54 protein-coding genes (2 of these 54 cut by a window edge) are annotated in these 55,278 nt (G+C 65.0%); 34 read left to right on the top strand and 20 right to left on the bottom strand.

Features of this window, described 5'->3' with window-relative positions; all coding sequences use genetic code 11:
• The 3 genes in view from ACFO0A_RS10370 to ACFO0A_RS10360 are tightly spaced (at most 2 nt apart) and all read right to left on the bottom strand, a layout consistent with a single transcriptional unit that may run on beyond the window.
• Positions 1-97, bottom strand: partial view of a TadE/TadG family type IV pilus assembly protein gene (locus ACFO0A_RS10370; protein WP_379538930.1) — the start only. 359 nt of this gene lie to the left of the window's left edge; 97 of the gene's 456 nt are visible here — the first part of the coding sequence; it begins with the start codon at positions 95-97; its stop codon lies off the left edge, out of view.
• Positions 94-546 carry a TadE/TadG family type IV pilus assembly protein gene (locus ACFO0A_RS10365; protein WP_379539646.1) on the bottom strand — a complete coding sequence of 151 codons (453 nt, stop codon included), beginning with the start codon at positions 544-546 and terminating at the stop codon, positions 94-96. The genes ACFO0A_RS10370 and ACFO0A_RS10365 overlap by 4 nt, the downstream gene beginning before the upstream one ends.
• Positions 547-548: 2 nt before the next feature.
• Complete coding sequence (locus ACFO0A_RS10360; RefSeq protein ID WP_379538929.1) at positions 549-2,147, bottom strand: pilus assembly protein TadG-related protein; 1,599 nt, start codon at positions 2,145-2,147, stop codon at positions 549-551.
• Positions 2,148-2,356: 209 nt separating this feature from the next.
• Between ACFO0A_RS10360 and ACFO0A_RS10355 the strand changes: the two genes are divergently transcribed.
• The 3 genes from ACFO0A_RS10355 to ACFO0A_RS10345 are packed head-to-tail and all read left to right on the top strand — an operon-like array spanning position 2,357 to position 4,338.
• Positions 2,357-2,923 carry a hypothetical protein gene (locus ACFO0A_RS10355; protein ID WP_379538928.1) on the top strand — a complete coding sequence of 189 codons (567 nt, stop codon included), beginning with the start codon at positions 2,357-2,359 and terminating at the stop codon, positions 2,921-2,923.
• A gap of 29 nt (positions 2,924-2,952) precedes the next feature.
• Positions 2,953-3,423, top strand: a complete 471-nt coding sequence (locus ACFO0A_RS10350; RefSeq protein WP_379538927.1) for an EF-hand domain-containing protein — start codon at positions 2,953-2,955, stop codon at positions 3,421-3,423.
• 48 nt (positions 3,424-3,471) lie between these two features.
• Positions 3,472-4,338, top strand: coding sequence for a Coq4 family protein (locus tag ACFO0A_RS10345; RefSeq protein WP_379538926.1), 867 nt, complete (start codon positions 3,472-3,474; stop codon positions 4,336-4,338).
• 31 nt (positions 4,339-4,369) lie between these two features.
• Here ACFO0A_RS10345 and purL read toward each other — a convergent pair whose 3' ends face one another.
• Positions 4,370-6,643 (bottom strand): phosphoribosylformylglycinamidine synthase subunit PurL, encoded by a 2,274-nt coding sequence (gene purL / locus ACFO0A_RS10340; protein WP_379538925.1) that lies wholly within the window; start codon positions 6,641-6,643, stop codon positions 4,370-4,372.
• Positions 6,644-6,700: 57 nt separating this feature from the next.
• Positions 6,701-7,099 carry a DUF2177 family protein gene (locus ACFO0A_RS10335; protein ID WP_379538924.1) on the bottom strand — a complete coding sequence of 133 codons (399 nt, stop codon included), beginning with the start codon at positions 7,097-7,099 and terminating at the stop codon, positions 6,701-6,703.
• A gap of 66 nt (positions 7,100-7,165) precedes the next feature.
• Between ACFO0A_RS10335 and ACFO0A_RS10330 the strand changes: the two genes are divergently transcribed.
• The 5 genes from ACFO0A_RS10330 to queA all read left to right on the top strand — a co-directional run bounded on the left by ACFO0A_RS10330 (position 7,166) and on the right by queA (position 10,799).
• Positions 7,166-7,420 carry an exodeoxyribonuclease VII small subunit gene (locus ACFO0A_RS10330; RefSeq protein ID WP_379538923.1) on the top strand — a complete coding sequence of 85 codons (255 nt, stop codon included), beginning with the start codon at positions 7,166-7,168 and terminating at the stop codon, positions 7,418-7,420.
• A gap of 43 nt (positions 7,421-7,463) precedes the next feature.
• Entirely contained in the window at positions 7,464-8,378 is a 915-nt protein-coding gene (locus tag ACFO0A_RS10325) for a polyprenyl synthetase family protein (protein ID WP_379539645.1), read from the top strand.
• A complete protein-coding gene (coaD, locus tag ACFO0A_RS10320) occupies positions 8,379-8,918 on the top strand; it encodes a pantetheine-phosphate adenylyltransferase (protein WP_379538922.1) in 540 nt (179 codons plus the stop codon).
• A gap of 101 nt (positions 8,919-9,019) precedes the next feature.
• Positions 9,020-9,715 (top strand): peptidylprolyl isomerase, encoded by a 696-nt coding sequence (locus ACFO0A_RS10315; RefSeq protein WP_379538921.1) that lies wholly within the window; start codon positions 9,020-9,022, stop codon positions 9,713-9,715.
• Between the two features lie 37 nt (positions 9,716-9,752).
• Positions 9,753-10,799, top strand: coding sequence for a tRNA preQ1(34) S-adenosylmethionine ribosyltransferase-isomerase QueA (gene queA / locus ACFO0A_RS10310; RefSeq protein WP_379538920.1), 1,047 nt, complete (start codon positions 9,753-9,755; stop codon positions 10,797-10,799).
• Positions 10,800-10,809: 10 nt separating this feature from the next.
• On the opposite strand, the gene ACFO0A_RS10305 is transcribed toward queA, so the two are convergent.
• Both ACFO0A_RS10305 and ACFO0A_RS10300 read right to left on the bottom strand, forming a co-directional pair.
• Complete coding sequence (locus tag ACFO0A_RS10305; protein ID WP_379538919.1) at positions 10,810-11,934, bottom strand: mechanosensitive ion channel family protein; 1,125 nt, start codon at positions 11,932-11,934, stop codon at positions 10,810-10,812.
• A gap of 117 nt (positions 11,935-12,051) precedes the next feature.
• Entirely contained in the window at positions 12,052-12,654 is a 603-nt protein-coding gene (locus ACFO0A_RS10300; protein WP_379538918.1) for a TetR/AcrR family transcriptional regulator, read from the bottom strand.
• Between the two features lie 44 nt (positions 12,655-12,698).
• Here ACFO0A_RS10300 and ACFO0A_RS10295 point away from each other — a divergent pair, with 44 nt between their 5' ends.
• The 7 genes from ACFO0A_RS10295 to ACFO0A_RS10265 all read left to right on the top strand — a co-directional run bounded on the left by ACFO0A_RS10295 (position 12,699) and on the right by ACFO0A_RS10265 (position 20,381).
• Positions 12,699-14,132 carry an 8'-apo-carotenoid 13,14-cleaving dioxygenase gene (locus tag ACFO0A_RS10295; RefSeq protein WP_379538917.1) on the top strand — a complete coding sequence of 478 codons (1,434 nt, stop codon included), beginning with the start codon at positions 12,699-12,701 and terminating at the stop codon, positions 14,130-14,132.
• A gap of 41 nt (positions 14,133-14,173) precedes the next feature.
• Positions 14,174-15,100 carry an ABC transporter ATP-binding protein gene (locus tag ACFO0A_RS10290; RefSeq protein ID WP_379538916.1) on the top strand — a complete coding sequence of 309 codons (927 nt, stop codon included), beginning with the start codon at positions 14,174-14,176 and terminating at the stop codon, positions 15,098-15,100.
• Positions 15,097-15,858 carry an ABC transporter permease gene (locus tag ACFO0A_RS10285; RefSeq protein ID WP_379538915.1) on the top strand — a complete coding sequence of 254 codons (762 nt, stop codon included), beginning with the start codon at positions 15,097-15,099 and terminating at the stop codon, positions 15,856-15,858. Before ACFO0A_RS10290 ends, ACFO0A_RS10285 begins: the two co-directional genes overlap by 4 nt.
• A gap of 52 nt (positions 15,859-15,910) precedes the next feature.
• A complete protein-coding gene (tgt, locus tag ACFO0A_RS10280) occupies positions 15,911-17,044 on the top strand; it encodes a tRNA guanosine(34) transglycosylase Tgt (protein WP_379538914.1) in 1,134 nt (377 codons plus the stop codon).
• A 73-nt stretch (positions 17,045-17,117) separates the two neighbouring features.
• Positions 17,118-18,575: an IMP dehydrogenase gene (gene guaB, locus ACFO0A_RS10275; RefSeq protein WP_379538913.1), complete on the top strand. Its 1,458-nt coding sequence runs from the start codon at positions 17,118-17,120 to the stop codon at positions 18,573-18,575.
• Between the two features lie 24 nt (positions 18,576-18,599).
• On the top strand, positions 18,600-19,781 hold the full coding sequence (locus ACFO0A_RS10270) for an RsmB/NOP family class I SAM-dependent RNA methyltransferase (protein WP_379538912.1): 1,182 nt from the start codon (positions 18,600-18,602) through the stop codon (positions 19,779-19,781).
• 93 nt (positions 19,782-19,874) lie between these two features.
• Positions 19,875-20,381, top strand: a complete 507-nt coding sequence (locus tag ACFO0A_RS10265) for a tetratricopeptide repeat protein (RefSeq protein ID WP_379538911.1) — start codon at positions 19,875-19,877, stop codon at positions 20,379-20,381.
• A 22-nt stretch (positions 20,382-20,403) separates the two neighbouring features.
• On the opposite strand, the gene ACFO0A_RS10260 is transcribed toward ACFO0A_RS10265, so the two are convergent.
• Complete coding sequence (locus ACFO0A_RS10260; protein WP_379538910.1) at positions 20,404-20,904, bottom strand: RNA pyrophosphohydrolase; 501 nt, start codon at positions 20,902-20,904, stop codon at positions 20,404-20,406.
• Positions 20,901-21,884, bottom strand: coding sequence for an alpha/beta hydrolase (locus tag ACFO0A_RS10255; protein ID WP_379538909.1), 984 nt, complete (start codon positions 21,882-21,884; stop codon positions 20,901-20,903). Before ACFO0A_RS10255 ends, ACFO0A_RS10260 begins: the two co-directional genes overlap by 4 nt.
• A gap of 211 nt (positions 21,885-22,095) precedes the next feature.
• On the opposite strand from ACFO0A_RS10255, the gene ACFO0A_RS10250 reads away from it, so the two are divergent.
• A complete protein-coding gene (locus ACFO0A_RS10250) occupies positions 22,096-24,048 on the top strand; it encodes a 2-oxoacid:acceptor oxidoreductase subunit alpha (RefSeq protein ID WP_379538908.1) in 1,953 nt (650 codons plus the stop codon).
• On the top strand, positions 24,045-25,085 hold the full coding sequence (locus ACFO0A_RS10245) for a 2-oxoacid:ferredoxin oxidoreductase subunit beta (protein WP_379538907.1): 1,041 nt from the start codon (positions 24,045-24,047) through the stop codon (positions 25,083-25,085). Before ACFO0A_RS10250 ends, ACFO0A_RS10245 begins: the two co-directional genes overlap by 4 nt.
• 9 nt (positions 25,086-25,094) lie before the next feature.
• Here the strand turns inward: ACFO0A_RS10245 and ACFO0A_RS10240 are convergent, their stop codons facing one another.
• Positions 25,095-25,865, bottom strand: coding sequence for a phosphatase PAP2 family protein (locus ACFO0A_RS10240; protein ID WP_379538906.1), 771 nt, complete (start codon positions 25,863-25,865; stop codon positions 25,095-25,097).
• 75 nt (positions 25,866-25,940) lie between these two features.
• Here ACFO0A_RS10240 and ACFO0A_RS10235 point away from each other — a divergent pair, with 75 nt between their 5' ends.
• The gene (locus tag ACFO0A_RS10235) at positions 25,941-27,320 is read left to right on the top strand and encodes a cryptochrome/photolyase family protein (RefSeq protein ID WP_379538905.1); all 1,380 of its coding nucleotides are present in this window, start codon (positions 25,941-25,943) and stop codon (positions 27,318-27,320) included.
• 43 nt (positions 27,321-27,363) lie between these two features.
• Positions 27,364-28,620: a class I SAM-dependent methyltransferase gene (locus tag ACFO0A_RS10230; RefSeq protein ID WP_379538904.1), complete on the top strand. Its 1,257-nt coding sequence runs from the start codon at positions 27,364-27,366 to the stop codon at positions 28,618-28,620.
• Here the strand turns inward: ACFO0A_RS10230 and ACFO0A_RS10225 are convergent, their stop codons facing one another.
• From ACFO0A_RS10225 to purF, 3 genes are all read right to left on the bottom strand, one after another.
• Positions 28,621-28,968, bottom strand: coding sequence for a PilZ domain-containing protein (locus ACFO0A_RS10225; RefSeq protein ID WP_379538903.1), 348 nt, complete (start codon positions 28,966-28,968; stop codon positions 28,621-28,623).
• Positions 28,969-29,051: 83 nt separating this feature from the next.
• On the bottom strand, positions 29,052-29,783 hold the full coding sequence (locus ACFO0A_RS10220) for an SDR family NAD(P)-dependent oxidoreductase (RefSeq protein ID WP_379538902.1): 732 nt from the start codon (positions 29,781-29,783) through the stop codon (positions 29,052-29,054).
• The gene (gene purF, locus ACFO0A_RS10215; protein ID WP_379538901.1) at positions 29,783-31,279 is read right to left on the bottom strand and encodes an amidophosphoribosyltransferase; all 1,497 of its coding nucleotides are present in this window, start codon (positions 31,277-31,279) and stop codon (positions 29,783-29,785) included. Before purF ends, ACFO0A_RS10220 begins: the two co-directional genes overlap by 1 nt.
• Positions 31,280-31,449: 170 nt before the next feature.
• On the opposite strand from purF, the gene ACFO0A_RS10210 reads away from it, so the two are divergent.
• The 7 genes from ACFO0A_RS10210 (at position 31,450) to ACFO0A_RS10180 (ending at position 39,822) form a co-directional block, all read left to right on the top strand.
• A complete protein-coding gene (locus ACFO0A_RS10210; RefSeq protein WP_379538900.1) occupies positions 31,450-32,691 on the top strand; it encodes a lipoprotein-releasing ABC transporter permease subunit in 1,242 nt (413 codons plus the stop codon).
• Positions 32,684-33,373: an ABC transporter ATP-binding protein gene (locus ACFO0A_RS10205; RefSeq protein WP_379538899.1), complete on the top strand. Its 690-nt coding sequence runs from the start codon at positions 32,684-32,686 to the stop codon at positions 33,371-33,373. The genes ACFO0A_RS10210 and ACFO0A_RS10205 overlap by 8 nt, the downstream gene beginning before the upstream one ends.
• Before the next feature lie 62 nt (positions 33,374-33,435).
• Complete coding sequence (locus ACFO0A_RS10200; protein ID WP_379538898.1) at positions 33,436-33,669, top strand: hypothetical protein; 234 nt, start codon at positions 33,436-33,438, stop codon at positions 33,667-33,669.
• A complete protein-coding gene (locus ACFO0A_RS10195) occupies positions 33,666-34,154 on the top strand; it encodes a glutathione peroxidase (RefSeq protein ID WP_379538897.1) in 489 nt (162 codons plus the stop codon). Before ACFO0A_RS10200 ends, ACFO0A_RS10195 begins: the two co-directional genes overlap by 4 nt.
• Positions 34,155-34,231: 77 nt before the next feature.
• Entirely contained in the window at positions 34,232-37,771 is a 3,540-nt protein-coding gene (gene dnaE, locus ACFO0A_RS10190; RefSeq protein ID WP_379538896.1) for a DNA polymerase III subunit alpha, read from the top strand.
• A 20-nt stretch (positions 37,772-37,791) separates the two neighbouring features.
• On the top strand, positions 37,792-39,408 hold the full coding sequence (locus tag ACFO0A_RS10185) for a long-chain fatty acid--CoA ligase (RefSeq protein WP_379538895.1): 1,617 nt from the start codon (positions 37,792-37,794) through the stop codon (positions 39,406-39,408).
• A gap of 3 nt (positions 39,409-39,411) precedes the next feature.
• On the top strand, positions 39,412-39,822 hold the full coding sequence (locus tag ACFO0A_RS10180) for a DUF1330 domain-containing protein (RefSeq protein ID WP_379538894.1): 411 nt from the start codon (positions 39,412-39,414) through the stop codon (positions 39,820-39,822).
• Between the two features lie 6 nt (positions 39,823-39,828).
• Here the strand turns inward: ACFO0A_RS10180 and ACFO0A_RS10175 are convergent, their stop codons facing one another.
• Genes ACFO0A_RS10175 through ACFO0A_RS10160 form a run of 4 tightly spaced genes read right to left on the bottom strand, consistent with a single transcriptional unit; the run spans position 39,829 to position 44,082 of the window.
• Positions 39,829-40,914, bottom strand: coding sequence for a PA0069 family radical SAM protein (locus ACFO0A_RS10175; RefSeq protein ID WP_379538893.1), 1,086 nt, complete (start codon positions 40,912-40,914; stop codon positions 39,829-39,831).
• A gap of 55 nt (positions 40,915-40,969) precedes the next feature.
• Complete coding sequence (gene moaB, locus ACFO0A_RS10170; protein ID WP_379538892.1) at positions 40,970-41,497, bottom strand: molybdenum cofactor biosynthesis protein B; 528 nt, start codon at positions 41,495-41,497, stop codon at positions 40,970-40,972.
• Positions 41,487-43,277 (bottom strand): lytic transglycosylase domain-containing protein, encoded by a 1,791-nt coding sequence (locus ACFO0A_RS10165; protein WP_379538891.1) that lies wholly within the window; start codon positions 43,275-43,277, stop codon positions 41,487-41,489. Before ACFO0A_RS10165 ends, moaB begins: the two co-directional genes overlap by 11 nt.
• Positions 43,252-44,082: a uracil-DNA glycosylase family protein gene (locus ACFO0A_RS10160; RefSeq protein WP_379538890.1), complete on the bottom strand. Its 831-nt coding sequence runs from the start codon at positions 44,080-44,082 to the stop codon at positions 43,252-43,254. The genes ACFO0A_RS10165 and ACFO0A_RS10160 overlap by 26 nt, the downstream gene beginning before the upstream one ends.
• 154 nt (positions 44,083-44,236) lie before the next feature.
• On the opposite strand from ACFO0A_RS10160, the gene ACFO0A_RS10155 reads away from it, so the two are divergent.
• The 6 genes from ACFO0A_RS10155 to ACFO0A_RS10130 all read left to right on the top strand — a co-directional run bounded on the left by ACFO0A_RS10155 (position 44,237) and on the right by ACFO0A_RS10130 (position 51,457).
• The gene (locus tag ACFO0A_RS10155; protein ID WP_379538889.1) at positions 44,237-45,883 is read left to right on the top strand and encodes an electron transfer flavoprotein-ubiquinone oxidoreductase; all 1,647 of its coding nucleotides are present in this window, start codon (positions 44,237-44,239) and stop codon (positions 45,881-45,883) included.
• 45 nt (positions 45,884-45,928) lie between these two features.
• Positions 45,929-46,735, top strand: coding sequence for a 4-(cytidine 5'-diphospho)-2-C-methyl-D-erythritol kinase (locus ACFO0A_RS10150; protein ID WP_379539644.1), 807 nt, complete (start codon positions 45,929-45,931; stop codon positions 46,733-46,735).
• 77 nt (positions 46,736-46,812) lie between these two features.
• Positions 46,813-48,534, top strand: a complete 1,722-nt coding sequence (ilvD, locus tag ACFO0A_RS10145) for a dihydroxy-acid dehydratase (RefSeq protein ID WP_379538888.1) — start codon at positions 46,813-46,815, stop codon at positions 48,532-48,534.
• The gene (locus ACFO0A_RS10140) at positions 48,515-48,865 is read left to right on the top strand and encodes a hypothetical protein (RefSeq protein ID WP_379538887.1); all 351 of its coding nucleotides are present in this window, start codon (positions 48,515-48,517) and stop codon (positions 48,863-48,865) included. Before ilvD ends, ACFO0A_RS10140 begins: the two co-directional genes overlap by 20 nt.
• Positions 48,855-50,264: an NAD(P)H-hydrate dehydratase gene (locus ACFO0A_RS10135; RefSeq protein ID WP_379538886.1), complete on the top strand. Its 1,410-nt coding sequence runs from the start codon at positions 48,855-48,857 to the stop codon at positions 50,262-50,264. Before ACFO0A_RS10140 ends, ACFO0A_RS10135 begins: the two co-directional genes overlap by 11 nt.
• Positions 50,261-51,457 (top strand): class I SAM-dependent RNA methyltransferase, encoded by a 1,197-nt coding sequence (locus tag ACFO0A_RS10130; RefSeq protein WP_379538885.1) that lies wholly within the window; start codon positions 50,261-50,263, stop codon positions 51,455-51,457. Before ACFO0A_RS10135 ends, ACFO0A_RS10130 begins: the two co-directional genes overlap by 4 nt.
• Here ACFO0A_RS10130 and ACFO0A_RS10125 read toward each other — a convergent pair whose 3' ends face one another.
• The 3 genes from ACFO0A_RS10125 to ACFO0A_RS10115 form a co-directional block, all read right to left on the bottom strand.
• Entirely contained in the window at positions 51,458-51,886 is a 429-nt protein-coding gene (locus tag ACFO0A_RS10125; RefSeq protein WP_379538884.1) for an MAPEG family protein, read from the bottom strand.
• Entirely contained in the window at positions 51,883-52,335 is a 453-nt protein-coding gene (locus ACFO0A_RS10120) for an MAPEG family protein (protein WP_379538883.1), read from the bottom strand. The genes ACFO0A_RS10125 and ACFO0A_RS10120 overlap by 4 nt, the downstream gene beginning before the upstream one ends.
• Before the next feature lie 65 nt (positions 52,336-52,400).
• Positions 52,401-53,357 (bottom strand): threonine ammonia-lyase, encoded by a 957-nt coding sequence (locus ACFO0A_RS10115; protein WP_379538882.1) that lies wholly within the window; start codon positions 53,355-53,357, stop codon positions 52,401-52,403.
• A gap of 76 nt (positions 53,358-53,433) precedes the next feature.
• On the opposite strand from ACFO0A_RS10115, the gene ACFO0A_RS10110 reads away from it, so the two are divergent.
• Positions 53,434-54,645: a saccharopine dehydrogenase family protein gene (locus ACFO0A_RS10110; protein WP_379538881.1), complete on the top strand. Its 1,212-nt coding sequence runs from the start codon at positions 53,434-53,436 to the stop codon at positions 54,643-54,645.
• A gap of 88 nt (positions 54,646-54,733) precedes the next feature.
• Positions 54,734-55,278: the 5' portion of a carboxynorspermidine decarboxylase gene (locus tag ACFO0A_RS10105; protein WP_379538880.1), read on the top strand. The gene runs 628 nt beyond the window's last position; 545 of the gene's 1,173 nt are visible here — the first part of the coding sequence; its start codon is at positions 54,734-54,736; its stop codon lies beyond the right edge, outside the window.

Below are 55,278 nucleotides of genomic sequence, written 5' to 3'. Positions count from 1 at the left end.
TCATCGCGATAATCGCGGGCGCGAGGATCGCAAACTCGATCACTGCGGCGCCGGCCTGATCCTTTCGCAGGGCACGAAGGAACTGAGCGGTCGTCACGAGACCTGCACCGTGCGAACGACGTCGTATTGCAGTGCGCTGCCCACGCCGAAGTTCGTCCAGACCGGCGAATAGCTATCGGTCAGCGTCACGCGCACGAATGTCGAGACATGGGACGTCGCCGCGCAGGTCTTGGTCAGGACGTAGGCCGGGTCGCTATCGCAGCGGTAGATCTCGGCCACAACGACATGTTCGTCGTCGAGGCCGGTCGAGGCCTTGAGGACGTTGCGGATCGTGTCGCGTGCGGCGGCGTCCTGCGGAGGCGAGGTCTGCACGATGGATGCCGCTTCCGCTGCCGCGCTCTGCAGCTCGGCCTGGCGGGCGACCATGCGGCTTGCGTCGAACGAGCCCAATGCCATCATCACCAGAACAGGTGCGACAAACGCGGTCTCGATCATGACCGTCCCGCGACGGTCGCCGAGAAACGAGCGGAGCCTGACGAGTGCCATCGTCACGCCACCAGCTTCACGCGCGAGACCTGCGTGGCCACCACGGTGTCTTCGACTGCCCCGGCAGGGCAGAAGGTGCTCATGTTGGCATCGCCGGTGATGTTGATCGTCGCGGCCGCGATCATCAGGCACTGGCTAGTGACCGTAGCCGTGCCCAGAAAGTCGACGCCGCTGTTGGGCAGGTAGACTGTGCCGTTCAGCACGGTGGCCGCGTTGCCGTTGATGCGGTTGCGGTTGCTGCTCGACGAATCCTTGGCCTCGAAGACCAGCATGCCGGCCAGCTTGTTGGCCTGATCCACCGTTACCCCGCGCGCGACGAGGTCGGACGCCTGGATCGCGGTCAGGTTGATGTTCGATCCGCCGTTGATCTTGATGTAGGCCCCGTTCTTGAGGACGAACATCACGCCCGCGCCGGTGACCGAGTACTGACCGTCGATCTCGAGCCCGCCCCCGTCGAGGATGTAGACTCCGGTCGAGAAGGTCGTGTTGCAGGCGACCTTGATGCCGCCCGTGTACGTGCCTGGAAGAACCGAGGCCTGGTCGGGAGTCGTTGTGCTCGTGACGCCGGAATACGTGTCCGACGTTACGACGGTCTTCTTCTCCCAGATCGTGTTCTTGCTGCTGCCGTTGACCGCCGTCCAGGTGACCGTGGTTGTTACCACGGTTCCGTTCACCGTGTCGTTGGAGACGATCACGATGGAATCGGTATGAGTTGTCGTCGTCGGCGACTTGGCCTTGCTGTAAGTGGTCTGGACAGCGGTGTTGTAATCCTCACCCTTCCAATAGGTGTAGGTCGCCGTCACGTCGGTCTTCTTCGAAGCCTTCGTCGTCGTCGAACCCTTCACGCAGTTGTACGTGCGGGCGACCTGGCTTTCGGTCGGGTTTGGGGGCTGCAGATCCTTGAACGGATCGTAGAGGCCCGACATGTGCTCGAGGATCGTGTCGTCGGTGTTGTCCTTGAGCCACTGGTCGATGCCCCCCGCGGCCAGGATCCAGCCTGCGTCCACGGTGGGATTGCCATCGACCGTGATGGCTTCATCGGATGTCGACAGCGCGGCCAGACCGCAGCTTGCAGTCAGGACCGAGTTACCGCCGATGTTGATCGCGCCGTCGTCATCCGGATCGACCGCGATCAGGCAGCTGGTAAAGGTGTTGCCTTCCTCGAAGCTGGCCTGCGCGTAGGCGTAAATGCTCGGCGAGCTGCCGGTCAGGAAGCTCGAGAAGGGCAGTTCGTGGCTGACGGTGGCGTGGACGATCACGCTGTTGCCCGTCCCGGCGGCATAGTTGGCCAGCGTGATCACCGGCTCGCTCGTGTCGCCTTCGATCACCGAGACGTTTGCATTGAATTCCTGCGTGGCGCGGGTGGCGTAGTTGTTTTCCGTCGCCGGGTCGGTGCGGGCCCAGGCGCCGGCGAGTGCGGCCTGGTCGACGGCGAACTGCAATTCGCGCTTCCACATGTACCATTGCGCGGTATCGACCGCGAGACCGGCACCGCCGATCAATGCCGGCATCCCCAATGCCAGCATCATGATCGCGTTTCCGCTTGCGTCCTTACGCAGCCGCTTTCCAAGCCGCTTGAGCTTAGCCACAGTGTCGCGCATCTGATTGCCCCGGTCCGTCGAACATGGATATTCGCACCAGCCCTGTTAGCGGGGGTTGGTAAGCGCTCATTCAAGCAGAGTGGTTAATAGGAAGTTATTGGGTGCAGCCGCCTGTTCGACCCGACCCCGCGCTATTCTCCCGCGATTTAAATGACCTGTCGCCCCCGCACAGGCTGGCGCTGGCCTATGCGCGGTCCGGAGCCCGGCCGGTGTGGGAGGGTTTGCTGCGGCTGGACGCGCGGCTGGCCCGCACCGCGCTAGGCGCGCGAGAACCATTACTTGGTCAGCTCAAACTGGCGTGGTGGCGCGACCGCATGGCGCAGCCGACAGCGGACTGGCCGCGGGGCGAGCCGCTTCTGGCGATCCTTGTTCGGTGGGAAACGGAACGCGAAGTGCTTGGGCAACTGGTCGATGCCTGGGAGGGCGCGGTCGGCGGCTCGCCGGCCGAACCGGTAATCGCCCGGATTGCAGAGGGAAGGGCAGACGCATTCGCGGCACTTGGGCGGATCGTCGGAATGGACGCGTCGGTCGAGGACGCGGTTCGCCTGGTTGGACGGGCGTGGGCGCTGTCCGATCTTTCCGTCGGCCTGCCCGAGCCGGAAGGGCGGGCTGCCGCCTCCCGGTTGCTCGCGGCGCAGGATGCCCGCCCACCCGCTCTCCCACGTGATCTGCGCCCGCTTGCCATCCTTGCCGACATCGCGCGGGGAGAGTCGGAAGGTGAGGGAACCCTGCGCCGGTTCGCCCGCATCATCAGGCTTGGCATAATCGGCCGCTAGGCTATGTGGCTGGCAGCGGAGGATTATTCTTGAATCGCATCGTTATCGGAGCGCTCGGCGCGCTGCTGCTTGTCGCGGCCGGAGTGTTCTGGTGGCAAGGTCGCGCCGCAGTAGAGGCTGGGGCGCCCCCGCCCGAATTGCTGAACGATGGCGAGGCGACACCCGCGCCGGGGCCGCTGCCAACTGCCGACGTTCGGGGGCGCCGCGGGCCTGCACCGCCCGAAGCGACCGAGATGAGCCGCGAGCAACGCCGGTTCGCGAGGTACGACCGGAATGGGGACCGCATCATCTCGCGCAACGAATTGATGGCGACGCGCACCGCTGCCTTCCGCAAGCTCGATGCGGATGGCAACAACCTGCTGACGTTCGAAGAATGGGCGGTCGCCACCGGCAATCGCTTCAAGGCAGCGGACAAGGACGGGAATCTCCAGCTCAACGCAGAGGAATTCGCCACGACCCGCCCCAAGCCAGTCAAGGCGAACGCCTGCAACTGCCGCTGACAGACTCGGCCTATTGACATGGATGTTAGTATAAAATAGTCGAGCGGGATGGAATCGTTCGACTCGACGTTTGTCGCTGCGCCCCCTCTCGATGCGGATTTGACGGACACGCGTGACGTGCGCGCGCATCGCCCGATGCCGCAGTTCTGCAATCCAGCGCGCGAGCCGGCACGGTTCCGCCCGCTCAAGGCTCTCTATCACTTCCGCCAGCTGCTGAAGGACAAGGAAAACACCGAGGAGGTGTTTCGTATCTTCGAGGCGCTGCCATACAAGGGCTTCGTCCCCGCCGCGCGCGCCTTCATGGAAAGCGAGAAGGGCAGGGCGATTTTCGACAGCGAGGAATTCCTCCCCGACATTCTCGACGACCACGCGGCCCTTCGCCGCACGCCGGCCGGGTCGGTCGCGCATGCCTATTGCGATTTCATGGAGGCTGAGGGCCTTACCGCGGCCGGACTTGTGGCCGAATCCCTCAAAACGCGCGGCAACCGCCCGCCGTTCGACGATCAGATCGAATGGTACGGATTCCGGCAGCGCGATACGCACGATCTCCTTCACGTGCTGACGGGCTATGGTCGCGATGCGCTGGGCGAGCAGTGCGTGCTTGCCTTCACTTATGGACAGAGCCCGAGCCTGGGCAACGTGTTCATCGCCTATGCCGGCGGCCTCAACATGAAGAGCCGGATGAACAAGGCGGGCATCGGCAAGGGCGTGCCGGTCATCGCCGCGATCACCGAGGGCAAGCGTCTGGGCAAGGCGTGCCCGAAGGTTTCGGAAATGGCGATCCGCGATCTACTGGCGATGCCGCTGGAAGAGGCGCGGGCGAAATTCGGGATCGCTCGTCCGGTCCAGTATCACAAGGCGCACGAGATGCTGCGCGCCCAGGGCTGCGACCCCTACAACCTTCTCGCCGCCTGAGCTGACTTCGGGGCCGGCCTGGCCGCGTCGTTCAGCGATCCATCCATTCGGGGAAGAAGGCCTCGTTCGCGCGACGCAGTTCGGCGAGCGAGACTTCACCGTCAGTCACTTCCTCAGCCGTGCCGATCGCGATCGTTTCCGAGCCGGTCCAGCCGATGAAGCAACAGCCGATGTCGGCCTCGCGCGCCATTTTTTCAACGACGTGTGAATCGAACGGTTCCGTGACGAGATAGCGGCCCTGGTTTTCGGCGAAGAGCGACCAGGCGTGACGTATTTTTTCGCGGTCGACCTGATCTTCGAAGGCATTAATCAGCAGACGGGCACCGACGTTTCCAGCCAGCGCCATCTCGGCCACGGCGACCAGAATGCCGCCGTCGGAAACATCGTGCACGGCGGTGACGAGGCCTTCGTCGATCAGCACGCGAACGAATTCGCCGCGCCGCCGCTCAGCGTTCAGATCGACGCGCGGGGGTGAGCCCGCTTGCATCCCGCAGCAGACATCCAACCACAACGATTGTCCGATCTCCGGCTCCGCGCGCGGATCGGCTCCAATGAGGAATATCTTCTGGGCCCCGTCCTTGAAGGCGACGGTCGCCATTTTCGTGTGGTCGTCGAGCAGGCCGACTGCGCCGATGGCTGGAGTGGGCAGGATCGCGCTGCCGCCACCGGTCGCCTTGCTTTCGTTGTAGAGGCTGACGTTGCCGCTGACTATCGGCATGTCGAGCGCGACGCAGGCCTGGCTCATCCCGTCGAGGCAGCCGACGATCTGGGCCATGATCTCCGGCCGTTGGGGGGAACCGAAGTTGAGACAATTGGTGACCGCGAGCGGTCTGGCGCCGACGGCGCTCAGATTGCGGAACGATTCCGCGATCGCCTGCTTTCCGCCTTCGACTGGATCGGCATAGCAATAGCGCGGCGTGCAGTCCGTCGTGATCGCGAGCGCCTTGCCGGTGTCGTGGATCCGCACGACCGCGGCGTCTCCCCCAGACTTTTGCAGCGTGTCGGCGCCGACCTGGCTATCGTACTGTTCCCAGATCCAGCGCCGGCTGGCGAGAGCCGGACTGCCCATCAGCTTGAGGAGGTCGGCGGCAACGTCCGACCGCTCAGGCACATTGGTGAGCGGCGCGACCTGCGCCCACGCCTTGTACTGCTCTTGGCTGAGGTAGGGGCGGTCATAGAGCGGGGCATCGTCCGCCAGCGGGCCGAGCGGAATGTCGCAGACCACCTCGCCGTTGAACTCGAGCACCATGTGGCCGGTATCGGTCACTTCACCGATGACCGCGAAATCGAGCTCCCACTTGCGGAAAACCGCTTCGGCCTGCGCTTCGGAACCGGGCCGCAGCACCATGAGCATGCGCTCCTGGCTTTCGCTGAGCATCATCTCGTACGGCGTCATGCCTTCTTCGCGGCAGGGCACGGCGTTCATGTCGAGGCGGATGCCAGCGCCGCCCTTGCTCGCCATTTCGACGCTCGAAGAGGTAAGGCCGGCAGCACCCATGTCCTGGATGGCGACGATGGCGTCGGTCGCCATGAGTTCGAGGCACGCCTCGATCAGCAGCTTCTCGGTGAAGGGATCGCCAACCTGGACGGTCGGGCGCTTTTCGTCCGAATTTTCGTCGAACTCTGCCGAGGCCATGGTGGCTCCGTGGATGCCGTCGCGCCCGGTCTTGGAGCCCACATAGACGATCGGATTGCCGATCCCGGTGGCGGCCGAGTAGAAGATTTTCGCCTGGTCGGCGACGCCGACGGTCATCGCGTTAACGAGGATGTTGCCGTCGTAGGCCGGGTGGAAGTTCGTCTCCCCGCCGACGGTCGGCACGCCCACGCAGTTGCCATACCCGCCAATGCCCGCCACAACCCCCTGGACGAGGTGCTTCATCTTCGGGTGATCGGGGTTGCCGAAACGCAAGGCGTTCATGTTGGCGACCGGACGCGCACCCATGGTGAACACGTCGCGCAGGATGCCGCCGACGCCCGTCGCCGCGCCCTGATATGGTTCGATGTAACTGGGGTGGTTGTGGCTCTCCATCTTGAAGATGCAGGCCAGTTGCGTCCCATTGGGGCCTTCGCCGATGTCGATCACGCCGGCGTTCTCGCCCGGACCGCAGATTACCCACGGCGCTTGGGTAGGCAGTTTCTTCAGGTGGATGCGGCTCGATTTGTACGAGCAGTGCTCGGACCACATGACCGAGAAAATGCCGAGTTCGACGAGATTGGGCTCGCGGCCCAGCGCGTGTAGCACACGCGCATATTCGTCTTCCGAAAGCCCGTGCTGGGCGACGACTTCGTTGGTGATTTCGGCCATGGCCGCGCCTTAGCGGCCAAGAACCGGGTCCGCTAGTCCGCCGGCACGGGAATCGGCTCAGCTAAGCCGCTGCATGACGATTGTCCCGATGCCCGCCGCGACCGCGCTGGCGAAAGCGCCCCAGGCTATATCGACAACGGTGACGTGGACCGGCCAGGTCCGCAGTGTCGCCTGGTTGGTGAGATCGTAAGTCGCATAGGCCAGCGCGCCGAGCGCCGCGCCGTTGAGAGCTGCCGCCAAGGGTGCTCCGCCAATGGAGCCAGGCCGCACCGCGAACCACACAAGGCCGGTGACGAAGGCCGCGTAGAACACCATTGCCGGGGCCGCCCGGAACGACGGCGCGAGGAGATCGCCCAGTGCGGGACGATAAAGGTTGGGACCGGCCCAGCGCAGCCACAGCGCATCAAGACCACCGAAAACGACCGCCACCGTGATCCATGCCGTCAGCCAACGCATCGCCGTTCCTCACCCGTTTGCGGCGAAGCTTGACCCCCGTGCGCGCGCCGGTCAATGCTGTCCGCCATGGCCGACCCTGCAGATATCGCCGCGCTGAGTTTCGAGGACGCGCTCCGCGCGCTCGAGGAGATCGTGCGCAAGCTCGAGAGTGCGGAGACGCCGCTGGACGATTCGATCGCACTTTACGAACGTGGCGAGGCGCTGCGCCAGCACTGCCAGGCCCGGCTCGATTCCGCCCAGGCGCGGATCGAGGCGATCGTTGCCGGAAGCGATGGCGTTCCCAGCGGCGTACGCCCGTTTGACGAGGACGCCGCGCGGTGAGAGTCCAGGCTGCTGCCCGCGCCGACAAGACGGCCCTGTGATCGTGCCGAGCGAGGCGCAAGCGGCGCCAGACATCCTTTCCGTGGAACTTGCGCGGATTGCGCAAGACATCGATTCCAGCTTCGACCTTCTGCTGCCAGTGCCCGACGATCCTCGCAGACCACTGGTCGAGGCGATGCGGTATGCCGCTATCGGCGGCGGCAAGCGGCTGCGCCCGCTGCTGCTAGTGGCGACCGCCGAAATGCATGCTGTCGATCGCGATACCGCGCTGCGGGTGGCCTGCGCGATAGAAGCGATACACGTCTACTCGCTGATCCATGACGACCTGCCCTGCATGGACGACGACGACATGCGGCACGGCAAGCCGACCGTGCATCGCAAGTTCGACGAGGCGACCGCGGTGCTGGCCGGCGATGCGCTGCACGCCTTTGCCTTCGAGATCCTGTCAGACCCCATGACCGGGGGCGGCGATCCCTTCGTTCGTGCGGAACTGATCTACACGCTTGCCATGGCCAGCGGGGCGAATGGAATGGCGGGTGGCCAGATGATGGACATGATGGCCGAAAGCAGCCGGTTCGACCTGCCTACCGTCACCCGCTTGCAGCAGTTGAAAACCGGTGCGCTGCTTGGCGCGGCGGTAGAGATGGGGGCGATCCTGGGTCGGGTCGTTCCCGAGGGGCGCACGCACCTGCGGGGCTTTGCACGCGACGTTGGCCTGGCCTTTCAGATCGCCGACGACCTGCTGGATGCCGAGGGCGACGAGGTCGCGGCCGGCAAGGCGCTCCGCAAGGACGAAGCCGCCGGCAAGGAGACGTTTCTTTCGCTGCTCGGCCCCCAGCGCGCTCGTGCCCAGGCCGAGATGCTCGTCGAGCAGGCGATCTCGCACCTCGCCAGTTGCGGTGCGGAGGCCGACATCTTGCGCGCCTTGGCGCGATACGTAGTGGAAAGGGACCGCTAGATGGCGCTGAACGACACCGATGAAGGCCGAACGTTGCGGATCGGGGTCTATCCCGGCACGTTCGATCCCATCACCCTCGGTCATCTCGACATCATCCGTCGCGGCGCCAAGCTGGTTGATAGGCTCATAATCGGAGTGACGACCAATCCGTCCAAGAATCCGATGTTCACGCCCGAGGAACGCATGGCGACCGTGCGGCGCGAAATCGATACTCTTGGCATTCCCAACGTCGAGGTGGTCGGGTTCAACGCCCTGCTGATGAAATTCGCACGCCGCCAGGGAGCCTCGGTGATCGTGCGCGGCCTGCGCGCGGTGGCGGACTTCGAATACGAGTATCAGATGGCCGGGATGAACCAGCAGCTCGACAACGAGATCGAGACAATCTTCCTGATGGCCGACGTCTGCCTCCAGCCGATCGCCTCGAAGCTCGTCAAGGAAATCGCCCTGTTCGGCGGCGACATCGCCGATTTTGTAAGTCCGGCGGTGCGGCAGGATGTGATCCGCCGGGTGGATGAACTGGGACGCCTGGGCGAATATTGATCGTTCATTGCAGTGACAGCGGGATCGGGCTATCGCGCGCCGACCGACGCACCCCCGTGCCGATATTGAAACACGGCCTTTTTTCCGGAGCCTGAGCCCACATGCGTTCGCCTCTTCTCGCGCGTCTGCTCGCTGCGATTTTCATCGCCCTGACGCTCGTGGTCTCGCCCGTTGCGGCAAAGAGCAAGGCGAAGGTCTCGCCGCTCACGCCCGCGCCCACGATGACGCTCGTCGATCCCTCGCTCAGCGTCGATCCCGACAACATCCTGCTGCTCGACTTGTCGAACGGCGGGCGCGTCGCGATCCGCCTGATGCCGCAATGGGCGCCCGCGCACGTCGAGCGGATCAAGACGCTGACCCGGCAGGGTTTCTATGACGGGATCATCTTCCACCGGGTGATCGACGGATTCATGGCGCAGACGGGCGACCCCACGGGGACCGGGCAGGGCGGCTCGCAGCTCCCCGACCTCAAGGCCGAGTTCAATCGCGTGCCCCACCTGCGCGGCACGGTTTCGATGGCCCGCACCAACGAGCCGGACAGCGCGAACAGCCAGTTCTTCATCATGTTCTATCCGCGCTTCGCGCTCGACAACCGCTATACCAATTTCGGTCGGGTGATCGCGGGCATGGAGTTCGTCGATGCCATCCAGCGCGGCGAGCCGCCCGCCAATCCCACGCGCATCGTCCAGGCTTCGATCGCCAGCGACAACAAGCCCGTGCCCGCGCGTGTCGTGACCCCGCCCGCGCAGACCATCACGGCGGAAGAGCTTAGCGCCAGCAAGCCTTCGACCAAGTAGCTTGCGGCCCGCGCCGCGAGCGAGCTAGGCGCGCGCCATGCGTGTCGACCTGTTCGATTTTGACCTGCCGCCCGAGCGGATAGCCTTGCGGCCTGCGCGGCCGCGCGATGCCGCGCGCATGCTCGTCGTCGATGGGCAGGGCGCTTTGGCAGATGCCGCGGTCACTGATTTGCCGGGCCTGCTGCGGGCCGGCGACGTGCTGGTTTTCAACGACACGAAAGTGATCCCCGCGCAGCTTGAAGGCACGCGGGGAAACGCGCGGATCGGCGCGACATTGCACAAACGGATCGATCTGCGCCGCTGGCAGGCGTTCGTGCGCAACGCCAAGCGCCTGCACGAAGGTGACATTATCGCCTTCGGCGAGGGGGTTGCCGCCGTTGCGGAAGCGCGTCACGAGGACGGCAGTTGGACGCTGGCCTTCGCCGGAGAGGAGCCCGTCGAGGTGCTGCTCGAACGTGCGGGCCGCATGCCGCTGCCGCCCTACATCGCCGGAAAGCGCGAGACTGACGAGGCTGACGCCGCCGATTACCAGACGATGTTCGCGCGCGAGAAGGGTGCGGTCGCCGCGCCGACTGCCGCGCTGCATTTTACTCCGCGCCTGATGGAGTCCCTGGAGAAGGCGGGCATCGCGCACGAGACGCTGACCTTGCATGTCGGCGCGGGGACATTCCTGCCGGTCAAGGCGGATGACACCGCCGACCATGCCATGCATGCCGAATGGGGCCGGATCGAGCCTGAAGTGGCCGCCCGGTTGAACGAAGCCAAGCGCGGTGGAGGCCGCATCATCGCCGTTGGAACTACCAGTCTTCGGCTTCTGGAGAGCGCCGTCGACGAAAATGGGGAAATCGGGGCCTTCGCAGGCGACACCGCAATCTTCATAACGCCCGGATACCGCTTTCGCGCGATCGACGGTCTGGTGACGAACTTTCACCTGCCACGTTCGACCCTTTTCATGCTGGTCTCGGCTCTGATGGGGCTGGAGACGATGCAGCGCGCATATCGTCATGCAATCTTGGCCGAGTATCGCTTCTACAGCTATGGCGACGCCAGCCTGCTGCTGCCGTCGCGCGCGCCGACCTCCTGATCCTGAGAAACTACGCTGCTGGTGCCGGACCCACGGCAGAGACCGCATAAGGCATGATCATCTTCCCGTCCGGGGCGGCGGTGAAGGTTGTTTGCGTGGGATAGGCAAACTCGATACCGCGTTCACCGAAGGCGCGAAGCACGCCCATTGCGACCTTCTGATACGATGCCTTGGCGATCACCACATCGCTCGTTTCAGCCTCGAACAGCAGTTCGTAGTCGAGTGAGCTTGGCCCGAACGCCGTGAAGTTGGCTCGCACGAATTGCAGCCCGGCGGCCTCCACCACGCCGCGCATGACCCCCGGGATCGATTCCGCCACGTCGGGATCGGTCTGATAGATCACTCCCACGTTCATCTGCATCCGGAAGTAGCTGCGGCCCACGAAATTGGTCACTTCCTGTTCGAGCAGCTTGGCGTTTGCGATAATGCGCAGTTCCCCGGTCAATGCCCGAATCCGCGTTGATTTCAGGCCGATCCGCTCGACAACACCCGTTACCGGGCCTTCCTTTCCGTTGTAGATGATCGTGTCGCCGACCTGAAAGGGACGATCGAACAGGATCGAAAGTGCGGCGAACAGATCGGAGAATATGCCCTGTGCCGCCAGGCCGATGGCGATGCCACCGACGCCGAGTCCCGCGATCAGGCCGGTGACGTTTACGCCAAGGTTGTCGAGGACGAAGATCGCCGCGATCGCGAAGACGACGAACGAGACGAGCAACTTGATGATCGCCAGCGCGCTCGCCAGGTTCGGATCACCTGAGCCATTGCCGGCGCGATGCTCGATTAGGCCGAGCACAAAAGTGCGGGCCCAGATCGCGGCCTGGAAAGTGGCGGCGACGATGAACACGAAAGAGATCGTCTGGGCGACGATCTCGGGCGGATTGGCATACCCCTGCACCATCCGCGCGGCGAGCGCGATCAGGAACCACAGCCGCGTCCGCCGGACCACCTGTGCGATCAGCGCAGCCCACGAATAATCCCCGCCGATGCGAGCGGCTGCGCGCAGCAGCACGTTCTTTAAGGCCAGAAAGATCAGGACCAGAAGCGTCCCGGCGCCGACCGCTATTGCAATGCTCAAGGCATGGATCGCGAGCCATGTGGATACGGTGGCAATCAGCGTGTCGATTTCGGTCATGGATCCATTCGGCGGTAATCGGAGGGCGACACTGCGCAATTGCGCAAGTGGCAGAGACAGCGGCAACTCAGGCCGAAGGAGAATGGGGGCGCTTCTAGCCCCTCATTCGCCCGGCGATCAATCGTGCTTCGGGTCCGGTGATTGCGGCTGCGGGAAGAGCGCGCGTGAATCGATCGCGGCGTCGATCAGATCGTCGGACGGAGGCACGCGGCCATCGAGCATCAGCATCGCCAGCCCATGCGCGATCGCCCATGCGCGCAGGGCGACCAGCGCCGCCTCCGCCGGGTCGCCGCCGGCCAGGCGCATCGCATTGGCCTGGAGCATTTCGGCTGCGGCATCCTCGTTAAGTTCGCCCGGCGAAACGCATGAATGAGTGAATGTGAGTCGGAACAGCGAAGGATTGGCGAGGGCGAAGCGAACGTAGGCACGGCCCGTGGCGCCGAAAGCGTCGGCGCCGCCGCGCTCGGCGGCTTCGCGTTGCGCGGCGCCGAGGCGAGCGAGTCCCTCTTCGGCAAGCGCCGCCATCAAGGCCTGCTTGTCGGGGAAGTGGCGATAGACCGCTGTAGGGCTCACGCCCACTTCACGCGCGACGGCTCGCAGCGAGAGGCTGTCGGCATCCGTTGTTTCGATGAGTTTCAACCCGGCTGCGACGAGTGCCGGGCGCAAGTCGCCATGATGATAGCCGCGATCCGCGATTTTCGATGTTGACACTGTTACCATTGCGTGATGTAAACGGCGTTAACATTTAGTGGAGTCGGCACATCATGGCAAGCTTCCTCGAACAGACCATTCGCAGCACCGTCGGCAAGGGCATCGGCGCTGTTGCCGGATACAACCGCAAGCGCCTCGACACCGGCGAGCACCCGTTCCTGACCGGACTGCATGCCCCGATGACTGAGGAGCTGACGCTGGACAGCCTGAAGGTTACCGGCACGATCCCGGAGGAACTTGACGGCAGTTACATGCGGATCGGGCCGAACCCCATCGCGCCCGATCCCGCAGGGCACCACTGGTTCACGGGCGACGGCATGGTTCATTCCATTCGCCTGCGGTGCGGAAAGGCTGAGGGATATCGCAATTGCTGGATCCGCTCGAAAGCGGTAGCGGCGGCCGGAGGTCCGTCGGCTGCGCCGGGTCCTCGCCGGATCAGCGATACGGTCAACACCAACGTCGTGGCGATCGCGAACCGGCCCATGGCCCTGGTCGAGGCGGGGAGCACGCCGGTCGTGCTTTCGCCGTCGCTGGAAAACCAGGTCTACAGCGACTTCGACGGCTCACTGCAGGGCAGCTTTTCCGCGCATCCGCATCTTGATCCGGCAACGGGCGAGCAGCACGCCATAACTTACGATGCGACCCAGCCGAACCGCGTTCACCACGTCGTTATCGACCCATCGGGCAAGGTGGTGCGCGAGCTGGCGATCCCCGTCGCCAACGGGCCTTCGATCCACGATTGCGCGCTCACGCAACGATTTGCGGTGGTGTTCGATCTTCCCGTCACGCTGTCGGTGAAGGCGCTGCTTTCCGGTTATTCGTTCCCGTATCGTTGGAACGCGGAACATCCCGCTCGCGTCGGTTTGCTGCCTCGCCAGGGCGATGCGGACTCGATCATCTGGTGCGAAGTCGATCCTTGTTACGCCTTCCACGTCGCGAATTCGTACGACCGCGAAGACGGCTGCGTGGTTATCGACCTTGTCGTCTATGCAACGATGTTTGCAGGCGGATACGCTGGACCGAACGGCAAGTGCCTGGGACTTGAGCGCTGGGTTGTCGATCCGCTGTCGCGCTCCGTGACCCGCAGCACGATCGATCCTTCGGCCCAGGAGTTTCCGCGGCCCGATGAACGCTTTTTCGCCCGGCCATACCGCTACGCATGGTCGATAGCCTTGCCGGAGAACGAGGAAAGCGCGTTCCTTGGTGCGACCGTGATCCATGCGCACGACCTTGTCGCCGGCACCCGCGAGGATCGCGACTTCGGCAGCGAACGGTACCCTGGCGAATTCGTGTTCGTCCCGCGCCGCAGCGATGCTGCCGAAGGCGACGGCTGGCTGATGGGGCTGGTGATCGACGCGGCGACCGAAGCGACCGAACTCGTGATCCTCGACGCGCGCGACTTTACCGGACCCCCTGTCGCTTCGGTGCACATCCCGCATCGCGTGCCGCCGGGTTTCCACGGAAACTGGATTCCGAATGCGTCCTGACCTCTGGCGCGGGCGAGGTTTCGCCCCCATCTAGGGGGCGCGTGGAGCCGATTCTCGACATCCGGGGCCTGACCAAAACTTTCCCCGGCGGGAATACCGCGCTGGATAACGTCGACCTGGCGATCCGGCCGGGCGAGATTTTCGCACTGCTCGGTCCAAATGGCGCCGGCAAGACCACGCTGATCGGATCCGTCTGCGGGTTGGTCCGGCCGACGGCAGGCTCGATCCACGCCTTCGGGATCGACATGGCGCGCGACTGGCGCGCTGCGCGGGCACGGATCGGACTGGTTCCGCAGGAGCTTAGCGTCGACATGTTCGAGCATGTCGGCCAGTCGGTTGCGCACTCGCGCGGACTTTTCGGCAAGCCGCGCGATCCCGCTCGCGTCGAGGAAGTGCTCCGCTCGCTGTCGTTGTGGGACAAGCGGGACGCCAAGATCATGGCCTTGTCGGGCGGCATGAAGCGCCGCGTCCTGATCGCCAAGGCGCTCGCTCACGATCCCGAGTTGCTGTTCCTCGACGAACCCACCGCCGGTGTCGATGTCGAACTGCGTCGCGACATGTGGGCGCAGATCGGCCGTCTGCGCAATCAGGGCATGACGATCATCCTGACCACCCATTACATCGAAGAGGCCGAGGAAATGGCCGACCGCGTGGGCATCATCAACGATGGGAAGCTCATCCTGGTGGACGAGAAGGCGGCGTTGATGTCGCGGCTGGGCCGCAACGAAGCACTGATCGGACTCTCGAGCAGGTTGGACGACGTTCCGCCGGCGCTGGCGCCGTTCGGGGTCACGCTGGCCGACGACGGCCGCGCCTTGTGCTTTCGCGACGCTTCGCAGGACTCGCGCGGCGGCGTGGCCGACCTGCTCAAGGCGATCGAGGCAGCAGGCCTGGATTTCACCTCGATCGAGACGCACCAGTCCAGCCTCGAGGATATCTTCGTTGACCTTGTCGAGAAGCGCGCATGAACTGGCGGGCCGCCGGCTCTATTTACCGGTTCGAGCTGGCCCGGACCTGGCGCACGCTGTTCCAGTCGATCTTTGCCCCCGTGCTGACGACTTCGCTGTATTTCATCGTCTTCGGTGCGGCGATCGGCGGCCGGATCCAGCAGGTCGGCGGGGTTCCCTATGGCGCCTTCATCGTGCCGGGCCTTATGCTCCTCACGATCCTTTCGGAAAGCACTTCGAACGCCAGCTTCGGCATCTACCTGCCGCGCTTTACCGGCACCGTATACGAACTGCTTTCGGCACCGGTCGGCGTGGCAGAGACCCTGATCGGCTATGTCGGGGCGGCGGCGACCAAGTCGGTCATCCTCGCGATCATCATCCTGGCGACGGCGCGCCTGTTCGTGCCGTTCCACATCGTTCATCCGATCTACGCCGCCGGCTTCCTCGTTTTGATAGCGCTGGCGTTTTCGCTGTTCGGCTTCATTCTTGGGTGCTGGGCCGACGGGTTCGAGAAGCTTCAGGTCGTCCCGATGCTCGTGCTCACCCCACTGACCTTCCTGGGCGGCACGTTCTATTCGATCGAGATGCTCGGCGAGCCTTGGCGCACAGTGGCGATGGTCAATCCCGTCGTCTATCTCGTCAACGGATTGCGCTGGACATTCTACGGGCAGTCTGATGTGAACATCCTGTGGTCGGCCGGCCTTACGCTGGCCTTCCTGCTGATCTGCGTGGCAATCGTGTCGTGGATCTTCCGCACCGGGTGGAGGCTGCGGACCTGACCCGATCGCCTGCGATTGCCGCGCCCGGCGAATGTCCCTAAGCGCGCCGCGCATGGCCCGCTTCTCGTTCAACATTTCCGCGACTGACGGCAAGGCCCGGACGGGCGCTATCGCAATGGCGAGGGGCGTGATCCGAACCCCTGCGTTCATGCCGGTCGGCACAGCCGCAACGGTGAAGGCGATGAAGCCGGAGGACGTTCGCGCGACGGGCGCGGACATCATCCTGGGCAACACCTATCACCTCATGCTTCGGCCCGGAGCGGAGCGGGTTGCGCGGCTTGGCGGATTGCACCGGTTCATGAACTGGGACCGCCCGATCCTGACCGACAGTGGCGGATATCAGGTGATGAGCCTGTCGGATTTGCGGAAGATTACCGAGGAGGGCGTGACCTTCGCCAGCCACCTGGATGGCTCGAAGCATCTGCTCACGCCGGAGCGCTCGATGGAAATCCAGCGCCTGCTCGGTTCGGATATCGTGATGGCCTTCGACGAATGCCCGCGTGCCGACGGATCGCGCGACGCCATCGCGCGGTCGATGGCGATGTCGATGCGATGGGCCCAGCGTTCGCGCGAAGCTTTCGACGCGGGCGAGGACCATGCGGCCGGGGCTGCTCTGTTCGGCATCCAGCAAGGCGCGCTCGACGAAGGGCTGCGCCGCGAATCCGCGGATGCGCTGACCGCCATTGGTTTCGATGGTTATGCCATCGGAGGGCTTGCCGTGGGCGAGGGGCAGGAGGCGATGTTCGCCACGCTTGATTTCGCGCCGGACCAGCTTCCGGCGGACCGCCCGCGCTACCTCATGGGCGTCGGCAAGCCAGACGATCTGGTCGGCGCGGTGGAGCGCGGCATCGACATGTTCGATTGCGTGCTTCCCAGCCGGTCAGGCCGCAACGGGCAGGGCTTCACCTGGAGCGGTCCGGTCAATCTGCGCAACGCCCGATTTGCCGAGGATACCGCCCCGCTAGATCCGCGCTGCACCTGCCCGATCTGCGCGAAATACTCGCGGGCCTACCTTCATCACCTCCACAAGAGCCATGAAATCCTTGGGGCCATGCTCCTGACCGAGCACAATCTATCGTTCTATCAGCAGCTCATGGGAGCGATGCGCGACGCCATCGGCTCGGGCCGCTTTGCCACTTTCACGGCCGATTTCCGCCGCGATTACTTTCAAGGGAGATCGCCCTAGCGATTCCTTGCCGCCGCGTTTACATGGGCCGCCACGAATCTTCCCGGTAACCCTCGAACAAGTGGCACTGCGCATGGATATCCCGATCGGCCTGACCTTCGACGACGTGCTCCTACGTCCGGCCGAGAGCGACTTGCTGCCGACGGATGCTGATACCCGGACCCGGTTGACCAAGACCATCTCCCTGAACATCCCCGTCCTGTCCTCGGCGATGGACACCGTTACCGAAGCCGACATGGCGATCGTCATGGCGCAGATGGGCGGCATCGGTGTGCTTCACCGCAACCTGACGATCGAGCAGCAGTGCGCCGCGGTTCGCAGCGTGAAGCGGTTCGAAAGCGGGATGGTCGTTAATCCCATCACCATCGCGCCTGACGCGACGCTCGGCGAAGCGCAGGCACTCATGGCGACCAATCGCATTTCCGGCATTCCGGTGGTCGAGCGCGGCGGCAAGCTGGTCGGCATCCTGACCAACCGCGACGTGCGTTTCGCCGATGATCCGGCGCAGCCGGTCAGCGAACTGATGACGCGCGAAAACCTCGCCACCGTGCCGCTCGGCACGGGGCAGGACGCGGCGCGCCGCCTGCTGCATCAGCGGCGGATCGAAAAGTTGCTGGTCGTCGACGATGCCTTCCGCTGCGTCGGCCTGATCACGGTCAAGGACATTGAGAAGGCGGTGACCTTTCCAGATGCGACGAAGGACGCCACCGGCCGCCTACGCGTCGCTGCCGCGACTACCGTGGGGGAAAAGGGTTTCGAGCGCACCTCGGCCCTGATCGATGCCGAATGCGACGTCGTAATCATCGACACGGCGCACGGCCATAACCGCGATGTCGCCCGGGCGGTCGAGGCGGTGAAGAAGTTGTCCAACTCGGCGCAGGTCATCGCCGGCAACGTCGCCACCGCCGAGGCGACGCGCGCGCTAATCGATGCGGGTGCCGATGGGATCAAGGTCGGGATCGGGCCCGGTTCGATCTGCACCACGCGGATCGTCGCAGGCGTAGGGGTGCCGCAGCTTACGGCGATCATGGACGCGGCGAACGAGGCAACGAAGTCCGGCATACCCGTCATTGGCGACGGCGGACTCCGCTCGTCCGGCGATGCCGCAAAAGCGCTCGCCGCCGGGGCGTCGAGCGTGATGATCGGCTCGATGCTCGCCGGCACCGCAGAGGCGCCGGGCGAGAGCTTTCTCTTCCAGGGAAGGGTCTACAAGAGCTACCGCGGCATGGGTTCGGTAGGCGCAATGGCGCGCGGCAGCGCCGACAGGTATTTCCAGCAGGACATCAAGGATTCGCTCAAGCTCGTTCCCGAGGGGATCGAGGGGCAGGTGCCTTTCAAGGGACCGGCCAAGGACGTCGTTCACCAGCTCGTCGGAGGTATCAAGGCGGCGATGGGCTACACCGGCTCCCGCACTCTCGAGGAACTGCGTGAGCGCGCGAGCTTTGTGCGGATCACCGGCGCCGGGCTTAATGAAAGCCACGTCCATGATGTCACGATCACGCGGGAAGCGCCCAATTATCCTTCTCGCTAGGCCCTCTCTGCCGGGGCCAAGGCGATGACCCCTGCCGCGCGCGTCCAAGGGGCGATCGAACTGCTTGACGCGATTATCGACGCGGCGCGGCGAGGCGGCGCCTCGGCCGATCGCATCGCGCACGAATGGTTCAAGTCCCGTCGTTTTGCGGGGAGCGGCGACCGCCGGGCGATCCGTGACCTTGCCTGGCGCGCGATCCGTGCCAGCGGCGAGGTTCCTCCGTCGGGGCGGGCCGCGCTTCTCCTTCTGGCCAAGGATGACGAGGCACTTGTGCCCCTATTCGACGGCTCGACCCACGGTCCAGCGCCGGTCGATCCGGACGAGCCGGTTGCCCGGTCTGGCCTCGCGCCGGCATGGCTGGTCAAGCAGATGCGCGCATCGGACCTCGATTGGGATGAGATCGGCGCCTTGCTCGAGCGCGCCCCGCTCGACCTTCGCGCCAACCGCCTGAAGACGACGCGCGAGGCGCTGGCCGAATCGCTCGAAACGCCCTCGGAGCCGACCGCTGCGCGCGACGGGCTGCGCCTGCTGACCGCAGCCAATGTCGATCGCTGGCCCCAGTTCGAACAGGGTCTTTTCGAGGTTCAGGATACCGGCAGCCAGCTCGCATGCGAAGCGCTGGGCGCGAGCCCGGGAGAATCGGTCATCGATCTGTGCGCTGGGGCGGGAGGAAAGACCCTCGCGCTAGCCGCCGCGATGGACAACCGTGGTACGTTGTTGGCCTGCGACACGGATCGCACGAGGCTGCAGCGAATTCCTCCACGCGCCGAGCGGGCGGGTGCGGCGATCGAGACGCGGCTGCTCAATCCGGGTCAGGAGGCAGCCATGCTTGCCGACTGGGCCGTGCGCGCGGATGCTGTCCTTATCGATGCACCCTGCTCGGGAACGGGAACCTGGCGCCGCAATCCCGAGACGCGCTGGCGTCTGACACCCAGGATCCTCGAGTCGACCGCGGTCGTACAGGCCGCCTTGCTCGACATTGCTGCGGGACTCGTGCGGCCCGGCGGTCGGATCTGCTATGTCGTTTGTTCGCTGCTCGATCGCGAAGGCGCGGATCAAGCAGCGGCATTTCTTGCCCGCAACCCCCAATGGCGCGCGGCGGACGTCGTCATGCCACTGGGGACGCCCCGGGGAACCGGACGCCGTCTCACTCCGTTGCACGACGGAACCGACGGCTTTTTCGTCGCCTGCCTCGAGCGCCTATGAAAACGCGGGCAGCGTGGTAGAACTGGCGTCATGACTGCCGGAACTCGCGTTCGTGAATCCAAGCGCGCGGGTTCCCAATTCCGGGAACTGCTGATGCGCTACACTCCTGCTGCCGTCGCCCTTTCGCTGCTGGTCGCGGTTTCCGCCAGCGTCGGCCATACCGCCGCACCCGAAAGCGGTAATGCGCAGGCGAGGGCCCTTCTGGGCGAAGGCCGCTCGCTGCTCGCTTCTGGCAATCCGGCGGTGGCATCGGATGCCTTCGAGGCGGCCCTCGCGGTCGACCCGGGCTATATCGCGGCCTATCTCGCGCTGGCGGACGCTGCGCGGGCGGAAGGACTTCAGGGCAAGGCGATCCATTATTACAGGGAAGCGCTCGACCGCGATCCCAATAACCTCTCGGCCCTGGCGGGGGAGGGTGGGGCGATGGCCGAAAAGGGCGCGGTCGAGAAGGCCCGCCGCAATCTCGCCAAGCTGGAAGGCCTGTGCGGCAAGAATTGCGACGAAGCGCATCAGCTTGCCGCGGCGATCGCCCGCGGCCCGGCGCCGCATGTGCTTTCGGCTGAAGCGGTCACCTCCGAACCGGTCGTGACCAAGAACTAATCGCGCGCGGCTGCTTTGGCACTCAGAGCAGGCCGGCGAATTCTTCCAGCACCGCGCGATAGACGCGACGCTTGAACGGGACGATCAGGTCGGTGATCTGATCGGGCGAAACCCAGCGCCAGTCGCAGAATTCAGGGGGTTGATGGGCGTCCAGCCGCACGTCCTCATCGCTGCCCGTGAAGCGCATCAGCAACCAGTGCTGGCGCTGGCCCCGGTATTGGCCGCCCCAAAGCTTTCCGAGCAGGTCATCCGGCAGATCGTAGAACAGTTCCTCGCGCGTTTGCGCAAGGAGGTTGACCTTATCCGCGGTGATGCCGGTTTCCTCCGCAAGCTCGCGAAAGGCGGCGCCGCGTACCTCTTCGTCGGGATCGATCCCTCCCTGGGGCATCTGCCAGAAGTCACCCTCGCCGCCCGAGTTGGTCTTGCGGTCGATCCGCTGGCCCACGAAGACGTGGCCGCTTTCGTTGACCAGCATGATTCCGACGCAAGGACGATAAGGCAAGCCGGCGAGATCGATGCTCATCGAGCAGCGTCGTCCTTGTGCTTGTCGAGCAGCAGGCGGATCGCATCGAAGATGGCGTGAAGGTCGCGCTGCGCGCTGGGCACGGCTTTGCGCAGGTTCACGAACCCGTGGATGCTTCCTTTCATTTCGAGGAAGATCACGTCCGAACCGGCGCGGATCAGCTCGATCCCGTATACCCGCCCGCTGTCGCGAATGGGGTCGAGGCCGGCGGTCACCAGAACTGTCGGGGGCGTCGTCGCGTGTTCGCCGAGAATCGGATAGGCGCGCTTGTCGCCGCTCTTCGCGGCGTAGCTTTCGCCGAACCACTCCATCGCGTTGCGGGTCAGGAGATGGCCCTCGCCAAAATCGACCATCGACTGATGATCGGATTTCTCGTCGGACAGGGGATAGATCGGCACCTGCAGCACCACTGGAACCTCTGCGGGCCGTTCGGCCAGCGCCTGCGTGACAACGATGGTGAGATTTCCGCCCGCGCTGTCGCCCATCGGGATCAGGCCGGTCGCCTTCCGGCCCAGCTCCGCGGGGTTGCCCGCGACCCAGCGCGTAGCGGCCTCGCAATCATCGGGCGCCGCAGGGAATTTGTGCTCGGGCGCAAGGCGATAGTGTACCGCGACCACCGGCAGGTCGAGTTCGGCTGCGATCTCGGTGCAAAGGTTGTGGTGAGTGTCGAGGTCGCCGATCACGAACCCGCCGCCGTGGAAGAACATGACGACCGGACCTGGATCGCGGCTCTCGCGCGCGTCGTACAACCGCAGCGGAATTTGACCGGCGGGGCCGGGGCAGGAAAGATCGCGGATCACGGAGAGGGGGCGGGGATCGGCCTCGGCCACCGGAGTCATCGCCAGGTATGCCGCACGGGCTTCGGCCAAGGGCAACGCAGACATCTCGGGCCCGTCCATCGCGTTCAGGAAGGCCAGGAACCCGGCAACGTCGGGGCGCACATAATGCTTCGGGCGATCGGTCACCATGTCTTCGGCCATATCAGTCGCATCCTCTTGTCGCGCCGTGTGACGGCGTCGCGTTGGTCGTAAGTCGCGTTTTGCAACTTGACTAGCCGCAAGAGAAGGATTTTGCTGGCTCCTGCGGTTGCCACTCCAACAGATTTTCTGTTTGGCACGTTGCGTGCGAGGGGCATAAGCGAACGGCGACCGATCCGGTAGGATATCCCGGGGCGCCCGGCAGAGGACTTTCATGGCCACAATTCTTGCAGAATCTCCCGAGGCGCCTTCGCGCCGGGCCGGCGGCGCTTCGCCCGAAGCGGTCGTCGTGCGCTTTGCCGGCGACAGCGGCGACGGGATGCAGCTCACCGGCGGGCAGTTCACTCTCTCGACTGCGCTGGCTGGCAACGATCTGGCGACGTTTCCCGACTTTCCAGCCGAGATTCGCGCGCCGCAGGGCACCCTTTTCGGCGTCTCGGCCTTTCAGATCAATTTCGGCTCGACCCAGATCGAAACCGCGGGCGACGCTCCCGATGTGCTGGTGGCGATGAACCCCGCCGCGCTTAAGACCAATGTCGAGGCCTTGAAGCCCGGCGGCCTGATCATCGCCGACAGCGGCGAGTTCGGTGAGCGCAACCTGGCCAAAGCGAAGTATGCCGCCGACCCGCTGAAGGATGGCTCGCTGTCGCGCTGGCAACTCCTTGCGTTCGACATCAGTGCGCTCACGCTCGAGTCGGTCAAGCCGTTCGGGCTGGGCAACAAGGAAGCGCTCCGCTGCAAGAACATGTGGACCCTCGGCCTGGCACTGTGGATGTTCGATCGCGATCGCGAACCGATCATCGCCTGGTTGAATGACAAATTCCGCAAGAACCCGGTGCTTGCCGAAGCCAACATCGCAGCGCTGAATGCCGGGCATGCTTATGGCGAGACTGCGGAGCTCACCGGCCCGCTCAAGCAGTATCACCTCGAACCCGTGCCGTCGTCACCGGGCCTTTATCGCACGGTCACCGGAGCCGAGGCGATTTCGCTCGGCCTCGTCGCCGGGGCGCAGCTTGCCCAGCTGCCGATGTTCTTCGGCGGCTATCCGATCACGCCGGCGAGTGCGATCCTTCATCACCTGGTGCGGCTGAAGGAGTTCGGGATTACCACGTTCCAGGCCGAGGACGAGATTGCCGCGATCTGCGCGGCGATCGGCGCGTCCTATGCTGGCCAGCTCGGCGTCACATCTTCCTCGGGCCCCGGTATCGCCCTGAAGGGCGAGGCGATGGGCCTTGCGATCATGACCGAGCTTCCGCTCGTAATCGTCAACTCGCAGCGCGGCGGGCCGTCGACCGGCCTGCCGACCAAGACCGAGCAGTCCGATCTCTACCAGGCGATCTACGGCCGCAACGGCGATGCGCCGATGCCGGTGATCGCCGCACGCAGCCCGTCCGACGCGTTCGACTGCGCGATCGAGGCGTGCCGCATCGCCACCCAGTACATGACGCCGGTCATGTTGCTGACCGACGGCTACATCGCCAACGCGGCCGAGCCGTGGCAGGTGCCGGATCCCGCCAGCTTCACGCCGTTCCCCGCCAAGTTCCTGGAAACCCGTCCCGACGGGGACGAGGAGCTGAAGCCTTACGCCCGCGACGAGAAATTGGCGCGGCCCTGGATCAAGCCCGGTACTCCCGGAATGATGCACCGCATCGGCGGGATCGAGAAGGCGCCCGGAACGGGGCACATCGATTATTCGCCGGGCACTCACCAGGCGATGACCGACCTGCGCAAGGACAAGGTCGACGGAATCGCCCGCGACATTCCCCCGCAGGATGTCAGCCTGGGCGAAGCCGGGGGCAGGCTTGTCGTGGTCGGATGGGGTTCTACGTTCGGCCCGATCCACCAGGCCGTCCGTCGCGCGCGGGCCAAGGGGCTCGACGTGTCGCAGGTTCACGTGCGTCACGTCTGGCCGCTGCCCGAAAACCTCGGGTCGTTGCTGAAGAGCTTCGACAATGTGCTGGTCCCCGAAATGAACACCGGCCAGTTCAAGACGGTGCTGCGCGACCAGTTCCTCGTCGACGCCAAGCCGCTCAACAAGACCAGCGGGCAGCCTTTCACGATCGCCGAGATCGAGAGCGCGATTGAAGCGGCGCTCGGCGGACATGCCGGCGGCGAGGTCGACGCAGACACTACCCAGCTTCCCAGCATCAAGGCGGTCAACCCATGAACGACATGACTCCGGTCGCCAAGACGACCACCATCAAGGATTGGGAAACCGACCAGGAAGTTCGCTGGTGCCCCGGCTGCGGCGACTACGCCATCCTGAAGGCGGTTCAGCGCACCTTGCCCGAGATCGGCGCTGACCCTGCCAATACCGTGTTCGTCAGCGGAATCGGCTGCTCAAGCCGTTTTCCTTATTACATGGAAACCTACGGCTTCCACACGATCCACGGACGCGCGCCCGCCATCGCGACAGGGGTGAAGCTTGCGAATCCGGCGCTCGACGTGTGGCTGATTACCGGCGACGGCGATGGCCTGTCGATCGGCGGTAACCACATGATGCATATCCTGCGTCGCAACCTCGACATCCAGATCATGTTGTTCAACAACGAGATCTACGGGCTGACCAAGGGTCAGTACTCGCCCACTAGCCGGATCGGCACGACCAGCCCGTCGACTCCGATGGGATCGGTTGATCGGCCGGCCAGCCCTTGCGCCTTCGCGCTGGGATCGGGCGCCCGGTTCGTCGCGCGCGGGTTCGACGTTTCAAAGGAGCTGCCCGCCGTGCTGAAGGCCGGCCACGCGCATCCCGGAGCGGCCTTCATCGAGATTTTCCAGAACTGCATCGTTTACAACAAGGACGTGTTCAACGATTTCGCCGCTCCCAAGGGCGCCGAGGATCGCCAGCTCTGGCTCCGCAACGGCGAGCCGATGCTTTTCGCCAAGAACACCAAGGGCATCGCGCTCGACGTCGAGAAATTGACGCTAAAGGTGGTCGACGTCGTCGATGGCGATTGGCAGGCGGCAGGCGTGATCGTTCACGATGTGAAGAACCGTTCGGTTGCGCACATGCTGGTGGAGCTTCCCTTCGGCCCGTTCCCGATGGCGCTGGGTGTCATCTACGACGATCCGCGCCCGACATTCGAGGCCGCGGTGATCGAGCAGAACCGCAAGGCCAGCGAAGGGCGCAAGCCCGATCTGGCCGCGCTTCTCGCGAAAGGTCAGACCTGGACCGTGACCGGCACCGCTCAAGACCCGATCTGACGCAATTCGTCAGCGTGGGTCGAGTTCACCCGGCGTGAGTTCTTCGAGCTTGTCTTCCGCTTCCTTTGCCACATTTTTGGCCGGGCGGTGGAGGATGGCCGAAGCAAGGAAAGCCCATCCCGCCCCGCCAAGCCAACCCGCCGTCACGTCGCTGGGATAATGGACGCCCAGCCAGACGCGGCTGGCCGAAACCAGAATGGTGATTGCGGCGGCAACGGCGATGAGCGTGATGCGAACCGATTGGCGCGGGCTCATCGCCGCAAACGCCAGAGCGATGGCGATGTAGACGACCGCCGAATTGAAGCTATGTCCGCTGGGAAAACTGCTGCCGCCCGCGTCCATCAGGTGACTGACCAGCGTCGGCCGGGGCCGGCCGACTGCCGCCTTGACCACGCTGTTCAAGACCCAGCCTCCGACGATCGTCCCGGCGAGAAGAACCGCTTCCCGGCGCAATCGCAGGAACAGCAGTGCAACCAGCGCACCCGCGGCGACGAGGTGGCGCAGCAACACCCCGCCCAGTGCGGTGAAGTCCCGCACCGCCTCGAGCAGCCATTTGGGGCCAGCGGGGTGAAGGTCGGGCCCTCTGCGCCAAAGCTGCAGGCCCGCCGCATCGAACCCGGCCGACCGGCCGCTCAGCACAAGCCAGACCATCAGCGCGAAACCAGTCCAGCATATCGTCGCGGCCACAAGGGCGCGGGTCGGGTCGATCCGATAGCTGCGCGCCGGCAGCGTGATCTGTGCGGTCTTTTCGGGTTGGGGGTGTGCAGGGTGTGAAGCCATGGCATGGGGAACCCGCTGTGGCGGCTCCCGTTCCGTCGCAGGAGCATCATCTCTCAAATAGGCAAGGCTGGGCAATTGACCAAACCGCAAATCGTCTGGCTGCGCCGTGACTTGCGGATCGAGGATCAGGCTGCGCTTCGTGCGGCGGCGGAGGCGGGGCCGGTTATCCCTGTTTTCGTGCTGGACGACGAAACGCCTGGCGAGCGACGCCTTGGCAGCGCATCGCGCTGGTGGCTGCATGGAAGCCTCCAAGAGCTGGGCGACGCATTGAATGCGCGAGGTTCGCGGCTGATCCTGCGGCGCGGGTCCGCCGCCCAGGTTGTGTCGCTGCTGGCGGATGAGGTTGGCGCAGGAGCCATCCACACGATCCGTCACTACGAACCATGGTGGGTGAAGGCCGAGCAAGACATTGCGAAGCGGGTCGACCTCGTCTTGCACGACGGCAATTACCTTCTCCCGCCGGGCTGCGTCGTCACCGGCGCAGGCACGCCCTATCGGATCTTCACGCCATTCTACCGGGCAGCGATGGCGCACATGCCTCCGCCGGCGCCAACAAGCGCTCCCCACTTCCACGCTCCGGCTCGGTGGCCGGCCAGCGATCGCCTTGACGATTGGAAACTGCGCCCGACGCGACCTGACTGGGCCACGGGCTTCGTCGAGGTGTGGACACCGGGTGAAGCCGGCGCCACCGAGCGATTAAAGGACTTTCTGGACGTAGCAGCGGAGTATGAAACCACCCGCAATCTCCCTTCGCAGGAGGGTTCGTCCCGTCTTTCACCGCACCTGCACTGGGGCGAGATTTCACCCGCGACCGTATGGCATGCGCTGGATGGCCGCCAGGGAAAGGGATCGGAGAGCTTTCGCAGCGAACTCTTCTGGCGGGATTTCGCGCAGAACGTGATCACGCAGTTCCCCGACTATCCCGACCGGTCGTTCCGCCCCGAATTCGAGAAGTTCAGATGGCGCGATCCCGCAAAGGATGAAAATGCCAAGGCCGATCTCAAAGCCTGGCGGCAGGGACGCACCGGCTATCCGATCGTCGATGCCGGGATGCGCCAATTGTGGCGCACCGGCTGGATGCACAATCGGGTGCGAATGATCGCGGCCAGCTTCCTCATCAAGCACCTGCTCATCGATTGGCGGAGCGGCGAGCGCTGGTTCTGGGACACGCTGGTGGACGCGGACTACGGCAACAACGCGACCAACTGGCAGTGGGTATCGGGAAGCGGAGTGGATGCGGCGCTGTTCACGCGGATAATGGCGCCCCTGACGCAATCGGCAAAGTTCGATGCCGCAGAGTATATTCGGGAGTGGGTACCCGAGCTTGCGGACCTCACCGACGAGGATATCCATGATCCGCCGAACCGTCCGCGCGGCTACCCTGACCAGTTGATCGGGCACCGGGAGGCGCGAGAACGAGCGCTCTCGGGCTACCGCGCGATGAAAGCTTCGTGATCGTGCGGTTGCCGCGCTGCGCCCCCGGCGGCATAAGCCGCGCATGAACGCGCAGACCCCGGTCAGGGGCACCCATCTGGTCGATGCCGGCCGGCGCCTGAGCGCCGGTGCGGGCTGGATCGCCCGCCTCGTCGCCGGCGGATTCGCCCGCGTGATTGACCGGATCGACGCTGGACTCGATCACGGTTCGCTCCTTGCGCGGTTGCCGGACGGAAGCGAGCGGCTGCTCGGCGCGCGCGCTCCCGGTCCGGATGCACAGATCGAGCTCGTGAACTGGAACGCGATCCTGAGGCTCGCAACCGGGGGATCGGTTGGCTGGTATCAGGCATGGGAAGCTGGCGAATGGAACAGCCCCGACCCGGTTCAGATATTCGCGCTGTTCATGCGCAACGCCGACGTGCTCGGCCGCGTAGCGCGGGCAAAGGGACCCTGGCGGCTGGCGGGTCGCGCATTCAATCTCGTCCGGCGCAATCACCGCAAGGGCGCGCGGCGCAACATCGCCGCGCATTACGACTTGGGCAACGACTTCTACGCCGCATGGCTCGACCCCACGATGTCCTATTCTTCCGCCATGTTCGACGGGGGCGGGGATCTTGCCAAGGCTCAGATCCTGAAGATGGAGCGGCTGGTGGAGCGGCTCAAGCTTCGTCCCGGGGCCTCGGTATTGGAGATCGGCTGCGGTTGGGGTGCCTTGGCCTCGCGCATTGCTGACGAACCCGAAGTCAGGGTCGAGGCGATCAGCCTATCGGACGAGCAACTTGGCTGGGCCCGGCAGCGGCATGGTGCGCTCAATCCCAGGCTTGCCTTCCAGCACCGTGACTATCGCGACGTCAGCGGGCAGTTCGATGGTGTCGTCAGCGTCGAAATGGTCGAGGCCGTGGGCAAGCAATACTGGCCGGAATTCTTCGATTGCCTGTCGCGTTGCCTACGGCCCGGGGGGCGTGCCGCGCTCCAGTTCATCTCGATCCGCGACAGCCTGTTCGATGCCTACGCGGCGAGCGCGGACTTCATCCAGACCTACGTCTTTCCCGGCGGAATGCTGATTCGCGAAAGCGCCTTCCGGCAACTGGCCGCCCAACGCGGGCTTTCGTGGCAGGACGAAGTTCGCTTCGGAGCGGACTATGCCGAAACCCTTCGTGTTTGGCGGGAAGCCTTCGACCGCGCCGTTGACGAAGGGCGCCTGCCAGCGGGTTTCGACGCCCGGTTTGTGCGGTTGTGGCGCTACTATCTGATGTACTGCGAAGGCGGCTTCCGCGGTGGCGGGATCGACGTCGCGCAGGTTACCCTGGTAAGGACCTGATCAGCAGGACCGGTAAACCCCGTCGCCTCGATAGCGGGCGAGGATGTTGTCATGCACGATCGGGCTCAGCAGATTGGAAAAGGCGCAGCCGACCACGTTGTTCTGCCACCAGATTACCTCGGCCTGAAGCGATTCCAGCCCAGGCAGCGTCAGCCAGCAAAGCGACCCGTTGTGCATGCGGTTGACGCAGGTGGCCGAAAATCCGCCCAGCGAAAGGTCCAGCACCGATGTCTGGAAACTGCGGCCGCCAGAGGGCCGCAGTCCGGCGGGAATGGCGATCCGCGTGCGCGGGGCACAACGGTCTTCCTGCGCGGCAATGGCGTAGCGATTGCGCGAAGTCGTAATCATCGAGCGGCTCCATCCAGCAAATGCTTGCACGCGGGTTACGCGCGACCCTTCGCAAGATGTAGGCGAACGACGTTACTTGCGCCTTAGCGCGACTGGTTAACAGATTCGCGGTAACCAGTGGCAAACGGTTCACCAAGCAAGGAAACCAGCCGTTCGGCGACCGCTTCGGGCGGCTTTACGCTGGCAGGATCCTCGCCCGGATATGCCTTCGCCCGCATCGCCGTGCGGGTGGCGCCGGGGTTCACCAGCGCGACGCGGATGTGCGCGAGCGAGCGGGTCTCTTCCGCGTAGGACAGCAGCAGCGATTCGAATGCCGCCTTGGTGCTGCCATAGGCGCCCCAATAGGCGCGCGGCGTCGCGGCAACGCTGGTCGTCACGCCGATCACGCGCGCATCGCTGCTGCGCTTAAGCATCGCATCGAAATTCGCGATAAGCGCTTGCTGCGCCATGACATTCAGGGTCATCGCGCGATTGAATTCGCGGGAATCTATCTGCCACACGGGCGTCAGCTGCGGCAGGTTGGCTGCGTTGAGCACCAGAATATCGAGCGCCTGCCAGCGGCCGGAAACCGCGGTTGCCAGGCGGGCGATGCCTTCGGGCTCCGCCAGGTCGACCGGCGCGATCGTCGCACTTCCGCCAGCCTTGTAGATCGCGTCTTCGATGCTCTCGAGCGCCTTTGCGTCCCGCGCGGTAAGGATCACATGCGCACCCGCGGCGGCGAGGGCCGTGGCGGTGGCCGCTCCGATGCCGCGGCTTGCGCCAGTCACAAGCGCGAGCTGGCCCGCGAAGGGCTTGGAACCGTCGACTTCAGCCATCAGGCGACCTTTTCCGCCTTTTCGCCCAGGAAACTGAGCTGCGCCGGATTGTCGCGATCGCCAAGGTCGGTCAGCCGGGTGGGATATTCGCCGGTAAAGCAGGCGTCGCAGTAACGCGGCCGTGCAGGTTCGCGCCGCGGCTCGCCCACTGCGCGATAGAGGCCGTCGATGCTCACGAAGGCCAGGCTGTCGGCATGGATGAATTGGGCCATTGCGTCGACATCCATCCGCGCCGCCAGCAGCTTGGAACGCTCGGGTGTGTCGACCCCGTAAAAGCAGCTATGTTCGGTCGGAGGGCTGGCGACGCGCATGTGCACTTCTGCCGCCCCCGCATCGCGCATCATCTGAACGATCTTGAGGCTGGTGGTGCCACGCACGATCGAATCGTCGATCAGTACGATCCGCTTGCCTGCCACCAGGGCCCGATTGGCGTTGTGCTTGCGCTTTACGTCGGCATTTCGCGCGCCGTCCGAGGGCTGGATGAATGTGCGACCGACGTAGTGCGAACGGATGATGCCAAGCTCGAAGGGAATGCCCGATTCCTGCGCATAACCGATAGCGGCCGGCACGCCGCTGTCGGGCACCGGGATGACGAGATCCGCATCGGCTGGCGATTCAATGGCGAGCTGGGCGCCGATCGCCTTGCGCACGGAATAGACCGACTGGCCGCCCATGATCGAATCGGGCCGGGAGAAGTAAACGTGCTCGAAGATGCAGGGCCGGGCGGCGACGCTGCCGAAAGGCCGGTGCGAACGCAGAGCCCCGTCAAGATCGACCTCGACCAGTTCGCCCGGCTCTATCTCGCGGACGAAGTCGGCTCCCACGACGTCGAGCGCGACTGTCTCCGATGCGAAGACATAGGCGTCGCCGATCTTGCCCATGACCAGCGGACGGATGCCCAGCGGATCGCGGCAGGCAATCATGCCTTCGGGTGTCATGCAGATGAGCGAATAGGCGCCCTCGACCAGCCGCAGGGCATCGACGAAGCGGTCAAGCAGCGTAGGGTAGCGGCTGGTGGCGACAAGGTGGATGATGACTTCGGTGTCGGAGGTCGATTGGAAGATCGCTCCGCGGCGAACGAGGTCACGGCGCATCCGCACTGCGTTGGAGATATTGCCATTGTGGGCGATGGCGAAACCACCGGTATCGAGATCGGCGAACAGGGGTTGGACGTTGCGCAGGCCCGACCCGCCGGTGGTCGAGTAGCGCACGTGCCCCGCTGCCGTGTTGCCGGGAAGCTCGGCGAGCGCCGCGCCGCTCGAGAAATTCTGCGCAACGTGGCCCAGGCCGCGGCGCGAATAGAAGTCTTGCCCATCGAAGCTGGTGATGCCCACTGCCTCCTGGCCGCGATGCTGCAGGGCATGAAGCCCCAGTGCGACGATAGCGGCAGCGTCGCGCGTGCCGATGACGCCGAAAATTCCGCATTCCTCGCGTAACTTGTCGTCGTCGAGGCCGCCAAGCCAGTCGTGGGGACGGAAAGGATCAGTCAGGGTCATGGATTTGGGCCGGCCTCTAGGGGAGACGGCGCCCGCTTTGGCCGTTCCGGCCCGACATGGCAAGACCGCTGGGCCTCGAGAGCGCTCTGTCATCCAGCGGCGCTTGCCAGCGGACCCGGCGGCCTCTAATCCCCGCGCCACCCAACCTGCTCATTCCCGGCGGACAACGCTTGCTTCTCACCCCCTTCGAATGGACGATCGCCAAGCGCTACATGCTGCCCGGCCGGGGAGAGGCGTTCATCGCGCTCGTCGCCGGGATCAGTCTGGCCGCAGTGATGCTCGGGGTCGCCGCGCTGGTGATCGTGATGAGCGTGATGAACGGCTTCCGCGCAGAACTGCTCGACAAGATCGTCGGCCTCAACGGCCACGCGATCATTCAGGCGTACGGTGGGCGGCTCGACAACTGGCAGTCCATCCTCGCCGACGTCGAAAAGACGCCCGGAGTGGTCCGTGCCAGCCCGCTCATCGAGCAGCCCCTGCTCGGCAATTTCAATGGCCGTGTCGAAGCGGTGCTCGTGCGCGGGAATACTCTGACCGACATTCGCCGGCTTGAGGACAAGCGCGTTTCGGGCTCGCTCGCCGATCTCCAGCCGGGCGCGGGCAAAGTTGCGATCGGCGCGCGGCTGGCGGAAAACCTAGGCGCGCGCGTCGGCGATACGATCACAATCATCAATCCTCAGGGACGCTCGACCCCGTTCGGCACCGTGCCGCGCGAGATCGGCTACGAAGTCGCGGCGATCTTCGAGATCGGCATCTTCGACTACGACCAGGCCTATGTCGTGATGCCGATTGCAGATGCGCAGACCTTGCTGCTGACGGGCGACAGCATCGGCATGATAGAGGTCAAGACAACCGACCCCGACGAGGTGACCCAGATCCTCGAGCCGCTTCAAAAGAAACTTGCCGGACGAGCGGTGATCTCCGACTGGAAGACCATCAATGCCAGCCTGTTCGAGGCCCTTGCGGTTGAGCGGGTGGCGATGTTCGTCGTCCTGTCGATCATCGTGCTTGTCGCCGTGTTCAACATCCTGTCGTCGCTGATCATGCTGGTGCGCGCCAAGACCCGCGACATCGCGATCATGCGAACGATGGGCGCGACACGTAAATCGCTCCTTCGAATTTTCGTGACGCTGGGTTTCGTGATCGGCGCGCTCGGCACGGCCGCAGGGCTGCTGCTGGGCTTCGTCTTCCTGTTCTTCCGCCAGCCCATCGTCCACGCGATCGAACGGCTGACCGGGCAAAGCCTGTGGGATCCTTCGATCCGCTTCCTGACCGAGCTGCCGAGCCGGACCGATCCGTTCGAAACGACCGTGATCTGCATCATGGCGCTCGGCTTCTCCTTCCTCGCCACGCTCTATCCGGCCTATCGCGCGGCGAGCACCGACCCCGTGCAGGTGCTGCGCTATGAATGAGCTGGTGCCGGAAGACCCGGTGGTTCGCCTGTCGGGCCTCAAGCGCAGTTTCGAGCAGGGCGGGGTGCGGATCGACGTGCTGCGCGGAATCGACCTGGCCATCGCGCCGGGAGAAATCGTCGCGCTGCTTGGTCCTTCCGGATCGGGCAAGTCCACGATGCTGCAGGCCGTGGGCCTCCTTGAAGGGGGATTCGAAGGCAAGATCGAGATCGCTGGAATCGACGCGACGGCATTGTCGGGCGACGACCGCACGGTGCTGCGCCGCGACTACCTCGGGTTCGTCTACCAGTTTCACCATCTGCTGTCGGATTTCAGCGCGGTGGAAAACGTCATCCTGCCGCAGCTCGTGGCGGGCAAGACCGCCGCCAATGCGCACGAACGCGCTTCAGAATTGTTGGCCTCGCTGGGACTCGCCAAGCGCCTCGATCACCGGCCCAGCCAGCTTTCGGGCGGCGAACAGCAGCGCGTCGCCGTCGCCCGCGCCTTGGCCAATCGCCCACGCCTAGTGCTGGCCGACGAGCCCACCGGCAACCTCGACGAGGCGACCGCAGACCGGGTGTTCGAAGAGTTTCTCAAGCTCGTGCGCAACGAGGGCAGTTCTGCGCTTGTCGCCACGCACAACGAGCGGCTTGCGTTGCGGATGGACCGCGTGCTGCGCCTTCATGAAGGCGTGCTCAGCTAGCGGCTTGCGTTTGACGCATCCTGCGATCATCCTCGCCTCGAAAAGCGTGAGGGGGCTTTGCGATGCAACAGGTCAACTGGGACGCACCTGCGACGTTGCAGGAGCGCGACGACGGCGGCTCTGACCTGCATTATCACTTCCGCACCGTTCGCGACGGGACATTGGCCGAGCTAGTCCGCGCGGTCGGGGCAATGCCCACGGCCGAGCGGGCGCGCATGGTCATCGACGTCGCCGGCGGCAATACGATCAACCTTGGCCAGATCCTCGATCTCGCCGCGCGCGAGGATCTTCCATGAGCGAACCCCACACCATCGCCGATTTCACCGCGTGGATGCCGGACGGCAGCGACCTCAATCTGGCGGAAAAGCAGGGAAAGGTCCTGCTGATCGTCAACACGGCATCCAAGTGCGGGTTCACTCCGCAATACGAAGGGCTTGAGGCCATGTGGCGCAAGTATCGCGACCAGGGCTTCGAGATCATCGCCTTCCCCTGCAACCAGTTCGGCGCGCAGGAGCCCGGGGGGGCCGAGGAGATCGCGAGCTTCTGTTCGCTGAATTATGGTGTCAGTTTTCCCATCATGGCCAAGATCGAGGTGAACGGGAACGGCGCGCCGCCGCTCTATGAGTGGCTGAAGCAGGAAGCGCCGGGCCTGATGGGAACCCGTTCGATCAAGTGGAACTTCACGAAGTTCCTCATCGACCGAGAGGGCAAGGTGGTCCGACGCTATGCCCCGACCGACAAGCCCGCGGATATCGAAGGCGATATCGCCAAGCTGCTGTAGCCGGAAGAGTCCAAAACGCCGGGGATGGTTCGACGAGGCCACTCCCCATCCGGCCTCGCGCGCGCTATCGGGTACCGATGGCCTATGCCCCATTCGTTCCGCTGCGTATCCTGTCGTCCTACACCATGCTGGAAGGGGCGATCGACCCCAAGGCAATCGCCCGACTGGCGGCTGAGCGGGGCTTTCCTGCGGCCGCGATCTGCGATCGGAACGGTCTTTACGGCGTCGTGCCGTTTGCTTCCGCCGCGCGGGACAAGGGCGTCCAGCCGATCATCGGATGCCTTCTTGCGGTTGCGCGCCCGGAACGCGGTGGCGCTGCCGCGCCCGGGTTCGGACCCACGGGGCCAACCATCGACTGGCTGGCGCTCTATGCTCAGGACGCAGCCGGCTATTCGAACCTCTGCGACCTGGTCAGCCGCGCCCACCTCGACCGACCGGGCGAGTTGCCCCCGCACGTTTCGCTCGCCGACCTCGTCGGGCGCAGCGAGGGCCTGATCGCGCTGACCGGCGCGGGCGAGGGGGCGATCTCCAGGTTGCTCGGAGAAGGTCAGGCCGACGCGGCCCAGGCCTATTGCGACCGCCTGCAGGAACTGTTCGGCGACCGCCTGTACATTGAACTGGCGCGGCGCGGCGACCCGATTGAGGAAGCAGCCGAAGAACCCGCCATCACGATGGCTTATGACCGCGGCATTCCGCTCGTTGCGACCAATCCCGCCTGTTACGACCAGCCCGGCTTTCACGCGGCTCACGATGCGATGCTGTGCATCGCCGCCTCGACCCACGTCGACAACCCCGATCGCCAGCGCTCATCCAACCAGAGCTGGGTGAAGTCGCAGCCGATGATGGCAGAGCTGTTCGCCGATCTCCCCGAAGCGCTCTCGAACACGCTCGTTGTTGCCCAGCGCACCGCGTTTGCACCGCCGCGCCGCGCCCCGATCTTGCCAAGCCTCGCCGGGGACAAGGAAGGCGAGGCACGGACCATGGCTGCGGACAGCCGCGCCGGGCTGGACGCCCGGCTGGCCAGCTACACACTGACTGACGAAGAACGCGCGATTTACGACGAGCGCCTCGCGTTCGAGATCGACGTGATCAACCGGATGGGGTTCGCCGGCTACTTCCTGATCGTTGCCGATTTCATCAAGTGGGCCAAGGAGCAGGGCATCCCCGTCGGCCCTGGGCGCGGCTCGGGCGCGGGAAGCCTTGTCGCGTGGGCGCTCACCATCACCGACCTCGACCCGATCAAGCTCGGCCTCCTGTTCGAACGCTTCCTCAACCCCGAGCGCGTGTCGATGCCGGACTTCGACATCGACTTCTGCGAAACGCGGCGCGGAGAAGTCATCCGCTACGTCCAGGCCAAATACGGGCTCGATCACGTCGCCCAGATCATCACTTTCGGTAAGCTCAAGGCCCGTGCCGTGCTGCGCGATACGGGGCGCATCCTTCAGATGAGCTACGGACACGTAGATAGGTTGTGCAAGATGGTGCCCAACCACCCGACCGATCCGTGGACGCTTCCCCGCGCGCTCAACGGCGTGGCCGAGTTCCGCAGGGAGTACGAGCGCGACGATGAGGTCAAGCGCCTGATCGATCTTGCGATGCAACTCGAAGGCTTGCCGCGCAATTCGAGCACGCACGCTGCGGGCGTGGTGATCGGGGACCGTCCGCTGGCGCAGCTCGTCCCCCTTTACCGCGATCCGCGCTCGGACATGCCGGTAACCCAGTTCGACATGAAATTCGTCGAGGACGCGGGGCTGGTCAAATTCGACTTCCTCGGCCTCAAGACGCTGTCGGTCCTGCGCAAGGCCGTCGAACTCCTCGCCCGCCGCGACATCGAAATCGATCTGGACACGCTCGCCTGGGACGATCCCGCAGTTTACCGACTGCTGCAGGCGGGCGACACGGTCGGCGTGTTCCAGCTGGAATCCGAAGGGATGCGGCGCACGCTCGCGGCAGTGAAGCCGACCGCGTTCGGCGACATCATCGCCCTCGTCTCGCTCTATCGCCCCGGTCCGATGGACAACATTCCGTTGTTCGGCCGGCGCAAGAACGGCGTTGAGCGGATCGAGTATCCGCACGAGAAACTCGCCGGCATCCTGTCGGAAACCTACGGGATCTTCGTCTATCAGGAACAGGTGATGCAGGCCGCGCAGATACTCGCGGGCTACTCGCTGGGTGAAGCGGACCTCCTGCGCCGCGCGATGGGCAAGAAGGTCCAGGCCGAGATGGACGCACAGCGGCAGCGCTTCGTAGACGGGTGCCGCGAGGTTTCGGACATCGAGAAGGCCAAGGCGAACGAGCTGTTCGACTTGATCGACAAGTTCGCCGGCTACGGCTTCAATAAGAGCCATGCCGCCGCCTATGCCCTGCTCTCGTACCAGACCGCTTGGCTGAAGGCTCATTACCCGCACGAATTCTACGCCGCCTCGATGTGCTTCGACATGCACCAGTCGGAAAAGCTGTGCATCTTCGTCGACGACATGCGGCGCGCCGGGATCGCGCTGGCGGGTCCTGACATCAATCGTTCGGAGGCCGAGTTCTCGGTCGAGCGGACGGACGAGGGATATGCAGTCCGCTATGCGCTGGCCGGCATCCGCAACGTCGGCGAAAAGGCGATGGAGGCGATGGTTGCCGAGCGCGAGGCGCACGGCTGGTTCACCGGGCTGGAGGATGTCTTCCGCCGCGCGCCGCAAGGTTCGATGAACCGTCGCCAGCTCGAGGCGCTGGCGGCCGCCGGCGCACTGGATTCACTCGAGCCCGATCGCGCGCGCGTGTTCGGCAACGCCGACCTCCTCCTGGCCGTGGCCGACGAGGCGGCCCGCACGCGCAGCAGCGGCCAGGCCGGGCTGTTCGGAGGGGACGATCACGCATCCGCCCCGCTTCGGCTTAATAAGGTCCAACCGTGGAGCCGCGCCGAGCAGATGAACAAGGAGCGCGAGTACTTCGGGTTCTACTTCGCGGCTCACCCGGTCGAGCAATATCGGGCTATTGCATCGGCGAACGGCGCGCGCTCGTTTTCCAGCCTGGTGGCGACGGCAACTCCGTCTGAAGGCGAGGGCGGAGCGGTCGTTCCGTTCAGCGGCGCGCGCGAACGCCAGCCGGCGGTCATGGCGGCGCTGATCGAGAACGTGCAGCGAAGGCGGACACGCAAGGGGCGCGAATTCGTGAGCGCCGATTTTTCCGACAGCAGCGGCACTTTTTCGGCCAGTTGCTTCGAGGAATCGATGGTCGAGCCGCTGACCCGCTGGGCAGCGGAGAACGCGTGCCTGCTGCTGCAGGTCGAACTCGACAGCCCAAGCCCAGAGGAGCCGCCGCGGATCACCGTCCGTTCGGCCCGGCCGCTCAGCGAAGTGACCAGCGCCGCGCGCATGCTGCTCCAATTCGAGGTGACCCGGCCCGACGCGCTGGGCGAACTTGCGCAACTGCTCCAGCGCGGCAACGACGGCCGGGGCGAGGTGCGCGCCCGGTTGCGGACAGGCGGCCCGCGCGAACCGCTGGTCACTCTCGGCAAGGACTTCCTCCTCGACAGCGAGATCGTGGAAAAGTTGATCCCGATCGAAGGGCTTGCCAATGTGGCGCTGACAGCACGCGGGGAACGACACCTCCGGCTGGTCGAATAGGTAAACCGGGAAGGGTGATTATGGCGCTGGGCGCAATGCAGGACTGGTCGATGCGCGTGACGCGGCTGATCGACCATGCCGCCAGGGAAACTCCCGACCGCGAGATCGTCACCCATTGGGCCGATGGCAGCGAAACGCGGACCGACTGGGCGGGCATTCGGCGCGATGCGCTGAAGATGACGCAGGCGTTGCGCGCGCTCGGCATCGGGCAGGACGACCGGATTGCCACGCTGGCAATGAATCACAGCCGGCACCTTGTGTCATGGTATGGCGCGATTGGCGTGGGCGGGGTGCTCCACACGATCAATCCGCGTCTGTTCGACGAGCAGCTCCAGTACATCGCCAATCACGCCGAAGACCGCGTCCTGATCTACGACGCCGCATTCGCGCCCATCGTCGCGCGGATGAAACCCCAGTGGACGACGATCGAGCACTACATCTGCTTCGACCCGCCCGCGTCTGGCGGCGCGGATTACGACCTTGCGTTCGAGACGTGGATCGCCGCCCAGGATGGGAACACAACGTGGTCCGACGGTGACGAGCGCGATCCGTGCATGTTGTGCTACACCAGCGGAACCACCGGCAATCCGAAGGGCGTGCTGTATGAGCATCGCTCGACCCTGCTGCACGCGATGGCGGGTATTCAACCCAACAGCTTCGATTTCGACAGCCGCTCGGTCATGCTGCCAGTCGTCCCGATGTTTCATGCGGCAAGTTGGGGTCTCCCGTGGGCAGGCGCGATGACGGGCGTGAAGTTCGTCTATTCGGCGGTCAACGACCCGGCAGTGCTGTGCGATCTCATCCGTCGCGAGGGCGTGACCCATTCCGCGGGCGTGCCGACGGTCTGGTTGGGCATGTTCCAGCACCTCGACGCGACGGGCGAAGGGTTGGGATCGCTGCGCCAGGCGATCATCGGCGGCTCCGCGGCTCCCCGCTTCATGATCGAACGGCTGATGAAGGCAGGCATCCGCGTCGCCCATGCCTGGGGGATGACAGAAACTTCGCCAATCGGAACCGTCGGTGCGCCGAGCGCCGACTGGGATCACCTCGACTTCGACCAGAAAGTGGACGTCGTCGCCAAGCAGGGGCGGCCTGTTTTCGGGGTCGAGCTACGGACCGTCGACCTCGACGACCGAACCAAGGTTCTGGACCGCGACGGGGTCAGTTCCGGCGCGCTGCAGATTCGCGGCCCCTGGGTGATCAAGCGCTACTTCAAGGCCGAGGAAGATGCGGTCGACGCTGACAACTGGTTCGACACCGGGGACGTCGCGATCATCCACCCGGACGGCACCCTGCAGTTGACCGACCGGACCAAGGACGTGATCAAATCGGGCGGCGAATGGATCAGTTCGGTCGAGCTAGAGAACGCAGCGGTGGCGCATCCGGCAGTCGCCGAGGCGGCCGCAATCGGCATCTACCATCCCAAATGGGACGAGCGGCCGATCCTGGTGGTCGTCCGCAAGCCCGGGGCCGAGTGCTGTGCAGAAGACATCCGCAGTCACCTTGCCGGCCACGTCGCGAAATGGTGGCTGCCCGATGCCGTCGAATTCGTGGACGAAATTCCGCACACGGGGACTGGCAAGATCAGCAAGAAGGACTTGCGCGAGCAGTTCCGCGATTTCGTCCTGGAAGGCTGACTGATGGACTATGTCGATCCAAGCCGTGAGAACTTCGCGGCGTTCAAGGCGCTCCCGCGCGACACGCCGATCATGATGCTCAACCTGGTGCGGTATAAGGACCGTGCCGAATATCCCGAGGGGCATCCCGACGCGGATAAGGGCTGGACAGGCCGCGAGGCCTACGCGGAATACCATCGGGCGATTGCGCCGATCCTTGCAGGACTTGGCGCAAACATCGTCTGGTCGGGCAAGTTCGAAGGTGTCGTGACCGGCCCGGCGGACTGGCCGTGGGACGATACCTTCGTCATGCGCTACCCGAACAGTGCCGCTTTTCTCGCGATGGTCACCGATGCCGATTATCGGCAGGCGGTGGTTCATCGCCAGGCAGCGGTTCAGGACAGCCGGCTGGTGAGGTTCGGCGAACCGGACTGACCTCGGTCAGATCAGGCTGAGCTGCCCGTCCAGCGCCGGCTTCCTGAATGCGCTGCAATCGAGTTCCAGCCTGACCTGATCTATCCCGGCGCGCTTGCAGGCCAGACGGAATCGGGTGCGGAACAGGTCGGCCCAAACCCCCTGCGGCTTCATCCGGCTGAAGAAGCCCGGATCGTTGTCCCGGCCTTCGCGGACCGAGCGGATTATCGCCATGACCTTGTCCCCACGCTCGGGGAAATGGGTCGCCAGCCACTCGCGGAAGAGCGGGGCGACCTCATGGGGCAGGCGGACCATGATCCAGCTGGCCGACCGCACCCCCAATGCGCCGGCGCGGGCCAGGATACCCTCGATGAATTCGTCGGTAATGCAGGGAATGACCGGCGCCACCGAGGCGTGGGCGGGCACGCCGGCTTGGACCAGTTTGCCCAGTGCGGTCAGCCGCCGCAGGGGCGTTGTCGCGCGGGGTTCAAGCAAGGTCGACAGCTTGGGGTCCAGGCTGGTCACCGAGATCCCCACCGCGACGAGCCGTCGACGCGCCAGTTCGACGAGGAGGTCGAGATCGCGGAGCACCCGATCGGACTTGGTGGTGATGGTCACCGGGTGGCGCGTTTCAAGGCAGACTTCGAGGATGGAACGGGTGATGCGATAGCGCGCCTCGATCGGTTGATACGGGTCGGTATTCGTCCCCATCGCGATAGGCTTGGGGACGTATCCTCGTGCGGCCAGCGTCCTTCGCAGAAGCGTTGCCGCATCAGGTTTCGCAAAGAGCTTCGTCTCGAAATCCAAGCCGGGCGAGAGGTCGTGGTAGGCATGGGTGGGGCGGGCGAAGCAATAGATGCAACCGTGCTCGCAGCCGCGATAGGCATTGATCGACCGGTCGAAGGCGATGTCGGGCGATTGGTTGAAGCTGAGGATGGTCCGGGGGTGTTCCTCGGTCACGGTCGTGCGCACGGCCGGAAGCGCGCCGTCGATTACCGAGCGTTCGTCGAGCCAGTCTCTGTCAGTCTCGCGCGCCGCCAGGCCGAAGCGCGCGGGAACGCTGGCCGATTGCGCGCCGCGTCCCGGCACCCGGGGTGATTCGTTCCGGTCCATAGCGCCGGATTGGAACATACAGAGAACAAAATTGCAATCGCTACCGTGGGCTGGCTCAGGTCTCGCGCAGCCTCGGCATCAATTCGACAAAGTTGCAGGGCCGGTTGCGGCTGTCGAGCTGCTCGGCAAGGATCATGTCCCAGCCATCCTTCACGGCCCCGTTCGACCCGGGAAGCGCGAATATGTAAGTCCCGCGCGATACGACGGCGCAAGCGCGCGACTGGATGGTGGACGTGCCGATGGTCTTGTAGCTCACCCAGCGGAACAGTTCCCCGAAGCCCGGGATTTCGCGCTCCTTGACCTGCTCCAGCGCTTCCGGGGTCACATCGCGTCCGGTCAGCCCGGTCCCCCCGGTGATGATGACGCAGTCGACGCCGCGATCGTCGATCCAGGTGTTCAACCGGTCCGCGATCCGACCGGCGTCGTCGCGCACGATTGCCCGCGCAGCAAGGTTATGACCCGCACCCCGCACGCGTTGCTCGAGGATATCGCCCGATGTGTCGTCGGCCGCGGTTCGCGTGTCCGAGACTGTCAGCAGTGCAATGTTGATCGGCTTGAAGGCGCGCTCGCTATCAATCGCCACGCGAGGCGATCCGCACCGATTGTGCGCCTGAAAGGCCAGGGAACTTAGGCCACAAGCCCTGGGCAAGGCCGGCGCGGCTGTCGGAGTGCCCGCCGGCCTGCTTTTCGTACATCCAGTAATTGCGCATGACGACAGAGACGTAGCCGCGCGTTTCCCAGTACGGTATCGATTCCATCCAGAGCAGGGGGTCTCCGTTGTCGCGTATCTCGCTGTTCCAGCGCGAAACGGGGGCGAGGCCCGCGTTGTAGGCAGCCATGACCTTGGGCAACAGACCTTGCGTCCCCGCCGAATCGCGCAGCATCTCAAGGTTCCGCTGGCCGAACGCCAGGTTGATCTCAGGGTTCGTCAGGTCGACCGCCGCGGCGGTAAGCGCCAGCGATCCCGCGTGCTGGCGGACGGTGATCGGGGTTATCTGCATCAGGCCCTTGGCCGCCGCCGGGCTGACGGCAGTCGTGCGGAAATTCGATTCCTGCAACGCATGCGCATAGATCAGCGCGGGATCGACCTTCCACCCGGAAGCAGGGGTCCAGCGCGGGCTGGGATAGCGGGAGGCATCGTCAGGACGGCCTCCGCGCGGGGCGTTATAGGCCATCCACAATTGGGTCGAAGCCAGGCCAAGGTCGCGGGCGAGCCGCGAAAGCGGCGCGTACTGGTCGGCCGAGCCGACCCTCGCCTGATAGCGAAGGATCTCGCCCGCCAGATCATCCTGCCCGATTTCCGACAGTTCGACAGCCCGGCGAACGTTGCCGATTTCACGCAGCCGCTTCCAGTCGTCCGAGGAAAAATCGGGTGCGGGCCGCGAAACGGGAGGACGCAGATCAAGCGCCTCGCTGGCGAGGAGGCCATAGAGGGTCTCGCCGCGAAGGGCCGCGGCCTTGAGGTTCGCGGCGACCTTTTCCGGCGCGCGGCAACGAAGCCAGGCTCGGCTCGCCCAGTAGTATCCGGCTGCGGCAAGCTCGTCGTTCTGCGCGCCCACGGCCGATTTCTGAAACGCGTCGGCAGCTTCAGCGCAGTCACCCAGACGCCATGCGGCCAGACCAACCGTCCACCAGCCTTCCGGGACCCAGGGACCAGCGCCTTCGGGGACGGTACGGGCCAGCGAGAGTGCGGCCAGATCGTCGTTCTCGATGTAGAACGCCCACGAGACCTTCTGGCGCCATTCGGCCCGCGCCTCGGGGGAGAGCGATGCGTCGATGCCGTCGAGCAACTGACGCGCGCCCATCGGGTCGTCGTTCTTGATCCTGTCCTGGATGGCGAGGCCGACTGAATCGGGCATCGTGCCGTCGGCGATGCTGCGCGGGCGAAGGCGTTTGGGTGCCGAAGGAAGCGCAACGAGCCGCTGCGGATCGCTGAAAGCGGGGACGTCGGTCGCCCCGCGCTTAGTCGCAAGGCGGCCAATCTGGTCGGCCCAGGGAAGGTCGCGCGCCTTGTCCAGCAGATCGGTCAGAGCGGTCAATTCGGCTTTCGGGGAGTTGGCCGCGAGATAGTATTCCGAAAGGGCGACGGCATGAAGCGGGCCGTCCGGGCGCTGCGCGAACATCGCCTGGACCGTTGCCCAGTCCTCCTTGCCGATCGCCGCGAAAAGGGCACCGTAATAGCTCTTGTCGTCGTTGCTGAGCAGCGACGGCACAGCAGTGTTCTGAATGCGGTTGCGGAAATAATCGACCGATGCGCTGTTTGCGGACGCGGGTACCGCGCACGCCGCAGCCCCGATGGCGAGCGCAAGCGCGGCGGACTTTCCGTAAAATCTTGCGTTAACGCGCATCGTTCCCCGTTTCATCCCCGTTCCGGCCCACTTCCTGCCAGGTCGATGGATCGACCCAATCCAGCAACCGCGCCCAGACCGCCCCCTTGCGCGCGGGCCGCGCGAGCAAGGTGTCGAGCGCAGGAAGCCAGAGTACCGGAATTTCTCGGCTGTCATGGTTAAAACGGAGTGAAGAGGGCAGAGAATCCGATGGATCGTGGCCCAACAGCGCCGAAATGCCGTCGCGCCCGAAGATGAGCAGCCGCTGCGGAGCCGCGAGGGTAACATGCCGGGCGATCACTTCGCCCAATCCCCGTTCGGCCAGGACCGGCCAATCGGGCAGCGGCATCGGCGAGGGCAGGGCGCTTGCGAGGTATATGCCGGCCCGCGTCAGCCCCAGTCGCGACAGGATGGCATCGAACAGCCGCCCGGCGGGCCCGGCCAGAAGGCGCTCGCGGTCGTCCTCCTCCGGTTCGATGACGAGGACCATCAAGGGTGCGTTCCCCGGACCCGCGGGGGCAACCCGGCGACGTCCGGAGACAGGGGCGAGCGTCGGCTCGGTCAGCCACCAGTCGGCAAATGCCGCAAGGTCGGTCGGCCAGCGGTCCTGTGGCCCGCCCAGCCGTTCGGGAGCGGGCTTGGCTGGCGCCTTCGTCTTCTCGCGAGCGGGGGGCTTGGCGGCGGCATCCTCATCCGCAGCGGCGGGCGGCGTCAGCCAACGTGTGGGCGTGTCGGAATAGGCAAGATCGACCCCCGCTTCGCTCCACCACTCCTGCGCCGCCTGGATCGCCTGGGCAAGCGACAGGTGCCCGTCGCCGCGCCCCTCATCGAGGTCGGTCACGTGCGCCCCTTTCCACGTCCGCGCGGGGGGATAGAGTCATCAGCCTTGCATTGCCTCACCCTTTGCGCACTTGACCTCTTTGGGCGCAGCAATCAAGGCTCGGAGCACTATGGACGCCCCTTCGACGGGGGCCAGACTACGGGGAGCCGGTCAGGTGAGCGAACGCGAATCGATGCCTTATGACGTCGTGATCGTCGGTGGAGGGCCGGCGGGCCTCGCGGCGGCGATCCGGGTCAAGCAGGTGAACCCCGAGATTTCGGTCTGCATCCTGGAAAAGGGCTCCGAAATCGGCGCCCACATCCTGTCCGGGGCGGTTGTCGATCCGCGCGCGCTGGACGAGCTCCTGCCCGATTGGCGGCACGAAGGCTGCCCGATGGCCGAGGTCGAAGTGACCGACAACTGGCACTGGGTGCTCACGGCATCGAAGAAGTATGCGTTGCCGCACGCCATGATGCCCCCGTTCCTGAGCAATGAGGGCAACTACACCGGCTCGCTGGGATCGCTGTGCCGCTGGCTGGCGGGTCGGGCCGAGGACCTGGGCGTCGAGATTTTCCCCGGCTTCCCGGCGGCCGAGATTCTCTACGACGAGAAGGGCGCGGTTCGTGGCGTCGCTACGGGCGACATGGGCGTGGGGCGCGATGGCACGCACAAGGCCGACTATCAGCCGGGCATGGAACTCCATGCGAAGTACACCTTCTTCGCCGAAGGCGCGCGCGGCAGCCTGACCAAGCAGCTCAAGGGCAAGTACGACCTGGAAAAGGACTGCCAGCCGCAGGTTTACGGACTGGGCATCAAGGAACTTTGGGACATCGATCCCGACAAGCATTTTCCCGGCCGGGTGCTGCATACCCAAGGCTGGCCGCTTTCCGAGAGCGAAAGCTGGGGCGGCGGCTTTCTTTACCACCAGGCAAACAACCAGGTCGCGATCGGCTTCGTCACGGCGCTCGATTACAAGAATCCCTACGTCTATCCGTTCGAGGAATTCCAGCGCTGGAAGCAGCACCCGGAAATCCGCGCGGTGCTCGAAGGCGGGCGCCGCGTGTCCTACGGCGCGCGGGCGATCAACGAGGGCGGCTGGCAGTCGGTCCCCAAGCTGGCATTCCCGGGTGGCGCGCTGATCGGTTGCTCCGCCGGGTTCGTGAACGTGCCCAGGATCAAGGGCAGCCACACCGCGATGAAGTCGGGCATGCTGGCGGCCGAACGTGTTGCCGCCGCACTCTCCGCGGGCCGCGAGCATGACGAACTGGCCGATTACGACGCTGCGGTGCGGGATAGCTGGATCGCCAAGGAACTGAAGCTCGTCCAGAATGCGGAGCCGCTGATCTCCAAGTTCGGCGGCGCGCTCGGGACGGTTTTTGCCGGAGCGGACATGTGGATGCGCGTGATGAAGATCGGTCTGCCGATCTCGATGAAGCACCACTGGGACAGCGAAGCGACTATGCGCAAGGACCTGTTTCAGCCGATCGTCTATCCCAAGCCGGACGGCGTCATCAGTTTCGACCGCCTTTCCTCGGTGTTCCTGTCGAACACAAATCACGAGGAAGACCAGCCTTGCCACCTGGTGCTGAAGGATCCCGCAATCCCCACGGCGATCAACCTGCCGATCTATGGCGGGCCCGAGCAGCGCTACTGCCCGGCGGGGGTGTATGAATTCGTAGGGGTCGAGGAAGGCAATCCGCGGCTGCAGATCAATGCGCAGAATTGCGTCCACTGTAAAACCTGCGATATCAAGGACATGACCCAGAATATTACCTGGGTGACTCCGGAGGGTGGCGGCGGCCCCAACTATCCGAACATGTGATCGTCGGGGCGGTCATTAAGGCCGCCCCGCCATTCGCCCGTGACCATGCAAGCAACCGCCTTTGCCAAGATCAACCTGGCGCTGCACGTGCGCGCGCGGCGCGCGGACGGCTATCACGAGCTTGAGACTCTCTACGCCTTCCTCGATGACGGCGACCGCCTGACGGTCGAGATCGCCGCGCGCGACACGCTTCGCACCGTGGGCGAATTCGGCGGCGCCTTGACCGACCCGTTCGGGAATATCGTTGCCAAGGCGCTTGGTCGTCTGCCCCGGCCGGAAGGGTGGAGCGTCGTCCTCGACAAGCGACTGCCGGTGGCCGCTGGGATTGGCGGAGGTTCGGCCGATGCGGCCGCAATCTTTCGCCTCGTCGACGAGCGCTTAGGTCTGCCGGCAGATGCGTTCGAGCGCGCCGCGGCATTGGGCGCGGACGTTCCCGCATGTATCGCCAGCGAGGCTTGCGTCGGGCGCGGCATCGGCACCGGCCTTGCGCCGGTGGTCAACGATCTGGGCGGCACCCCTGTCCTCCTCGTCAATCCGCGCGTGCCGCTGAGCACGGCGCAGGTCTTCGCCGCTTGGGGCGGTAGCGACGATGGCGCTATGCCGGCAGGAACCGCGCGGGAGATCGCGCTGGCCGGTCGCAATGGCCTGGAAGCGCCCGCGATCGCACTGTGCCCCGCGATATCCCAGGTTCTCGACGCGCTGCGGGCAACCGATCCGCTGCTGGCGCGCATGTCGGGATCGGGCGCGACTTGCTTTGCGCTGTACGAGTCGGCCGAGGCCATCGCCGCCGCTGCGCGCGATATCGCGCGTCTTCAACCCGACTGGTGGCAACTTTCAGCGCGAATGCGCTGATTTGCGCTGCCGGGCTTGCGCTGATGCCGGGTGCAGGGCAGGGCAATCGGCGTTCCAGCAGACGATGGAAGGCCGTCATGACCCAGCGTTTCGACAAGTCCCGCTTGCCCAGCCGACACGTTTCCGTGGGCCCGGAACGCGCGCCGCATCGCAGCTACTATTATGCGATGGGGATGACCGAGGAGCAGATCAACCGCCCGTTCGTGGCGGTTGCTTCCGCCGGGAACGACAGCGCCCCCTGCAACACGACGCTCGATTTCCAGGCCGACATATGTCGCGAAGGAGTTGAGCAGGCCGGCGGCACCTCGCGGCGCTTCAACACCATCACCGTCACCGACGGCATCGCCATGGGCCATCAGGGGATGAAGAGTTCGCTCGTCAGCCGCGAAGTCATCGCGGATTCGATCGAACTGTCTGTCCGCGGTCACTGCTACGATGCGCTGGTCGGCTTTGCCGGTTGCGACAAGAGCCTGCCGGGCATGATGATGGCGATGTTGCGGCTCAATGTGCCGTCGATCTTCGTCTATGGCGGCTCGATCCTCCCCGGCCGATTCGAAGGCCGGGACGTCACGGTCGTCGATGTATTTGAGATCGTCGGCAAATTTGCCGCGGGAGCCTGTCCGCTTAGCCAGGTTCATGCCCTTGAGAAGGTGGCATGTCCCGGCCACGGCGCATGCGGCGGCCAGTACACTGCGAATACCATGGCCTGTGTCGGAGAGGCGATAGGATTGTCGCTTCCGAACAGCAACATGGCGCCAGCTCCTTACAAGAGTCGCGAGGAAGTTGCAGTTGCTGCCGGACGGCAAGTCATGACTCTGCTGGAGCGCAACATTCGTCCTCGCGACATCTGCACGCGGGCGGCGTTCGAGAACGCGGCGCGCGTGGTCGCTGCCACCGGCGGTTCGACGAACGGCGCGCTCCATCTTCCGGCCATGGCGAACGAGTGCGGCATCGACTTCGACCTGTTCGACGTTGCGGAGATATTCAAATCAACGCCTTACGTTGCCGATCTCAAGCCGGGCGGGAACTACGTCGCAAAGGACATGTACGACGCCGGCGGCGTTTACATGGTGATGAAGACCTTGTTGGACGGCGGTTTCCTCAACCCCGAGCCTATGACGGTCAGCGGCAAGACGCTGGGTGAGAACATCGAGGAGATCACCTGGAATCCTGACCAGAAGGTGATCCACCCGGTCTCCGCGCCTTTGTCGTCCACCGGCGGCGTTGTTGGCCTGCGCGGCTCGCTCGCGCCCGACGGGGCGATCGTGAAGGTTGCCGGCATGCATCGCCTGCAGTTCACCGGCCCCGCCCAGGTGTTCGATTGCGAGGAAGACGCTTTCGCGGCGGTCGAAGCTCGCGCGATCGCCGAAGGCAGCGTGGTCGTCATTCGTTACGAAGGACCCAAGGGCGGTCCCGGAATGCGCGAGATGCTGTCGACGACAGCTGCGCTCTATGGGCTGGGGCTGGGCGAGAAGGTCGCGCTGATCACCGACGGGCGCTTCTCCGGCGCGACCCGCGGTTTCTGCATCGGCCATGTGGGACCCGAAGCCGCCGAGGGCGGGCCGATCGCACTGGTCCAGGACGGCGATACGATCTCGATCGATGCAGAGGCCGGGACCATCGACCTTCTCGTCGATCCCGCCGAACTGGAGTCACGCCGGGGGGCATGGAAGCCGCGCGAGCACGATTACGGTGCCGGGGCGCTCTGGCGTTTCGCCCAGAACGTCGGGCCGGCCTGGCAGGGAGCGGTCACCCATCCCGGCGCGAAGGCCGAGCGCCATGTCTATGCGGACATCTAGCGCGGCATTGCTCCTGCTCGCTTCCGGCTGTGCGAGAAGTGCCGAGAAGCCGGAGGGCGACCTCATTGCCTGCGCGCTTGGCGGATCGGACGCTTTCGTGCGCTCGTGTGCCATTCAACGCACCGCGACCGACGGCGGCGAAAGCGTTGTCATCCGCCGCCCGGACGGTGGCTTTCGGCGCTTCGCGATTAACCGCGACGAAGTTGCCGCGGCGGACGGTGCGGAACCGGTGAAAGCAACTGCGGCAGAACGGTTCCTCGAGGTGGCGGTAGGAGGCGATCGTTACCGGATACCGCGGATCCAGAGCGGCGGCGTGGCCCATGCGCGCTGACCCGGTCCTGACCGCATCAGAGATGCGCGAGGCAGAGGGTGCGCTGATCGCGAACGGAAGCAGCGTCGATGACCTCATGCAGATCGCCGGCCGTGGGGCGGGCGAACTTATCTGGCGAGCTGCGGGAACGCGGCCTGTCACGGTGCTGTGCGGACCTGGCAACAATGGCGGCGATGGCTATGTGATTGCGGAGCTTTTGCGCTCGCGCGGCACCGATGTGGCGGTTATTGCTGCAGCCGATCCCGCGACCGACGCCGCGCGCAACGCCCGCGCAGCATTCGGCGGGCCCGTTCTTGCGCCCGGAGCGAAACGGAGCGGCGACGTGTTGGTCGATTGCCTCTTCGGAACAGGACTGACCCGGCCGGTCGAGGCCGCTTTGGCGAATCTTCTGGCGGAGCTTGCGGCTTCGCATCACCGCTCGGTTGCCGTGGACCTGCCGAGCGGCGTGGATGCCGACAGCGGCGCCTTGCTCAACGATCCCTTGCCGCGATACGCCCTCACGATCGCGCTGGGCGCGTGGAAGTTTGCGCACTGGTCGATGCCGGCAATGGCACGGATGGGGATGAAGCGCTGTGTGCCGATCGGGATCGGCGAAGTACACGGCGCTGCGAGTCTGCTCGGCGCGCCCACGATAGAGCCCCCCGCAGCCGACGCCCACAAATATAGCCGCGGCCTGTTGGGCATCATCGGCGGCGCAATGCCGGGCGCCGCGGTCCTTTCCGCGATGGCCGGGATGAGGGCGGGTGCGGGTTACGTGAAGCTGCTTTCGCAAGATGCTCCCGCGGCGCTGCCGCCCGAACTGGTCTGGGAAGAGGTGGACGCCAAGGCGGTCGCGCTGTCCGACAAGCGAATTGCGGCATTTCTTGTCGGGCCGGGGCTCGGTCGCGACGCAGGTGCGTCGCAAATGCTCGCGGCAGGGCTCAGGGAGGAGGTCCCGGTGGTCGTCGATGCCGACGGCCTGAACCTGCTGAAACCTGAAATGCTCTCCGGACGGTCGATGGTCGGTGTCCTGACGCCGCACGAAGGCGAGATGATCGCGTTGGAGCGCGCATTCGGAACCGTCGACGACCCAGGCTCAACCAGGCGCGAACGCGCGTTGGCGCTCGCAAAACGGACCGGAATGGTGGTCGTGCTCAAGGGGCCCGACACCATGATCGCCGCGCCCGGCGGCATCGTCGTGTGCGGCGGGGGCGCGTCAAGTTGGCTGTCGGTTGCAGGAACGGGCGACGTGCTGGCGGGCACGATCGCCAGCCGACTCGCGGTCCACCGCGATCCCTTGCGCGCCGCCGAGGAGGGCGTGTGGCTCCATGCCCGGGCCGCGGCGCTTTCGGGCCCTGCATTCACGGCGGCAACGCTTGCTCTGCGCGTGGCTGAAGCCGTGTCGGAGAGGACGCAATGACCGATGAGATCATCGTCCGTGTCGCCGCGCGGGGCGACGGTCTTACAGAGAGCGGCCGCCACGCCGCCTATGCCGCGCCGGGCGACACCCTGACTGAAGCAGGCGTGGTGATCGCAGGGCCGCACAATGTCGCAGCGCCATGTCGCCACTTCACGCGCTGCGGCGGTTGCCAGCTTCAACATCTCGACGAGACGAGCCTTGCCGGGTTCGTGAACGACCGGGTGGTTCATGCCGCGCAGGGGCAGGGACTGACCGCCAAGGACGTTGAGCCGGCCCACCTTTCGCCGCCGCGAAGCCGTCGCCGCGCAACGCTCCATGCCGAACGGGCGCATGGCCAGATCGTGATCGGGTTTCGCGCGGCCGGTTCGCACAAGATCGTCGACATGCGCGAATGTCATGTCATCGCCGAGCCACTGTTCGCGCTCGTCGCCCCCTTGCGCGCGATGCTGGCAAAGTTTCCGGGCAAGCGCCTTGCCGCCGACATCCAGCTCACGCTGGCCGACCAGGGCGTGGTGGTCGAGATCAAGGGACTGGCGGTCGAAGGGCTGGGACCTACCGAGGCGCTGCTCGATTTTGCCCGCGACCACCGACTCGCCCGCCTCGCGCTTGACCAGGGATACGGCCCAGAGGCGATGTGGGAGCCAGAACCGGCAACCGTGACCTTCGCCGGAACGCCGGTGGCGCTGCCGCATGGCGCATTTCTGCAGGCGACCGCGGACGGCGAGGCGGCACTATACCAGTGCGCGCGGGACTGGCTCAAGGGCGCAAGCGCGATTGCGGACCTGTTTTCGGGGCTCGGCGGCTTTGCCTTCGCTCTCGGGGACCGTGCCCGCGTGCTCGCCGTCGAAGCGTCGCGGGATGCGCACCTGGCCTGCCGGAGCGCCGCGGGCCGCAGCCCTCGCCACGTCGAGTGCGTGCATCGCGACCTGTATCGCAACCCCATGCAAGTGGACGAACTGGCGCGGTTCGATGCGGTGGTCCTTGACCCACCCCGGGCGGGCGCGCGCGAACAGGTCGCGATGCTCGCCCATTCGGCCGTCGAGCGGATCGTTTACGTCAGCTGCAATCCATCAAGCTGGGCGCGCGACGCGGCCCTGCTCGTTGCCGGCGGCTACCGCCTCGCCAAGGTGCGTCCGGTCGGCCAGTTCCGCTGGTCCACGCACGTCGAACTCGCCAGCCTGTTTCTGTGCTGATCAGAACACCGCGATTGCGGCGTGAGCAACAAGCATCGCGAGCACGATCGATGACGCAGCATAGACCAGGAAGCGGAACAGCACGCGGTTGACCGTCGCCTGGATCAGGCTGTGGATCACCCTCAGGCCGACGTAGATCCAGCCGAGCGTGGCGTTGAGCCCGTCGCCATGTCCGACCACAGCCAGAACGAGCGCCACCGCGTAGAAGACGGTCGGCGCTTCGTGGAGGTGGTTGTAGTTGTGCGAGATCCACTGGACCTTGTCGGGCAGCCTGCCGTCCAGGTCCTTGCCGGTACCGCCCTGCAAGTTGCGAACGTCGATCTTCGCTGCGCCCATCGCTGGTATGCGCGCGGCGTAGAGCCAGACCCACATGACCATGGTCCAGATCGCGAGGGCGACGACCGGCTTGAGGATTTCCATCCCGATCATGACGGCGCCAGACCGGGATTGGCGAGGAGAGTAATCATTACAGCGCGGACGGCGAGAACCATCAGCGCGAGGGTCGAAAGGAAGAACAGCGCGAAACGGACCGGGATGCGGTTCACGGTGGCCTGCCAGATCGAATGCACGATGCGCAGCCCGACATAGATCCACGCAAGAAGCACGTCGACCGCGCCGGCCCCCATGATCGCAAGGACCACGACCGACGCATAGAAAATCGTCGGCTGTTCCATCAGATGCGAATAATTGTGCGCCTTCCAGTTCACCTGGCCGGGAAGAACGCCTTCAAGGTCCTGTCCGCGTCCGCCCGGGGGGCCCTTGCCAAGGTCGATGCCGGCCTTCGACATCGCCGGAAAGCGAGTGAACAACACCCAGACCAGCATGATGAGCGACCACAGTGCCAGCACTGCCGCCGGTGCAAGAATCTGCGCCTGCATAGCGATTTCTCCCCCTGAACCCGGGCGGGAGAGTGATTGGCCACGAAGGAGTTGTCAAATGCCACTTATCCCGCGTCAAGAACCTTGGCGAAAGCGGCAGGGTCGGCGTTGCCGCCCGATATTGTCAGGGCAGTCCGTCCATCGATGGGAACTTTTCCGGCGAGGATCGCGGCAAGCGCCGCAGCGCCGCCCGGTTCGACGACGAGATGAAGTTTGGCGAACGCCAGCCGCTGCGCCGCTGCCACTTCCGCCTCGCTGACCCTGACCCCGCGCAGCCCACGAGCGGAAAGGACAGCGAAGTTGATGGGTTCGGTGGCTAGCGTCTGGAGCGCATCGCAAGCCGTCGCAGGCGGATTGTCCTGCACGCGCACGATGTTCCCTGCCTCGAGGCTGCGGCAGACATCGTCCCAGCCCTCGGGCTCTACCGGCACGATTTCGGCGTCGACACAGGCCAGGGCGAGGCCGGCGCTCAGTCCGCCGCCGCCGCAACAGGCCACGATGCGGGTCGGCGGGCCGCCCGCTCGTTCGGCCATCTGTGCGGCGATTTCCACGCCTACCGTTCCCTGGCCTTCGATCACCCAGGGATCGGCAAAGGCATGGACCAGCGTCGCTCCGCTGGCTTTGCACAGATCCGCCGCGATCGCCTCGCGCGATTCCCGGTAGCGATCGTACAGAACCACGTCCGCACCTAAGGCGCGCGTGGCCTCGATCTTCACCTGCGGCGCGTCGCGCGGCATCACGATGGTTGCCGCGATACCGAGTCGGCGTGCCGCCCAGGCGACGCCCTGAGCGTGGTTGCCGCTCGAAACCCCGACGACCCCGCGCTCGCGCTCCGCCGCGTCGAGGTCGGTCAGCCGATGCCAGGCGCCACGAATCTTGAACGCGCCGATGGGCTGCAGGCATTCCGCCTTGCACCAGACGGTTTGCCCGTCGACCTCCAGCGGAAGCAGCGGAGTAGGGGGGAGCAGCGCGGCGATCTTCTTGGCGGCGGTGGCAATGCCTTCGGCAGTCGGGGAGCGCATGGGGGCCTCGTGCATTGTGCTGGTTGGTGCCGGCTCTATATGCGCGGGCTTCGCAGTGGCCAAAGGAGAAGCGATCTTGAGCAAGGTACTGGTGATCGGCGCGGGCGGCGTCGGATCGGTCGCGGTCCACAAGATGGCGATGAACCCCGACATCTTTGCCGAGATAACGTTGGCGAGCCGCACTTTGGCCAAGTGCGACGCGATCGCCGAATCGGTGAAGCAACGCACCGGCGTTAGCATCGCGACCGCGCAGATCGACGCCGACGATGTCGCGGCGACGACCGCGCTCATCCGCAAGGTCGGGCCGGCGCTGGTCGTGAACCTGGCGCTGCCCTACCAGGACCTGCACATCATGGAGGCGTGCCTCGAGGCCGGGGTCAACTACATGGACACCGCCAACTACGAACCGCGCGAAGAGGCCAAGTTCGAATATCGCTGGCAGTGGGCCTACGATGCCCGGTTCAAGGAGCGCGGCCTGATGGCGCTGCTCGGCTCGGGCTTCGATCCTGGCGTCACGAGTGTCTTCGCCACCTGGCTCAAGAAGCACAAGCTGTCGTCCATTCGCACGCTCGACATCCTCGACTGCAACGGCGGCGACCACGGCCAGGCCTTCGCCACCAACTTCAATCCCGAGATCAACATTCGCGAGGTCACTGCACCGGCCCGCCACTGGGCCAACGGCGCATGGGTCGAAACGCCGGCAATGGCGATCAAGCAGGAGTTCGACTTCAAGGAAGTCGGCCCCAAGAACATGTACCTGATGTATCATGAAGAGCTGGAAAGCCTCGCTCGCTTCATGCCCGAGATCGAGCGCATCCGGTTCTGGATGACCTTCGGCGATGCCTACATCCAGCATCTAACGGTGCTTCAGAACGTCGGCATGACCCGCATCGACCCGGTCATCTACGAAGGCCATGAGATCGTGCCGCTTCAGTTCCTCAAGGCGGTCCTTCCCGAACCGGCGAGCCTTGGGCCGACCACGAAGGGCAAGACCAACATCGGCGATATCGCCACCGGCCAGGCGCTCGACGGCGGAGGCGAGAAGACCTTCTACCTCTACAATATCTGCGATCACGAAGAGGCCTATGCCGAGACCGGCAACCAGGCGGTCAGCTACACCACCGGCGTCCCCGCAATGATCGGTGCCGCGCTGATGCTAGGCGGCGTGTGGTCGGGCAAGGGCGTATTCAACATCGAGCAGTTCGACCCCGATCCGTTCATGGAGATGCTCAACCGCCATGGCCTGCCCTGGCAGGTCGAGGAACTTCCCGCGCCATTGTCATTCTGATGTTGGGCCCCGTGAACCGGACACCGACGAGGCAGATTGGGCCTGCGGGACTTTCGCTTGCGCCCGTGCCGCATCGGCGGCGCCGCTGATGGAAACGCGCGCGGGGTATCCCGGGGCCTTCGCCAGTTTCGACCTTTCGCGGGTCGATAGCCCGGCATTCGTGGTCGATTCCGCGGCGCTGCGCCGCAATCTGCGCATCCTTGCCGATGTTCGCGATCGCGCCGGCATCAGGATGCTCAGCGCGCTCAAGGCCTTTTCGATGTGGCGGGTGGCGCCTCTCGTCAGCGAATATCTCGATGGTGTTTGCACGTCCGGCTTGTGGGAGACATTGCTCGCGGCCGAGAACTATACCGGCGAGATCACGACTTACTGCGCCGCCTACAAAGGCGAGGACCTGCCAGAAATCCTCCGCCTGTCCGACCATGTCATCTTCAATTCGCCCGGCCAGCATGCGCGGTTCGCGCCAGAGATCGCGCAGTCCCGCGCCGGTGGGTCGACATTCGACATCGGCTTGCGGATCAACCCGCTCCACGCCGAAGGGGAGGTGCCCCGCTACGATCCCTGCGCGCCGCACTCGCGGCTCGGCTTTCCTGTCGACCAGTTGACAGATTCCCATCTGGAAGGCGTCGATGG

The sequence above is a fragment of the Novosphingobium tardum genome, assembly GCF_042652045.1.
In the GTDB taxonomy this organism is placed as follows: Bacteria; Pseudomonadota; Alphaproteobacteria; order Sphingomonadales; family Sphingomonadaceae; genus Novosphingobium; species Novosphingobium tardum.
This window is presented reverse-complemented; position numbering and strand designations above follow the sequence as displayed.

What these genes read in the sequence shown, in the direction of transcription:
- ACFO0A_RS10365 (WP_379539646.1), bottom strand. Translation starts at nt 546, where the DNA reads ATGGCACTCGTCAGGCTCCGCTCGTTTCTCGGCGACCGTCGCGGGACG.
- ACFO0A_RS10360 (WP_379538929.1), bottom strand. Translation starts at nt 2,147, where the DNA reads ATGCGCGACACTGTGGCTAAGCTCAAGCGGCTTGGAAAGCGGCTGCGT.
- ACFO0A_RS10345 (WP_379538926.1), top strand. Translation starts at nt 3,472, where the DNA reads ATGGAATCGTTCGACTCGACGTTTGTCGCTGCGCCCCCTCTCGATGCG.
- purL (WP_379538925.1), bottom strand. Translation starts at nt 6,643, where the DNA reads ATGGCCGAAATCACCAACGAAGTCGTCGCCCAGCACGGGCTTTCGGAA.
- ACFO0A_RS10335 (WP_379538924.1), bottom strand. Translation starts at nt 7,099, where the DNA reads ATGCGTTGGCTGACGGCATGGATCACGGTGGCGGTCGTTTTCGGTGGT.
- ACFO0A_RS10330 (WP_379538923.1), top strand. Translation starts at nt 7,166, where the DNA reads ATGGCCGACCCTGCAGATATCGCCGCGCTGAGTTTCGAGGACGCGCTC.
- coaD (WP_379538922.1), top strand. Translation starts at nt 8,379, where the DNA reads ATGGCGCTGAACGACACCGATGAAGGCCGAACGTTGCGGATCGGGGTC.
- ACFO0A_RS10315 (WP_379538921.1), top strand. Translation starts at nt 9,020, where the DNA reads ATGCGTTCGCCTCTTCTCGCGCGTCTGCTCGCTGCGATTTTCATCGCC.
- queA (WP_379538920.1), top strand. Translation starts at nt 9,753, where the DNA reads ATGCGTGTCGACCTGTTCGATTTTGACCTGCCGCCCGAGCGGATAGCC.
- ACFO0A_RS10305 (WP_379538919.1), bottom strand. Translation starts at nt 11,934, where the DNA reads ATGACCGAAATCGACACGCTGATTGCCACCGTATCCACATGGCTCGCG.
- ACFO0A_RS10300 (WP_379538918.1), bottom strand. Translation starts at nt 12,654, where the DNA reads ATGGTAACAGTGTCAACATCGAAAATCGCGGATCGCGGCTATCATCAT.
- ACFO0A_RS10295 (WP_379538917.1), top strand. Translation starts at nt 12,699, where the DNA reads ATGGCAAGCTTCCTCGAACAGACCATTCGCAGCACCGTCGGCAAGGGC.
- ACFO0A_RS10285 (WP_379538915.1), top strand. Translation starts at nt 15,097, where the DNA reads ATGAACTGGCGGGCCGCCGGCTCTATTTACCGGTTCGAGCTGGCCCGG.
- tgt (WP_379538914.1), top strand. Translation starts at nt 15,911, where the DNA reads ATGGCCCGCTTCTCGTTCAACATTTCCGCGACTGACGGCAAGGCCCGG.
- guaB (WP_379538913.1), top strand. Translation starts at nt 17,118, where the DNA reads ATGGATATCCCGATCGGCCTGACCTTCGACGACGTGCTCCTACGTCCG.
- ACFO0A_RS10270 (WP_379538912.1), top strand. Translation starts at nt 18,600, where the DNA reads ATGACCCCTGCCGCGCGCGTCCAAGGGGCGATCGAACTGCTTGACGCG.
- ACFO0A_RS10265 (WP_379538911.1), top strand. Translation starts at nt 19,875, where the DNA reads ATGCGCTACACTCCTGCTGCCGTCGCCCTTTCGCTGCTGGTCGCGGTT.
- ACFO0A_RS10260 (WP_379538910.1), bottom strand. Translation starts at nt 20,904, where the DNA reads ATGAGCATCGATCTCGCCGGCTTGCCTTATCGTCCTTGCGTCGGAATC.
- ACFO0A_RS10255 (WP_379538909.1), bottom strand. Translation starts at nt 21,884, where the DNA reads ATGGCCGAAGACATGGTGACCGATCGCCCGAAGCATTATGTGCGCCCC.
- ACFO0A_RS10250 (WP_379538908.1), top strand. Translation starts at nt 22,096, where the DNA reads ATGGCCACAATTCTTGCAGAATCTCCCGAGGCGCCTTCGCGCCGGGCC.
- ACFO0A_RS10245 (WP_379538907.1), top strand. Translation starts at nt 24,045, where the DNA reads ATGAACGACATGACTCCGGTCGCCAAGACGACCACCATCAAGGATTGG.
- ACFO0A_RS10240 (WP_379538906.1), bottom strand. Translation starts at nt 25,865, where the DNA reads ATGGCTTCACACCCTGCACACCCCCAACCCGAAAAGACCGCACAGATC.
- ACFO0A_RS10230 (WP_379538904.1), top strand. Translation starts at nt 27,364, where the DNA reads ATGAACGCGCAGACCCCGGTCAGGGGCACCCATCTGGTCGATGCCGGC.
- ACFO0A_RS10225 (WP_379538903.1), bottom strand. Translation starts at nt 28,968, where the DNA reads ATGATTACGACTTCGCGCAATCGCTACGCCATTGCCGCGCAGGAAGAC.
- ACFO0A_RS10220 (WP_379538902.1), bottom strand. Translation starts at nt 29,783, where the DNA reads ATGGCTGAAGTCGACGGTTCCAAGCCCTTCGCGGGCCAGCTCGCGCTT.
- purF (WP_379538901.1), bottom strand. Translation starts at nt 31,279, where the DNA reads ATGACCCTGACTGATCCTTTCCGTCCCCACGACTGGCTTGGCGGCCTC.
- ACFO0A_RS10205 (WP_379538899.1), top strand. Translation starts at nt 32,684, where the DNA reads ATGAATGAGCTGGTGCCGGAAGACCCGGTGGTTCGCCTGTCGGGCCTC.
- ACFO0A_RS10200 (WP_379538898.1), top strand. Translation starts at nt 33,436, where the DNA reads ATGCAACAGGTCAACTGGGACGCACCTGCGACGTTGCAGGAGCGCGAC.
- ACFO0A_RS10195 (WP_379538897.1), top strand. Translation starts at nt 33,666, where the DNA reads ATGAGCGAACCCCACACCATCGCCGATTTCACCGCGTGGATGCCGGAC.
- dnaE (WP_379538896.1), top strand. Translation starts at nt 34,232, where the DNA reads ATGGCCTATGCCCCATTCGTTCCGCTGCGTATCCTGTCGTCCTACACC.
- ACFO0A_RS10185 (WP_379538895.1), top strand. Translation starts at nt 37,792, where the DNA reads ATGGCGCTGGGCGCAATGCAGGACTGGTCGATGCGCGTGACGCGGCTG.
- ACFO0A_RS10180 (WP_379538894.1), top strand. Translation starts at nt 39,412, where the DNA reads ATGGACTATGTCGATCCAAGCCGTGAGAACTTCGCGGCGTTCAAGGCG.
- ACFO0A_RS10175 (WP_379538893.1), bottom strand. Translation starts at nt 40,914, where the DNA reads ATGGACCGGAACGAATCACCCCGGGTGCCGGGACGCGGCGCGCAATCG.
- ACFO0A_RS10165 (WP_379538891.1), bottom strand. Translation starts at nt 43,277, where the DNA reads ATGAAACGGGGAACGATGCGCGTTAACGCAAGATTTTACGGAAAGTCC.
- ACFO0A_RS10150 (WP_379539644.1), top strand. Translation starts at nt 45,929, where the DNA reads ATGCAAGCAACCGCCTTTGCCAAGATCAACCTGGCGCTGCACGTGCGC.
- ilvD (WP_379538888.1), top strand. Translation starts at nt 46,813, where the DNA reads ATGACCCAGCGTTTCGACAAGTCCCGCTTGCCCAGCCGACACGTTTCC.
- ACFO0A_RS10140 (WP_379538887.1), top strand. Translation starts at nt 48,515, where the DNA reads ATGTCTATGCGGACATCTAGCGCGGCATTGCTCCTGCTCGCTTCCGGC.
- ACFO0A_RS10135 (WP_379538886.1), top strand. Translation starts at nt 48,855, where the DNA reads ATGCGCGCTGACCCGGTCCTGACCGCATCAGAGATGCGCGAGGCAGAG.
- ACFO0A_RS10130 (WP_379538885.1), top strand. Translation starts at nt 50,261, where the DNA reads ATGACCGATGAGATCATCGTCCGTGTCGCCGCGCGGGGCGACGGTCTT.
- ACFO0A_RS10125 (WP_379538884.1), bottom strand. Translation starts at nt 51,886, where the DNA reads ATGATCGGGATGGAAATCCTCAAGCCGGTCGTCGCCCTCGCGATCTGG.
- ACFO0A_RS10120 (WP_379538883.1), bottom strand. Translation starts at nt 52,335, where the DNA reads ATGCAGGCGCAGATTCTTGCACCGGCGGCAGTGCTGGCACTGTGGTCG.
- ACFO0A_RS10115 (WP_379538882.1), bottom strand. Translation starts at nt 53,357, where the DNA reads ATGCGCTCCCCGACTGCCGAAGGCATTGCCACCGCCGCCAAGAAGATC.